This window comes from Mesorhizobium captivum, assembly GCF_033977165.1.
Lineage (GTDB): Bacteria > Pseudomonadota > Alphaproteobacteria > Rhizobiales > Rhizobiaceae > Mesorhizobium > Mesorhizobium captivum.
The window spans coordinates 1-48,765 of sequence record NZ_JAVIJB010000045.1; the positions used below are offsets into that span (position 1 = coordinate 1).

The 48,765-nt window shown below is 65.4% G+C and carries 37 protein-coding genes, 1 tRNA gene and 2 pseudogenes; 27 read left to right on the forward strand and 13 right to left on the reverse strand.

What is annotated here, in order from left to right; genetic code table 11:
* Window positions 1–128 (forward strand): annotated as a pseudogene (locus RFM40_RS27915) (S-(hydroxymethyl)glutathione synthase); the annotation flags it as partial.
* An 85-nt stretch (window positions 129–213) separates the two neighbouring features.
* On the opposite strand, the gene RFM40_RS27920 reads toward RFM40_RS27915, so the two are convergent.
* From RFM40_RS27920 to RFM40_RS27930, 3 genes are all read right to left on the reverse strand, one after another.
* The gene (locus RFM40_RS27920) at window positions 214–627 is read right to left on the reverse strand and encodes a c-type cytochrome (protein WP_320220887.1); all 414 of its coding nucleotides are present in this window, start codon (window positions 625–627) and stop codon (window positions 214–216) included.
* A gap of 107 nt (window positions 628–734) precedes the next feature.
* The gene (locus tag RFM40_RS27925) at window positions 735–1,136 is read right to left on the reverse strand and encodes a hypothetical protein (RefSeq protein WP_320229706.1); all 402 of its coding nucleotides are present in this window, start codon (window positions 1,134–1,136) and stop codon (window positions 735–737) included.
* A 144-nt stretch (window positions 1,137–1,280) separates the two neighbouring features.
* Complete coding sequence (locus tag RFM40_RS27930) at window positions 1,281–3,941, reverse strand: ATP-binding protein (RefSeq protein WP_320229707.1); 2,661 nt, start codon at window positions 3,939–3,941, stop codon at window positions 1,281–1,283.
* Window positions 3,942–4,391: 450 nt separating this feature from the next.
* Between RFM40_RS27930 and RFM40_RS27935 the strand changes: the two genes are divergently transcribed.
* The 6 genes from RFM40_RS27935 to RFM40_RS27960 all read left to right on the forward strand — a co-directional run bounded on the left by RFM40_RS27935 (window position 4,392) and on the right by RFM40_RS27960 (window position 12,148).
* Entirely contained in the window at window positions 4,392–4,637 is a 246-nt protein-coding gene (locus RFM40_RS27935; protein WP_292338453.1) for an acyl carrier protein, read from the forward strand.
* Between the two features lie 70 nt (window positions 4,638–4,707).
* Entirely contained in the window at window positions 4,708–5,847 is a 1,140-nt protein-coding gene (locus tag RFM40_RS27940; RefSeq protein ID WP_320229744.1) for an acyl-CoA dehydrogenase family protein, read from the forward strand.
* Between the two features lies 1 nt (window position 5,848).
* Window positions 5,849–6,772, forward strand: coding sequence for an amino acid--[acyl-carrier-protein] ligase (locus tag RFM40_RS27945; RefSeq protein ID WP_320220884.1), 924 nt, complete (start codon window positions 5,849–5,851; stop codon window positions 6,770–6,772).
* Window position 6,773: 1 nt separating this feature from the next.
* On the forward strand, window positions 6,774–7,772 hold the full coding sequence (locus RFM40_RS27950) for a DUF1839 family protein (protein WP_320229708.1): 999 nt from the start codon (window positions 6,774–6,776) through the stop codon (window positions 7,770–7,772).
* A 36-nt stretch (window positions 7,773–7,808) separates the two neighbouring features.
* Window positions 7,809–10,346: a glycoside hydrolase family 2 protein gene (locus RFM40_RS27955; RefSeq protein WP_320229709.1), complete on the forward strand. Its 2,538-nt coding sequence runs from the start codon at window positions 7,809–7,811 to the stop codon at window positions 10,344–10,346.
* Window positions 10,343–12,148, forward strand: a complete 1,806-nt coding sequence (locus RFM40_RS27960; RefSeq protein ID WP_320229710.1) for an alpha/beta fold hydrolase — start codon at window positions 10,343–10,345, stop codon at window positions 12,146–12,148. Before RFM40_RS27955 ends, RFM40_RS27960 begins: the two co-directional genes overlap by 4 nt.
* Before the next feature lie 383 nt (window positions 12,149–12,531).
* Here the strand turns inward: RFM40_RS27960 and selD are convergent, their stop codons facing one another.
* Window positions 12,532–13,581 carry a selenide, water dikinase SelD gene (selD, locus tag RFM40_RS27965; RefSeq protein ID WP_320278625.1) on the reverse strand — a complete coding sequence of 350 codons (1,050 nt, stop codon included), beginning with the start codon at window positions 13,579–13,581 and terminating at the stop codon, window positions 12,532–12,534.
* A 212-nt stretch (window positions 13,582–13,793) separates the two neighbouring features.
* On the opposite strand from selD, the gene fdnG reads away from it, so the two are divergent.
* The 12 genes and pseudogenes from fdnG (at window position 13,794) to RFM40_RS28025 (ending at window position 27,754) form a co-directional block, all read left to right on the forward strand.
* Complete coding sequence (fdnG, locus tag RFM40_RS27970; protein WP_320229712.1) at window positions 13,794–16,880, forward strand: formate dehydrogenase-N subunit alpha; 3,087 nt, start codon at window positions 13,794–13,796, stop codon at window positions 16,878–16,880.
* A gap of 12 nt (window positions 16,881–16,892) precedes the next feature.
* A complete protein-coding gene (fdxH, locus tag RFM40_RS27975; protein ID WP_320229713.1) occupies window positions 16,893–17,843 on the forward strand; it encodes a formate dehydrogenase subunit beta in 951 nt (316 codons plus the stop codon).
* Window positions 17,830–18,534, forward strand: a complete 705-nt coding sequence (locus tag RFM40_RS27980) for a formate dehydrogenase subunit gamma (RefSeq protein WP_320229714.1) — start codon at window positions 17,830–17,832, stop codon at window positions 18,532–18,534. The genes fdxH and RFM40_RS27980 overlap by 14 nt, the downstream gene beginning before the upstream one ends.
* 102 nt (window positions 18,535–18,636) lie before the next feature.
* The gene (gene fdhE, locus RFM40_RS27985) at window positions 18,637–19,554 is read left to right on the forward strand and encodes a formate dehydrogenase accessory protein FdhE (RefSeq protein ID WP_320229715.1); all 918 of its coding nucleotides are present in this window, start codon (window positions 18,637–18,639) and stop codon (window positions 19,552–19,554) included.
* A gap of 7 nt (window positions 19,555–19,561) precedes the next feature.
* A complete protein-coding gene (gene selA / locus RFM40_RS27990) occupies window positions 19,562–20,983 on the forward strand; it encodes an L-seryl-tRNA(Sec) selenium transferase (RefSeq protein WP_320229716.1) in 1,422 nt (473 codons plus the stop codon).
* A complete protein-coding gene (locus RFM40_RS27995; RefSeq protein ID WP_320229718.1) occupies window positions 20,970–21,758 on the forward strand; it encodes a tetratricopeptide repeat protein in 789 nt (262 codons plus the stop codon). Before selA ends, RFM40_RS27995 begins: the two co-directional genes overlap by 14 nt.
* Window positions 21,755–23,581: pseudogene (gene selB / locus RFM40_RS28000) on the forward strand (selenocysteine-specific translation elongation factor); the annotation flags it as partial. The gene RFM40_RS27995 and the pseudogene selB, both read left to right, overlap by 4 nt.
* 129 nt (window positions 23,582–23,710) lie before the next feature.
* Window positions 23,711–23,806: transfer RNA gene (locus tag RFM40_RS28005), tRNA-Sec, on the forward strand.
* A 185-nt stretch (window positions 23,807–23,991) separates the two neighbouring features.
* Window positions 23,992–24,291, forward strand: coding sequence for a hypothetical protein (locus RFM40_RS28010; RefSeq protein ID WP_320229719.1), 300 nt, complete (start codon window positions 23,992–23,994; stop codon window positions 24,289–24,291).
* 156 nt (window positions 24,292–24,447) lie between these two features.
* Window positions 24,448–26,529, forward strand: a complete 2,082-nt coding sequence (locus tag RFM40_RS28015) for an oxidoreductase (protein WP_320229720.1) — start codon at window positions 24,448–24,450, stop codon at window positions 26,527–26,529.
* A 6-nt stretch (window positions 26,530–26,535) separates the two neighbouring features.
* Window positions 26,536–26,667 carry a hypothetical protein gene (locus RFM40_RS28020; protein ID WP_320229722.1) on the forward strand — a complete coding sequence of 44 codons (132 nt, stop codon included), beginning with the start codon at window positions 26,536–26,538 and terminating at the stop codon, window positions 26,665–26,667.
* The gene (locus RFM40_RS28025) at window positions 26,654–27,754 is read left to right on the forward strand and encodes a tartrate dehydrogenase (RefSeq protein WP_320229723.1); all 1,101 of its coding nucleotides are present in this window, start codon (window positions 26,654–26,656) and stop codon (window positions 27,752–27,754) included. The genes RFM40_RS28020 and RFM40_RS28025 overlap by 14 nt, the downstream gene beginning before the upstream one ends.
* Before the next feature lie 37 nt (window positions 27,755–27,791).
* Here RFM40_RS28025 and RFM40_RS28030 read toward each other — a convergent pair whose 3' ends face one another.
* On the reverse strand, window positions 27,792–28,907 hold the full coding sequence (locus tag RFM40_RS28030; protein ID WP_320229724.1) for an NAD(P)/FAD-dependent oxidoreductase: 1,116 nt from the start codon (window positions 28,905–28,907) through the stop codon (window positions 27,792–27,794).
* Window positions 28,908–29,023: 116 nt separating this feature from the next.
* On the opposite strand from RFM40_RS28030, the gene RFM40_RS28035 reads away from it, so the two are divergent.
* From RFM40_RS28035 to RFM40_RS28055, 5 genes are all read left to right on the forward strand, one after another.
* A complete protein-coding gene (locus RFM40_RS28035) occupies window positions 29,024–29,929 on the forward strand; it encodes a LysR family transcriptional regulator (protein ID WP_320278624.1) in 906 nt (301 codons plus the stop codon).
* A gap of 90 nt (window positions 29,930–30,019) precedes the next feature.
* Window positions 30,020–32,095 (forward strand): hydantoinase/oxoprolinase family protein, encoded by a 2,076-nt coding sequence (locus tag RFM40_RS28040; RefSeq protein ID WP_320229728.1) that lies wholly within the window; start codon window positions 30,020–30,022, stop codon window positions 32,093–32,095.
* Window positions 32,096–32,099: 4 nt separating this feature from the next.
* Window positions 32,100–34,085 (forward strand): hydantoinase B/oxoprolinase family protein, encoded by a 1,986-nt coding sequence (locus tag RFM40_RS28045; protein WP_320229729.1) that lies wholly within the window; start codon window positions 32,100–32,102, stop codon window positions 34,083–34,085.
* Entirely contained in the window at window positions 34,082–34,384 is a 303-nt protein-coding gene (locus RFM40_RS28050) for a (2Fe-2S)-binding protein (protein WP_320220848.1), read from the forward strand. Before RFM40_RS28045 ends, RFM40_RS28050 begins: the two co-directional genes overlap by 4 nt.
* Entirely contained in the window at window positions 34,381–35,748 is a 1,368-nt protein-coding gene (locus RFM40_RS28055; protein WP_320229730.1) for an FAD/NAD(P)-dependent oxidoreductase, read from the forward strand. The genes RFM40_RS28050 and RFM40_RS28055 overlap by 4 nt, the downstream gene beginning before the upstream one ends.
* A gap of 32 nt (window positions 35,749–35,780) precedes the next feature.
* Here RFM40_RS28055 and RFM40_RS28060 read toward each other — a convergent pair whose 3' ends face one another.
* Window positions 35,781–37,106 (reverse strand): NAD(P)/FAD-dependent oxidoreductase, encoded by a 1,326-nt coding sequence (locus RFM40_RS28060; protein WP_320229747.1) that lies wholly within the window; start codon window positions 37,104–37,106, stop codon window positions 35,781–35,783.
* Window positions 37,107–37,329: 223 nt separating this feature from the next.
* Here RFM40_RS28060 and RFM40_RS28065 point away from each other — a divergent pair, with 223 nt between their 5' ends.
* A complete protein-coding gene (locus tag RFM40_RS28065) occupies window positions 37,330–37,806 on the forward strand; it encodes an Lrp/AsnC family transcriptional regulator (RefSeq protein WP_126099031.1) in 477 nt (158 codons plus the stop codon).
* A 75-nt stretch (window positions 37,807–37,881) separates the two neighbouring features.
* On the opposite strand, the gene RFM40_RS28070 is transcribed toward RFM40_RS28065, so the two are convergent.
* The 7 genes from RFM40_RS28070 to RFM40_RS28100 all read right to left on the reverse strand — a co-directional run bounded on the left by RFM40_RS28070 (window position 37,882) and on the right by RFM40_RS28100 (window position 46,398).
* Window positions 37,882–39,537: an ABC transporter ATP-binding protein gene (locus tag RFM40_RS28070; protein WP_320229731.1), complete on the reverse strand. Its 1,656-nt coding sequence runs from the start codon at window positions 39,535–39,537 to the stop codon at window positions 37,882–37,884.
* Window positions 39,534–40,385 carry an ABC transporter permease gene (locus RFM40_RS28075; RefSeq protein WP_320229733.1) on the reverse strand — a complete coding sequence of 284 codons (852 nt, stop codon included), beginning with the start codon at window positions 40,383–40,385 and terminating at the stop codon, window positions 39,534–39,536. The genes RFM40_RS28070 and RFM40_RS28075 overlap by 4 nt, the downstream gene beginning before the upstream one ends.
* Complete coding sequence (locus RFM40_RS28080) at window positions 40,382–41,332, reverse strand: ABC transporter permease (protein ID WP_126099041.1); 951 nt, start codon at window positions 41,330–41,332, stop codon at window positions 40,382–40,384. Before RFM40_RS28080 ends, RFM40_RS28075 begins: the two co-directional genes overlap by 4 nt.
* An 86-nt stretch (window positions 41,333–41,418) precedes the next feature.
* Window positions 41,419–43,029 carry an ABC transporter substrate-binding protein gene (locus RFM40_RS28085; RefSeq protein WP_320229735.1) on the reverse strand — a complete coding sequence of 537 codons (1,611 nt, stop codon included), beginning with the start codon at window positions 43,027–43,029 and terminating at the stop codon, window positions 41,419–41,421.
* Between the two features lie 64 nt (window positions 43,030–43,093).
* Window positions 43,094–43,786: an HAD-IA family hydrolase gene (locus tag RFM40_RS28090; protein WP_430691738.1), complete on the reverse strand. Its 693-nt coding sequence runs from the start codon at window positions 43,784–43,786 to the stop codon at window positions 43,094–43,096.
* Window positions 43,787–44,056: 270 nt separating this feature from the next.
* Window positions 44,057–45,430 carry an aspartate aminotransferase family protein gene (locus RFM40_RS28095; RefSeq protein ID WP_320229737.1) on the reverse strand — a complete coding sequence of 458 codons (1,374 nt, stop codon included), beginning with the start codon at window positions 45,428–45,430 and terminating at the stop codon, window positions 44,057–44,059.
* 128 nt (window positions 45,431–45,558) lie between these two features.
* Entirely contained in the window at window positions 45,559–46,398 is an 840-nt protein-coding gene (locus RFM40_RS28100; protein ID WP_320229738.1) for a GNAT family N-acetyltransferase, read from the reverse strand.
* A gap of 319 nt (window positions 46,399–46,717) precedes the next feature.
* On the opposite strand from RFM40_RS28100, the gene RFM40_RS28105 reads away from it, so the two are divergent.
* Window positions 46,718–47,386 carry a haloacid dehalogenase type II gene (locus RFM40_RS28105; RefSeq protein ID WP_320229740.1) on the forward strand — a complete coding sequence of 223 codons (669 nt, stop codon included), beginning with the start codon at window positions 46,718–46,720 and terminating at the stop codon, window positions 47,384–47,386.
* Between the two features lie 16 nt (window positions 47,387–47,402).
* Window positions 47,403–48,677: an NAD(P)/FAD-dependent oxidoreductase gene (locus RFM40_RS28110; RefSeq protein ID WP_320229742.1), complete on the forward strand. Its 1,275-nt coding sequence runs from the start codon at window positions 47,403–47,405 to the stop codon at window positions 48,675–48,677.
* Window positions 48,678–48,765: the final 88 nt, after the last annotated feature.

The window sequence follows — 48,765 nt, forward strand, 5'->3', positions numbered from 1 at the left end:
GCCGCATGGCCGGCATCCGCGGCCAGCTCAAGTCGATCGGGCTCGAACCCTATGACTGCCTCAACCCGGGCCTGATGGACTACATCGCCACCTGGACGGCGAAGAAGTCGGGAGCGTTGGCGGCATAGTCTGCATTGCCGCGTCGGGGGGCGTGGCAATCGCGCCGAAAGACGTCGCCATCGATCTGGCTTGATGCGGGAGCACCAGGGCTTGCTACGGCTGCAGTCTGCCGGGCCGCCCGCGGCCGAGCGAGCCGTCGGTGCGGGCTTGCAGATAAGCATAGATCTCGTCCACATAGGGTGCGAAGTTGGGATCGCCGGCGAACCCCTTCATCACCGAGCCGCCGTCGGCACGGCCGTTGAGCACGGCGCGCCGGAAGGCTTCGATGTCGGGCAGTCGGCTGACCAGGGACGGCGCGAAGGTCGACCCCACGCCGTCAGGGCCGTGGCAGCGGTCGCAGCCCGCGTGGTAACGCCTGAAACCGTCATAGGTCCGCGCGTCGGCCTTGCCGTCGACGACCCTGTAGAATTTTCCGGGAGTGGCGGCTTCCTGCCCCGCCGCGCCTGCGCCGGCCGCGAGACTCAGGACAGCGGAAGCCAGGACAACCGTCTGCGGCAAGCTACCCATTTGTCTGTCATCCAATAGCGACGGCGGGGGCCTGCTGCGTCGCTTCGCTCTTTGCTTCGCCCCAGTGCAACAGAATGAGCACCCCCGCACGTTCCAACCAGCCCGATTCAGGGCGCGGTGGCAGACGTCTTGACCGGCTCCGCGCTATCCAGCGTCAGGTCGTTCTCCGCGGCGGTGGCCGGAACGAAGTTCGGGTCGCTGACGAGCAGTGCCTTGCCGTCGCGCAATATTTCGAAATCGATCGACGGTTGGCCGACGGCCTGCGGCACGGAGATCATCATGCGCTGGCCCGGCGCGAGCGTGGAGACGACGCGGACCGGCTGCTGCTCGGCCCCGGACGCCATGGTCGCGACGACCCGGTAGCCGTCCCGCTCGACCGTGTAATAGACGGCGCCGCTGAAGCTGCCGAGCTGGATGCTGTGGCCGCTGCCCGGTGCCAGTTCCGATGCCGCCGCGCCACCCGTGGCAGCGAGCAGCGCAAATGCAAATGCGCTAAAACGTCTGGTCATCGCTATCTCTCCCTTCGGTTCAGCGAACTCCCGGACAGGCGCCCTGCCTGGGATATCAGCTGACTTGAGCCTACGCGCCGCCGTCTTCGCGCACATCGGTACGATCACCCAAATTTCGGCTGTCACCTTCCTAATTTCGCGGGATCACGGTGCGGCGGTGGAGAGCAGCCACGGCTCTCCGCGCAGCCTGAGCAGCACTTCCATCCGGTTGGCGGCGTTGAATTTGCCGAGCACCGCCGAAACCTGGTGCTCGACTGTGCGCGGCGATCGCGACAGGGTCCGGGCGACCTCCTTGTTGCTCTTGCCCTCCGCGATCAGCGCGAGCACCTGCTGCTCGTGCTGCGTCAGGCCGAGCGGGTGCTGGCGGGCGGCCGTGTACGGGCCCCGGCGCATCTTCGGCAGCCGGCCGGCGATGCCCAGCCGCTGTGCCTGCTTGCGCGCCAGCATCGCGGCGGGGCGCGCCTCGAGCGCCTCCAGCCTTGTCACGGCGCTCGCCAATGCCATCGCGGCATCGGCGCCCCGCACCTGCATCAGCGCAAGCGCCGCCTCGTAGGGAAGGCCCAGGCGCTCCCATTCCTTGGCCGACGCAGACGGATCGCCGCCAAGTTCGACCGCGCGCCGCCATGGAATGCGTGCGGTCGGCGCCGGCAGCGGCTCCTTCATCCCGGATCGCCGCCACCAGACAGCCAGCTCGCCGAGGTCGGAAGGGCGGAAATTGGCGAGGTCCATCGCGGCCAGCGCCGTCAGCTGCTCGTGTCCGGCCGCGCGGTCCTCGGCAAGCCAGGCGGCCTCTGTCAGCGCCATACGGACCGGCACGATACGTTGCAGTTCGCCGGTCGGCAGTCCCTCCTCCAGAGCCTGCTGCAACAGGGCAGGGCCGCCTCCTTCGCCAAGCCGCACGCGCACCCTGCCAAGCACGGTGAGCGCCGGCAGGTGCATGACCACCGGCAGGGGTTCCAGTTTCATCACGCCCTGCGCTATGGTCTCGGCGTCGCGAAAGCGGCCCTGTTCCATGCGAAGCTGCGCCTGCCGGCCGAGCAGATACTGCGCCGGCGAATCGAGGTCATGCCGGGCGGCGAACACGATGCCCTCGGAGAGCAGCCGCTCGGCGAGCGCGAAATCCTTGGACACTACCGCATATTCGGCATAGTTGGTGTAGGCTCGCGCCGCATGGTCGTGGAATCCGTGCTCGAGCGCGAGCGCCAGGCTTTCCTCCATCCGTTCGCGACCGCCCGGTCGGTCGTCGAACAAAAGCGAGGTGCCGACATTGTTCAAGGCATGGACGCGGGTTTCGACCTCGTCCAGCCGGTCGGCCAGGGTGATCGCGCGCAGGCCCCACTCAATCGCCTCGTCGAAGCGGTAGTGCAGCATGTGCAACTGCGAGCAGGTGCTGTAGGCCATCGCCAGTTCCGGCCCGGGCGGCAGGTTCTCCACCTCGCGCACCGCCTCGTTGGCAAAATGCTCCGCCTGCTCGCCTTCGCCGCGGCGCCAATGCAGCCTGGAAAGGTTGCGCAGGTTGAGGCTGACCTTGTCGGGGCGCCCAAGCTCGCGCCAGAGCTGAATGGCGCGATGCCGCGCTTCGATGATCGTGTCATAGACCTGCAGCGCCAGTCCGGCCTCGTAGGCCCAGGATTCGTAGAGCTGGGCGGCCTCGGCCGGCGGCGACTGCGCGATGTATCTGAGCGCCGTCGCCAGATGCGCGGCCGCTTCACGATGCGCGCCCAGGCGCGCAGCCTGCGCCGCGGCCAGCGGCGCGAGTTCGAGGACGCGCGCGCCGTTGTCGGCGGCTGCGGCATGGTGCACCCGGCGTGCGAGCTGGGTGCTTGCCTGCGCCGCCGGAAGCCCTGCTATCGCTGCCTCCACCTTGGCATGAAGCGACCGCTGAAGGCTGGGCGACAGCCGCTCGAGTGTCGCCTGCCTGGCAAGCTCGTGGCGGAAGGTCAGCGCCCCCAGAGCGTCCCGCCGCAGCAATCCGCGAGCTACGCAGCGGTCCACGACAGCGTCGACCTCGGGGCCGAGAAGGGCGCGGATCAGCCAAGGCTCCACGCTGCCCGGCTCTATGCTCATCATCTCCAGCACCTCGCGCTCGCCGTCCGTCAGGCGCGACAACCGCGACCACACGGCGTCGCGGATGGAATCGGGAACATGCCCCGCTTCCGCCTCCCTGCTCGCCAGAAGCTCGGAGACGAAAAACGGATTGCCAGCGGTGATCTGGTATAGATCGGCACCGGCGCGGCCAGACTGTTCGGCCAGTGCAGTGACCGCCTGGGGTGAAAGCGGCTTCAGCGCGATGCGGGTCAGCGATGCCGCGGGCAGGTCGCCTTTTATATGCGTGAGCGGATGGTCGCCGACAAGTTCGTCGCTGCGCGCACTAAGCACCAACATCGCGCGAAGCACGGAAATGCGACGGCCGAGATATCGGATGAGATCGAGCGTTGCATTGTCGGCCCAGTGCACGTCCTCGAAAACGAGGACTGTGGTTCCTAACCTGTGCTGAAGCGCATCGAGGAGCGCCGGAAAGAGCCGCTCGGGCGCGGCCCCCTGGTCGAGCAGCGTTGCGACCTCGGGGTCGAGCGCCCGCGCCATGTCCTGCAGGGGCCCGAGCGGACGGGGCGTGAAAAGCGCCTCGCACCAGCCCCACAGCACCCGACAGCCTTCGTCCGCGCGCTCGGTGAATTCCTGCAGCAGCGCAGTCTTGCCTATCCCGGCCTCGCCTTCGAGCAGCACGATGCCGCCCCGACCCTCGGCGGCACCGGTCGCGGTTGCCAGCAAAGTTTTGAGAGGTCCCTCTCGCTCGAGCAGCATTGGCGCAACCGTTTCCAGAACATGTCGCCCAAGAATGCCCCGCGTTTGCCACATGCTTAGAAACAAGACAGTGGAGCGCCTCACAAAAGGCGGATCGAACACGACGCGCTTCAAGCCGGGAGTGTATCCCAACCAGGCTTGCTTTCCATTAGAATTGCTTAAAATAAGGCCGAATCCCGGCGGGCCCGATCACTTCCCGATACCGGCGTCGCAAATCGACTGCGAGTGGCCGACGCCGAAACCGATTGGCCGCAGTGCACCTTATCTTGATCTTAGGGATCGGCTGTTCGACCGGCTGAAAGCAGACATCGCCGGCGAATGCCCGTTAAATTGTAGCGCGGCCCGTTACCGATCCTTAGCCATGGTTGAAACTGCCCGGCGCCGTTAACGTCACGGTTGCTCTGCCTCTGCGATGTTTCCCGCCTGAACACGCACCAGGGTGGGCCATCCATGATTGACCATATTCGCTCGCTGCTCGAGCAGCATCCGATGATTCCAGTGAATTTCGGCGCGCTCGCCGACGACGCCAATCTCTACGACGCGGGACTGACGTCCTTCGCCTCGGTGCAGATGATGCTGGCGCTCGAAGAGGAGTTCGACATCGAATTCCCCGAGACGATGCTGACTCGGCGCACCTTCTCTTCGCTCGCCAACATCGCGGACGCCGTTTCGCAACTGACGCGCAAGGCGGCGTAGCGCCATGAACGTGTTGAGAAAAATCGAGGCCGCTTCGATCGCGGAAGCGCCGGAAGCCGCAACCGAACGCATGCGCCGCGTCGCCGAGATCGCCGCCGGCCATGCCGATCCCGTCGACAAGGAAGGCCGTTTCCCGGCCGAAACGGTCGAGGCGCTGAAGCGCGAGCGCCTGCTCGGCGTGGCGATCCCGATCGAACATGGCGGCGAGGGGCTCGGCACGATGCAAATCGCCGATCTCATCGTCCAGCTCGGCCAGGCCTGCGGCTCGAGCGCTATGATCTATGCAATGCACCAGATCAAAACGTCGAGCTTCGTCACTCATGGCGGCGCCAGCGATTGGCACCGGGCCTATATGCGGCACATCGCCGACGAGCAGCTGCTGATGGCTTCGGCGACGACGGAGGCCGGCATCGGCGGCAATTTGCGCAATTCGATCTGCGCGGTCGAGGTTGCCGGCGGGCGCTTCGCGCTAACCAAGGAAGCCACCGTCATCTCCTACGGCAACTATGCCGACGCCATCCTCGCCACGGCGCGGCGCGATCCGGATGCGGCAAGCTCCGATCAGGTAATGGTAGTGATCCCGGCCGATGCCAACCGCTCACTGGACCGTACATCGGTGTGGGATACGCTCGGCATGCGCGGCACCTGCTCCGACGGCTTTCACCTGGTCGCCACGGGTGACGCGGCGCAGATATTTCCGAAGCCGTTCTCCGAGATCGCGGCGCAGTCGATGCTGGCCAGCTCGCACATTTTCTGGGCGGCGACCTGGTTTGGCATCGCCGCCGACGCCTTCAACCGGGCACAGGCCTTCGTCAAGGCGGCGGCGCGCAAGCAGCCGGACGCCATGCCGCCGGGCGCGCTGAGGCTCGCCGAGGCGGCCGCCCTTTTGCAGGAGATGAAAGGGCATCTGGCCGCCGCCATCCGCCGCTTTGAAGCGGCCAAAGGCGACGACGACGCGCTGTCTTCGATCGGCTTCGCCGCCGAGATCAACGCGCTGAAGGTCGCGGCCAGCGAGAAGGCGGGCGCGGTGGTGCGTCTCGCCATGCTGGTCAACGGCATCCTCGGCTACAAGAACGGCACCCCGTTCAGCGTCGGTCGGCATCTGCGCGATGTAACCTCGGCGCCGGTGATGATCTCCAACGACCGCATCCTTTCGAATACCGCGACGCTCATGCTGATGAGCCGCTTCGACACCGGCCTGGGAGACTGAGATGGACGCCAAGACTTTCGATGCCAAGTCGCTGCTCGACAGCCTGTTCGAGAACGGCATCCTGTTCGAATCCGGCATCGACGGGCTCTACGGCCGTTCGGGCGCATTCGAGGAAGTGATCGAGCGGTTCGAGCGTCTCGTCACCCGCCTCGGCGCGCCAGACAAGGCCACCCGGATCCATTTTCCGCCGGGCATGAGCCGCGCGACGCTGGAGAAGAGCGGCTACATGAAGAGCTTTCCGCAGCTTGCCGGCTGCGTGCACTCCTTCATGGGCGGCGAGCGCGAGCATGCGCAGCTGCTCGGCATGATGGCGGATGGCGGGGACTGGACGGAGCTGCAGAAGGCGACGGATGTCGCGCTGACGCCGGCGGCCTGCTATCCGCTCTATCCCACGGTCGCCGCGCGCGGCCCGGTGCCGGCGCAGGGCCTGCTTTTCGAACTCTCCTCGTATTGCTTCCGCCATGAGCCGTCGAAGGACCCGGCGCGCATGCAGCTCTTCCGCATGCGCGAATTCGTCAAGATCGGCACGGCCGAGCAGGTGCGCTCGTTCCGCGAAAGCTGGCTGAAGCGTGGCAAGGCGATGATCGAGTCGCTCGAGCTTCCTTGCGAGGTCGATCTCGCCAATGATCCGTTCTTCGGCCGCGGCGGCAAGATGATGGCCAACAATCAGCGCGACCAGGGCTTGAAATTCGAGCTGCTGATCCCGGTGACCAGCATCGAGAAGCCGACCGCCTGTCTGAGCTTCAATTATCATCAGGATCATTTTGGCCGAACCTGGGGGCTTACGTTCGCCGACGGGGAGCTCTGCCATTCGGCCTGCGTCGGCTTCGGGCTGGAACGCGTGGCGCTGGCGCTGTTCCGCCATCACGGGCCGGACGCCGCGGCCTGGCCGGCGGCGGTTCGCGACGTGCTGTGGGGCGTCTGACATGCGCAGCGCCATCGCCGGCATCGATCCGGCCAGCTACCGGCCGCACCGGCTGCACGATCCGGAACGGCGCTGGCCGCAGACCAACTGCTATGTCGATCTCCTGATCGAGGTTCTGCACGCGACCGACCACGATCCGGTTGCGGCGCTCGGCTTCACCGTGGCGCAGGATTTCGAGGGCGATCAGTTCACCTTCTTCAAGTTTCCGACCGCCGATCTGCAGAGGCTGGCCGGGCTGGACATCCAGGAACTGGCGGTCTTCGACAGGCTGGAGACGCATGTGCTGGCCCAGGTCGAACTAGGCCGGCTGCCGCTTGTCGAGGTCGATGCCTTCTACCTGCCCGACACCAAAGGCATCACCTATCGCAACGGCCATTCCAAGACCACGGTCGGCATCAACGCGCTCGATCCCGAGCGGCGGCAGATGCGCTACTTCCACAATGACGGCTACTTCGCGCTCGAGGGCGAAGACTATGACGGCATTTTCGGGCAATGGGACGATGTGCCGGCCGGCGGCTTGCCGCTGTTTCCTTACGCGGAATTCGTGAAGTTCGACGCCACGCGTCCGGCCCGTGACGCGGTCGGGACCGCGGCGGCGCTGCTCGCGCATCACCTCAAGCGGCGGCCGAAGCGCAATCCGCTCGCCGCCTATGCGGCTGCGTTCGGCCGTCACGCCGAAACGTTGGCGAGCCGGTCGCCGGACTATTTCCATACCTATGCCTTCAATACGCTGCGGCAGGTCGGCGCGAATTTCGAACTCCTCGGCAGTCATCTCGAATGGCTGGGGCAGCATGGCGAAACCTGCCTGGCCGAGGCGGCGCAAGCCGCTGGCGAGATAGCCGAGGCCGCCAAGGTCATGCAGTTCAAGCTCGCCCGCGCCATGGCGCGGCAGCGGTTCGAGGGGCTGGCCGAGGCAATCACGCCGATGGCGCGGGCTTACGAAACGGTGATGGACGTGCTGGACGCCCGCGTGGCGGGTGTCGCCTCCAAGGCGGCGTAGGGGCCGGCCGGGGCGCGTTTGGGCAGGGGTGTGTGAATGGACGCCACGGTGTCGAGCGCCGACGCGGCCGAATTGTTGGACCGGGGCTGGCGGATGGCCATCTCCGCGGCCGGCGCTTGGACCTCGCCGGACGATATCGACGCAAACGCCGAATGGCTGAACGCTGCCTGCCCCGGCACGGCGGCGGGCACTCTGGAAGCACATGGCCGCTGGGACCGCAAGCAGCCGACCCCGCTGCACGACCGCGATGTCTGGTACAGCCGCAGGCTCGACACGACCGGTCCGGTGCGGCTGGTATTCGAGGGTCTGGCGACCATCGCCGAAGTCTGGCTTGCCGGCCGGCTGCTGTTCACCTCGACCTCGATGTTCGAGCGCCATGAGGCTGCGGTGACGCTTTCGGGCGGCGAGCAACTCGCCATCGCCCTGCGCAGCCTCGACCGTCATCTGGAGACGGCGACCGGTCCGCGCGCCCGCTGGCGTCCGCGCATGATCGACGACCAGCGGCTGCGGCTGGTGCGCACGACATTGATCGGCCACATGCCGGGCTGGTGTCCGAACTTCGATGTCGTCGGGCCATGGCGTCCGGTCAAGCTGATCCGCGAAAATGGCGGGCAGCGCATCGTCGATGCCGACATTTGCGCCAAGCTCGACGGAACCACCGGGCATCTTGCCGTTGCGATCACCCTTGCTGAGCCCTTCGACGGTGCGCAAACGGCGCATGTCAGCTGCGCCGGAGCGCGCACGCGCCTCGAGGTCGAGAGGCCCACCCGGCTGACGGCGGAACTGGACATCGCCGGTGTCGCCCCATGGTGGCCGAACAGTCATGGCGAGCCGGCGCTGCACGAAGTGACGGCGACGCTCGGCGCGGTGCGCCACCGGCTGGGCCGGGTCGGGTTCCGCCGCATCGAGATCGATCGCGGCGCCGACGGGCGCGATTTTCGCCTGGTCGTCAACGGTGTGCCTGTCTTCTGCCGCGGCGCCGTCTGGACGCCGTCCGATCCTGTGCGGTTGCCATGCGAGCGGCACGAGATCGAGCGCGACCTCGATCTCGTACGCCAGGCCGGCGTCAACATGCTGCGGATCGGCGGCACGTTCACCTACGAGGGCGATGCCTTCCATGAGTTATGCGACGAGATGGGCATCCTCGTCTGGCAAGATCTGATGCTCGCCAATTTCGATTATCCGGCGAAGGACGAGACCTGGCGGGCGGCGCTGGCGCGCGAGGTGGAAAACCTGCTGAAGCGGCTTCGACATTCGCCGTCGCTGGCGGTGCTGTGCGGCGGCAGCGAGGTGGCGCAGCAGGCGGCGATGCTCGGCATGCCGGAGGCGATGGATCCGACGCCCTGGTTCGATGCGGTCGTGCGTCCGGCCGCGCAGGAGATGCTGCCCGAGCTCGCGCTGGTGTCCTCGTCGCCCTCCGGCGGCAGCTTGCCCTTTGCCGCGGATGGCGGCCCGACGCATTATTACGGTGTCGGCGCCTATTGCCGGCCGCTCGAGGACGCGCGGCGCGCTGAGGTGCGTTTCGCCAGCGAGTGCCTCGCCTTCGCCAACGTGCCGGAACAGGCGACGCTGGACAGGCATCTACCCGTTCCGCCGGGCCACGATCCGCGCTGGAAGGCCGGCGTGCCGCGCGATGCGGGCGCGTCATGGGACTTCGAGGACGTGCGCGAGCACTATCTGGAGACGCTGTTCGGCGTCGACGCGCGCCGGCTGCGCATGGAGGATCCGGCGCGCTACCTCGACCTCTCGCGCGCCGTGACCGCCGAGGTGGTTGAACGCACGATCGACGAATGGCGCAGACCAGCCTCGCCGACGGCGGGTGCGCTGCTGTTCTTCTGGAAGGACCTTCGCCCGGGCGCCGGGTGGGGCGTCGTCGATTCCACCGGACGGCCGAAATCGGTCTGGCATGCGCTCAGGCGCGCTTTTGCGCCGCTCAGGCTGACGCTCAGCGACGAGGGCGTCAACGGGCTCGGCATCCATCTCGTCAATGATGGGGCAAAGGCCGTCGAGGCGACGCTGTCGCTTGCGTGCCTGCGCGATGGCGTCACCCCGGTGGTGACGGCGCGCCAGCCGGTCACCGTGCAGGCGCGCGCGGCTCGGTCGTTGCCGGCGTTCTCGCTGCTCGGCGCCTTCTTCGACCTGTCTTATGCCTATCGTTTCGGTCCGGCCGGTCACGAGGTAACCGTGGCGAGGCTTGAAGGCGGCGACGGAGAGATCCTGGCCGAGGCCTTCCACGTGCTGCCCGGCGTCATGATCGCGCGGCGCGATGTCGGCCTGTCGGCGCGATTGGTGCGCGGACAGGACGGCTGGCGCCTGCGGCTCGCCTGCAACCGCGCCGCTTATCACGTCGCCATCAAGGACGAGCGGTTCCTCCCGCGCGAGAATAGCTTCCACCTGATGCCGGGTGCGGAGAAGGAAATTTGCCTGGACGGGCCGCCCTCGGCCATCCCGGCCGGCGTCGTGACGGCGCTGAATGCCGACCGCGACATAGCCTACGATGCGCCGCAAGCCGACAATGCAGAAATCGGGGCAGAGATCAGACGACCGTTCGAGCCCGCCAGGAGCATGGCATGAAGGGGATCGTCTTCGCCGACACGATCGGCTGGCTCAATGAAGGCAAAGGCACCGTGGGGCGCAGCCGTGGCGTCGTCATCGCCGGGGCGCATGGGCATGAGGACCTGTGCAGCCGGCGCTTCCTGAAGCTGCTCGCAGACATGGTGGCCGAAAGCGGTCTGCCGACGCTGCAGTTCGACTATCCTGGCTGCGGCAACGCTGCCGGCGATCATTCGACGCCCGGCCAGGTGCGTGCGTGGACGGCGAGCATCGGCGCCGCAATCGACCGGCTGAAGCAGGATTGCGGCGTGGCTGACGTCATTTTGGTCGGCTTCCGGCTGGGCGCGCTGCTGGCGCCGCTGGCGGCGGCCGGACGAAACGACGTGGCCGGTCTCATGCTGCTGGCCCCGCCGTCCTCCGGCAAGGCCTATGTCCGCGAGATCACAGCCATGTCGCGCATGATCGACGCGCCGCTGGCCAGCCGTTCGGCGGGCGAGGGGCCTTTCACCGAGGGGCGCGAGGCGGCCGGCTTTCGGATTTCGCATGAGACGCTGGCCGAGCTTGCGGCGCTCGACTGGCGGAAGGCCGCAGCAGACCTTCCATCCCTGCCGATGCTGGTGCTTACCAACGGCAAGCCGTTCGCCGCTGACGAAATTCGTGGAGAAAGGGCGAACGTCGGGGATATCACCACGGCCGAGTTCGACGGCTATCCTCTGTTGATGTGCGACCCGACCGCCAACCGGATTCCGGCCGCCGCTCTCGATCGTTGTGCGACTTGGATGGCCGGCCACGCCGGCGAGGCGGTCACAGGAAAGGCCATGTTGCCGGCAATGGGGCCACGCGACGCCTCGGAGGTCCTGGTCGGTCCGCACTATATGGAAGAGCCGGTCCTGATCGGACCGGAGCCAAAGATCTGCGGCGTGTTTTGTCGGCCGCGCCGCCGCCAGACTGCGGCCGAGCCGGTGATCTTTCTCAATGCGGGCGGCGTGCCGCACGTCGGCTGGGCGCGTGGCACCGTGGAAGCGGCGCGAGAACTCGCGGCGGAAGGGCTGCCTTCGCTGCGCATCGATCTGCCCGGACTTGGCCTCAGCGGTCAGACCGAACCAGGGCGCCTGTTTCTCTACGATGAGCGTACCCGCCATGATGTCAGCCGTGCGGTCAACTGGATGGAACGAGCGGGCTATTCTTCTGTCGGTCTGGTCGGCGTCTGCGCCGGCGCTTTCCAGGCTTTTCACGCCGCGCGGGCCGACCGGCGGATATGCGCGCTGACCATGATCAACCCGCTCTGCTTCGCCTGGAACAGTTCCTACGCGCTGGAGATGGCGGTCTGGAAGACTTACGAGACTTCCAAGGCCGTGTCCGCGCGGAACGCCGCCGTCATGGAGGAGAGCCCCGACCCGGACGCTCCGGCATGGCGCGGGATCGCTTCGCGCCACGCCCGGCTGATCGTCCGGCGCGGGCTGGAGGCGATCAAGTCTACGCTGTCGATGCTGCATCCGGCCGCGCTGGCGGGACAGCGGCGGGTGGAACGCTGGATGCGTGAGCTTTGCGGCCGGGGCGTGCGGGTTCTCCTGGTGACCTCGGAAGGCGACTTGAGCCTGAAGGAGATCGCCCGCCATTTCGGCCCGGAGGAAGAGCGGCTTGACAGGATTCGAGGCGTGACCAGGGTGTCTCTGCCAAACGCCGACCACACGCTCACACCCCATCATGCAAGGCGCGCCATGATCGCCCGCCTGATCGATCACGGCGGCGTCAGGCGTGACGGCCACGTTCGTTCCGACAACCTGCTCGCGACGACAAGCCCGTCCTTCCTGGCGCCCTAGGCGCTTGTAGGCGCGCAGTGCTGCCCGGTATCGCAGGCTGAGGAAACGGATAATAGCGGAATCGCTGATGGGCAGAGTACGGCCGATCGCCTGCTGACTTGACGCGGAACCACAACTTTTCTCCAAAGTTGTGCAGGGAAAGGAACCTGTACGATGCCGAAATCAACGCAACGGGAAAAAGTCCGCAAACCAAACCCATCCGACCCCAATCCGAAGGACAAGCCGCCGAGGGATACGCGTGAAAAACCGACGCCGAATCCGGATGGTCCTAGCGAATTGCCCGATACGAGCACGCGAGAAGAGGTCGAGACAATCAGGCCTAATCTGAAGCGCTAAAGCGCGTCACGTCGAAACGGATTGGGCTCATAGCCCGATCCTGACATTCATGTCTCGATTGCTACGGCAGGTCGGCCGCGTTTGACACATCCGATCAATCTAGCCGACGGATAGCCGCTTGCGACAATTGTCTCGACCAGGGCGCTGGCGCTGCCGGGCTCGCAGGCAATCAGCAACCCACCTGAAGTCTGTGGATCGGTAAGCAGATCGCGCCGCCAGTCCGCCATGCCTTCATACTGCCGCACCGCATCGCCGTAACTTGCCCAATTGCGCCGCGACGCGCCGGTGACGAAGCCTTGTTTTGCAAGTGATGGGGCCTGTGCAAAGACCGGAATGTCGCGGTCGCGGATCACGAGCTCGCAGGCTGAGCCGCGCGCCATCTCAAGGGCGTGTCCGAGCAGGCCAAAGCCGGTCACATCGGTCATCGCATGCACGTCTGGGTCCTGGGCGAGCTCCGCTCCGATCCGGTTGAGAAGGGTCGTCGAGGCAATCATCTTTTCATAGCCGTCAGGCGACAACGCCTGCTTTTTGACGGCCGCTGAATAGATCCCGACGCCGAGTCCCTTGGTCAGGATCAGCGCATCTCCCGGTCTGGCCCCCGAATTGCGCCGGATGTCCGCCGGCCGGCAGATGCCGGTCACGGCAAGCCCGTAGATCGGTTCCGGTGAGTCGATCGAATGGCCGCCCGCGACCGGTATCCCTGCCGACGCGCAGATGTCGCGGCCGCCTTTCAGGATTTCCCGCACCGTATGCGTCGGCAATTTCTCGATCGGCATTCCGACCATGGCCAAGGCCATGATCGGCCGGCCGCCCATTGCATAGACGTCGGAGAGTGCGTTGGCCGCCGCGATCCGGCCGAAATCGTAAGGATCGTCCACCATCGGCATGAAAAAATCGGTGGTCGCAATCACGCAGGTCGCGTCGTCGATCTGCCAGACTGCGGCATCATCCCCGGTTTCCGTACCGACAAGGAGCTGCCTGAAGGGGCTGGGTTCCGCCTGCTCGGCAAGAAGCTGCTGAAGGACGGAGGGCGCCAGCTTGCAACCACAACCGCCGCCATGAGCAAGGCTGGTCAGGCGCGGAGGTGCTTCGGTGATATCGCCCCGCGACGCGGGAGCCGTTTCCAAGACCACGCGATACTGTAGGACCACGTTCCGAAAAGCGTCAATCGCATTTTCCTGCGCGAAACATTTGCCGACTTCGATCTGCGCTCTAAGTGTTTGACATTACGCCAATTCGGCTCAAAATGGCGTGCGTATCCCTTGGTTCTGGATGCCCCTATGGGCATGGAATTCGGGAGGAAATCCAGATGAATGTTGAACTCTCACGGCGCGCGTTCCTGCAGACGGCAGGCGCGGGTCTCGCCGGCACGACATTGGGAGCTTTCGGCTTCGCCGACATCGAGGTCGCGCATGCGGCGGCGATACGGCCCTTCAAGCTCGCGACCACGGTCGAGACGCGCAACACCTGCCCCTACTGCTCGGTGGCCTGCGGCATCATCATGTATTCGAAAGGCGATCTCAGAAAGGGCGAAAAGGCCGAGATCACCCATATCGAGGGCGATACCGATCACCCGACCAATCGCGGCACCTTGTGCCCCAAGGGGTCGGCTCTGCTCGGCTTCGTAAAATCTCCGACCCGGCTGCAGCATCCATTGATCCGCAAGCCCGGGTCCGACAAGTTCGAGCCGATAGGCTGGGAGGAGGCGCTGGATCGCATCGCCCGCCTGATGAAGGACGATCGCGACAAGAACTTCGTCGCCAGGAACAATGACGGCGTGACGGTCAACCGGTGGATCACCACGGGCTTTCTCGCCGCCTCGGCTTCGACCAATGAAACCGCGTTCGCGACCTACAAGGTGGTTCGCAGCGCGGGCATGCTGGTGTTCGACAACCAGGCACGTGTCTGACACGGCCCGACGGTGGCGAGTCTCGCCCCAACATTCGGCCGCGGCGCAATGACCAATTCCTGGACCGACATCAGGAACACGGATCTTGTTGTGATCATGGGCGGCAATGCCGCCGAAGCACATCCTTGCGGCTTCAAATGGGTCACGGAAGCGAAGGCCAACCGCGGCGCCAAGCTCATCGTCATCGATCCGCGCTTCACCCGCTCAGCCTCGGTATCAGACGTCTATGCGCCGATCCGCCAGGGAACGGACATCGCCTTCCTGCTCGGGCTCATCAACTACTGTGTCCGGAACGACAAGGTGCAATGGGACTATGTGAAGGCATTCACCAACGCGGCTTACGTCGTCAAGGAGGGCTTCACTTACAAGGACGGCTTGTTCTCCGGCTATGACGAGGCGAAGCGGGATTACGACAAGTCCACCTGGGATTACGATATCGGGCCGGACGGCTTCGCCGTCGTCGACGAAACCCTGGCCAATCCCCGTTGCGTCTGGAACCTGCTCAAGAACCACGTCGCGGTCTATACGCCGGAGATGGTCGAACGCATCTGCGGCACGCCGGCGGAGAAATTCCTGCAGGTAGCCAAGATGGTTGCCGAAACGTCCGCGCCGAACAAGGCGATGACGTCGATGTATGCGCTCGGCTGGACCCAGCACTCGAAGGGCTCGCAGAACATTCGCGCCATGGCCATGCTGCAGCTCGTGCTCGGCAATATCGGCATTCGCGGCGGCGGGATGAATGCATTGCGCGGCCATTCGAATATCCAGGGGCTGACCGACATCGGGCTGATGTCGAACCTGCTGCCCGGCTATCTCACGCTGCCGACACAAAAGGAGCCGGATCTCGCCACCTATATGTCGACGCGCGGTTTCAAGCCGCTGCGGCCGAACCAGATGAGCTACTGGCAGAACTACAAGAAGTTCTTCGTAAGCTTCCAGAAGTCGATGTGGGGCGACGCGGCGACGCCGGAGAACGACTTCGCCTATGACTACCTGCCGAAGCTCGACCTGCCGGGCTATGATCTTCTGCGTGCCTTCGAACTGATGCACCAGGGTAAGATGAACGGCTATTTCTGCCAGGGCTTCAACCCGCTGCAGGCAGCTCCGAACAAGAAGAAGGTGATCGAGTCGCTCTCGAAGCTCAAATTCCTCGTCATCATGGATCCGTTGGACACGGAGACGGGGCGGTTCTGGGAGAACCACGGGCCGTACAACGATGTCGATCCGTCGCAGATCCAGACGGAAGTCTACCAGCTGCCCTCAACCTGCTTCGCCGAGGATGACGGCTCGCTGGTCAATTCGGGGCGCTGGCTGCAGTGGCATTGGGCCGGCGGCACGCCCCCCGGGGAGGCCAAGCGCGACACGTGGATCATGGCGCAGCTCTATCTCCGCCTCAAGGAGCTCTACACCAAGGAAGGCGGAGCCTTCCCCGATCCGATCGTCAAGCTCACCTGGCCTTATGCCGATCCCAGCGATCCGAAGGCCGAGGAGCTTGCCCAGGAGATCAACGGCAGGGCGCTCGCCAGGGTGACCGACACGGCGGATCCGACGAAGGTGCTGGCCGAGCCCGGCAAGCTGCTGCCGGCCTTTGCGGCGTTGCGCGACGACGGTTCGACCGCTTGCGGCTGCTGGATCTATTCCGGCTGCTTCAACGAGAACGGCAACAACATGGCCCGGCGGGATACGACCGATCCGGACGACGCCGGCTTCTATTCGAAATGGGCGTTCTCATGGCCCGCCAACCGCCGCATCCTCTACAACAGGGCCTCGGCTGACCTTACCGGAAAACCCTGGGATCCGAGCCGCAAAGTGATCGAATGGGACGGCGCCAAGTGGTCGGGCTACGACGTGCCCGACATCGTGCCCACTGCCAAGCCGGATCAGGTCGGCCCGTTCATAATGAACCCGGAAGGCGTCTCGCGCCTCTTTACCCGGGGCATGATGCGGGACGGTCCATTCCCGGCGCACTACGAGCCGTTCGAGTCGCCGATCGTCAATCCGGTGGCGCCCAAGGTCCGCGGCAATCCAGCAGCCCGCGTGTTCCAAGGCGATATGGCCCAGTTCGCCGAAGCGGCTTCGCAGGAGTTCCCCTATGCGGCGACCTCCTACCGCCTGACCGAGCATTTCCACTTCTGGACCAAGCACGTCATCGTCAATGCGGTGATGCAGCCGGAGTTCTTCGTGGAGATTTCGGAACAGCTAGCGGCCGAGAAAGGCATCACCAAAGGCGGATGGGTGCGCGTCTGGTCGAAGCGCGGCTCGGTTGTGGCCAAGGCCATGGTCACCAAGCGGATCAGGCCGCTCACCTGCGACGGCAAGACCATTCACATCGTCGGCATACCGCTGCACTGGGGCTTCACCGGAGCGGCAAAGAAAGGCTTCGGTCCGAACATGCTGACGCCTTTTGTCGGCGACGCCAATATCGAGACGCCGGAATACAAGGCGTTCCTGGTCAATATCGAGCCCGCTCCAGGGCCGGTAGCATAGGAGGATCAAACGATGTTTCCTCCCCTTCCCAATCCTTCGACGACGGACACAGCCTCGCGTTTTTCCGAGAAGGACCTCATCCGCCGCTCGGCGTCGACCGTGCCTGCCCCCGAGAAGCAGCTGACGGAAGTCGCCAAGCTCATCGATGTCTCGAAATGCATCGGCTGCAAGGCCTGCCAGACCGCCTGCCTCGAGTGGAACGACACGCATCCGGAGGTCGGCGTCTTCGCCGGCGCCTTCGAGAATCCGCCCGACCTGACGCCGGACATGTTCACGCTGATGCGCTACAGCGAATGGGACAATCCCGAGACGAACGAGCTCGAATGGCTGATCCGCAAGGACGGCTGCATGCATTGCGCCGATCCCGGCTGCCTCAAGGCGTGCCCGGCGCCGGGCGCGATCGTGCAGTATTCGAACGGCATCGTCGATTTCGTCCACGAGAACTGCATCGGCTGCGGCTACTGCATCAAGGGCTGCCCGTTCAACATCCCGCGCATCTCAAAGGTCGACCACACGGCCTACAAATGCACGCTCTGCTCCGACCGCGTGGCGGTCGGTCAGGGTCCGGCTTGTGCCAAGGCCTGCCCGACCCAGGCGATCGTGTTCGGCACCAAGGATGAGATGAAACAGCACGCCGACGGCCGCATCAAGGACCTCAAGTCGCGCGGCTTCGTCAATGCCGGCCTCTATGATCCGCCGGGCGTCGGCGGGACACATGTAATGTATGTGCTGCATCATGCCGACAAGCCCGAGATCTACAGCGGCCTGCCCAGGGACCCGAGGATCAGTCCGCTGGTCGAGGCGTGGAAAGGTGTGACCAAATATGCGGGCCTCACGGTGTTGGGCGTGGCGGCCGGCGTCGGCTTGCTCCACCATTTGATCATGGGACCGAACAGGGTAACCGAGGCGGATGAGGAGCATGCCGAAGAGTTGACGGAAGGCGACAGCCATGAGCGCCGATGACGTGAAGCCGAACGAACAGGTACATCCCGGCAAGCCGGTGATCGTGGACCGCTACACGGTGGGGGCGCGGATCAACCACTGGATCACTGCGGCGAGCCTGATCCTGCTCGCCCTATCGGGCCTTGCGATGTTCCACCCGAGCCTGTTCTTCCTGTCCGGCCTTTTCGGCGGGGGACAGTTCACACGCTTCATCCATCCCTGGATCGGCGTCGTGCTCTTCTTCAGCTTCCTTGGACTTTTCCTTCGATTCTGGAAGGCCAATCTGTGGAGGCGCGAGGACGGGACGTGGCTCGGCCGTTTCCGCGACGTGCTGGCCAACCACGAGGACAATGTTCCCGAGGTCGGCAAGTACAATGCCGGCCAAAAACTCGTCTTCTGGTCAATGTCGGTGCTGATTGTGATCCTCATCTCCAGCGGATTGGCGGCATGGGATCAATATTTCTCCCAGTATACGACAATCGATCAGAAGCGCGTGGCCATACTTATCCACTCCATAGCTGCGGTGGCGATCATCGGCGTCTGGATCGTCCATTTCTACTCGGCCATCTGGGTGCGCGGCACCATTCCCGCCATGACGCGCGGACGGGTGACCGGCGGCTGGGCCTGGCGGCATCACCGCAAATGGCTGCGGGAGCTCGTCACCAAATCGAGCAAGGAAACAGGATCATCGGGATCGAAGCCCGCCGAATAGAGCGGGCGCTGGTCGGATGACTTTCCCGCCCTAGTTTTGTGTTTGCACATGATTTTGTGCCGGTCAGGCAACCACGTGACCCGTGCGGTTCGTGAGGCTCGAATGCCAAGACAGATCATTCCGGCGGGTTCCGACCCCACCGCCATAGGCGAGGTCTCCGCCCCTCCCTTTGCCCGCCTTCCAGAGCCTGCAAGTCTGTTCTCTCGCCGCGCGCAGCGGTGGAACGCGCTGGCGGCAGGCCATGAGCTGGGTCCCTATCTTCGCTTTCTTGCCGCTCTCGCCGATGTGCAGCACCGTAGTCAGGAGGGCCTGGCGGAGCCAGAGATGCCTGATGCCGCGGCGCGCGAGCGCGCGCGCAGTTTTGGAATGCCGCCGCTCGACCGCAACAGCCTCGCGCTCGACATGGCCGTAGAGACACTCGACCGCCTGATCGCCGCGGCGTCGGAGATCGAGAAGCCGGTCGCCGCGGCCGATGCGCTGGACCGTTTGAGGCAGGGCGCTCCGGCGAAGCGCGCCAGCATGGCGCGCAATGTACTGGCCGGCGCGATCCCGATGGAGGCGCTCGCCGAGCACGTCTATGCCGCCGCCGCGCTGCAGGTTCACTTCGCCCGTCTCGCCGCCCGCCTCGACGCCCCTGCGCTGGTGCCGGTAGGCGAGGGCGCATGCCCCGCCTGCGGAGGCCCGCCGGCATCCTCGATCATCGTCGGCTGGCAGGGGGCTCATGGGTCGCGCTTCTGCGCATGCTCGCTGTGCGGCACGCTGTGGAACTATGTGCGCATCAAATGCACGTTGTGCGGCTCGACCAAGGGCATCGGCTACCAGGAGATCGAGGGCGGGGCGGGCACGGTGAAGGCCGAGACCTGCGATTCCTGCGGCTGCTATGTGAAGATCCTGCATCAGCACAAGGATCCCGGTCTCGACCCGATCGCCGATGACGTGGCAACGCTTGGCCTCGACATGCTCGTGCGCGAAACCGGCTATCGCCGCGGATCGTTCAACCCGTTCCTGATCGGCTATTGAGGGTGCGATGTCCGATCTGCCCGCAACTCGCCTGCGCGATCTCCCATCAGTCGATCGGGTGCTGAAGACGCCGCTCGCGGCTGCGGCGGTCGAGCGCTTCGGGCAGCAGTCCACGACGCGCGCCATCCGCGATGTGCTCGAAGAAGCGCGGGCAGTGTGGCACACCGGGGCCGCGGTGCCTGATCCGTGCGACATCGCCGCCGACGCGCTTGTCCGGCTCAAGACCGCCGAGCACCCATCGCTGCGCCCGGTTTTCAACCTGACCGGCACTGTGCTGCACACCAATCTCGGCCGTGCGCTCATCGCGAACGAAGCTGCCGAGGCAATGCGCGCCGCCATGCGCGAGGCAGTGGCGCTCGAATTCGATATCGGGACCGGCAGACGCGGCGAACGCGACGATCATCTGCGCATGCTCATATGCGAGCTCACGGGGGCCGAGGACGCGACCATCGTCAACAACAACGCGGCCGCGGTCCTCCTCGTCCTCAACACGCTCTCGCTTGGCCGCGAGGCGATCGTGTCGCGTGGCGAGCTGATCGAGATCGGCGGCGCGTTCCGCATGCCGGACATCATGACCCGCGCGGGAGCGAAGCTCGTTGAGGTCGGGACCACCAACCGTACGCATCCCAGGGACTATCTGTCGGCCATCGGTCCGGCAACCGGACTCGTGTTCAAGGTGCACACGTCAAACTACCGGATCGAGGGGTTCACGGCGGAGGTGCCGGCGCGCGAGCTTTCGGCAATCGCCAGGGAGCGCGGCGTGCCTCTCGTTCACGATCTTGGCTCGGGTACGCTCATCGATCTTACCCAATATGGCCTCAGGCACGAGCCGACCGTGGGCGAGGCGATCGCGGACGGCGCCGATCTCGTCACTTTTTCGGGCGACAAGCTGCTCGGAGGGCCGCAGGCAGGTTTCGTCGTCGGCAGGAAGGATCTTGTTGCCGAGGTCAACCGAAACCCGATGAAGCGGGCGCTTCGCGTCGACAAGCTCCGGCTGGCCGCGCTGGAGGCGACGCTGAAGCTCTATCGCAACCCGGATCGCCTGGCCGAGCGTTTGCCGACGCTCAGGCTGCTCGCGCGCCTCGCCGTCGATATTGCCGCGCAGGCCCAGCGCTTGGCTCCCCTGCTCTCCAACGCTCTGGGCGATCAATTTATAGTGCAAGTGACGGAGTGCCGCAGCCAGGTCGGATCGGGTGCAATGCCGCTCGATACCTTGCCGAGCGCCGGGCTTGCTCTTAGCCCCCATTCAGGCAGCGGTCAGGCCCTGGAAGCACTCGCAGCCGCCTTGCGCGCGCTGCCTGTTCCGGTGATCGGGCGCGTCGAAAAGCGGGCGCTCGTGCTTGACCTGCGTTGCCTTGAAGACGAAGCCGGTTTTGTGGCCAATCTCGCAAACTTCTCTCCGGGAGGCAGCGGCGGTGCGATGGCTTGATCATCTCGCGCGCAAGGCCGCCCCGGCATCTGCGGCCGACCAGTCGGCCGCGGCCCTCGAGGCTGCCAAACGGGGCGACTACGCCACAGCGCTCGGCATTTGGGAGCCGCTGGCGCGGTCCGGATCGGCTCGCGCCCAAAACAATATCGGCGCCTGCTTCGCCGAGGGGCTCGGCGTCGAGCGTGACTGCAGTCTTGCTTTTCGCTGGCTGGCGCTGGCCGCCGAAGCCGGCGATCCGGTCGGGCAGCGGAACCTCGCCTCGCTCTGTTTCCGTGGCGAAGGCGTCGAGCAGAATTACCGCCGCGCGGCCGAGCTCTATCGGGCCGCGGCGGAGCAAGGCGACGGACCGGCGCAGGACATGCTGAGCTGGATGCTGCTCGAGGGTGAGGTGATCGAGCCCGACATTGCCGAGGCGCGGCGCTGGGCGCAGGCCGCCGCCGGGCGAGGGATCGCATCGGCGATGACCCGTGTCGGCATGCTCTATCACGATGGGCTCGGCGTGCCGCGCGATCCTGCCGAAGCGGTCCGCTGGTGGCGCAAGGCGGCATTGCGCGCCGACGCGGACGGTCAGGCCATGCTCGGCGCCGCCTGTCATCTCGGCGCCGGCGTTCCCGCCGACGCTGTCGAAGCCTATACATGGCTGCTGCGTGCGCGGGCAGGCGGCAGTGCTCTCGCAGGCCGGTATATCGACGCACCGCGCGGCGCGCTCACCGCGGACGATATTGCCGAGGCCGAGCAGCGCGCCGCACTGCCGCTCGAGGAGCCTGCGCCATGATCGTCGGCACGGCGGGACATGTCGACCACGGCAAGACCGCGCTGGTGCAGGCACTGACCGGCGTCGATACGGACCGGCTCCAGGAGGAGAAGGCGCGCGGCATGACGATCGACCTCGGCTTCGCCTATCTTCCGACGCCGAGCGGGGACGTCGTCGGGTTCATAGACGTTCCCGGTCATGAGCGCTTCGTTCACACCATGGTCGCCGGCGCCAGCGGCATCGATTTCGTGCTGTTGGTCGTGGCGGCCGACGACGGCGTCATGCCGCAGACGCGTGAACACCTGGCGATCGTCGATCTCCTTGGCGTCAGGCGGGGGCTGGTCGTGCTCTCGAAGTGCGATCTGGCCGACCCGGCACGACGCGCAGCCGTTGCCGCGGACATCAGCGCCGCCGTTGCCGGTACCGCCTTGGAGGAGGCTGAGGTTGTCCCGGCCTCCACCATCACGGGCGAGGGCATCGATGACCTTCGGCGCCTGCTGGCCGAGGAGGCATCGCGCTTTGCCAAGCGCTCAGCCGCGGGCCGCTTTCGATTGGCGGTCGACCGCTGCTTTACCCTGCATGGCATCGGCACTGTCGCGACCGGCACCGTCCTCTCAGGTTCAATTGACGTAGGCAACAGCGTGGTGGTGAGCCCGCCAGGGCTTGCCGCGCGCATTCGCTCGATCCACGCTCAGAACCACGTGGCAGAGCGCGGCCGAGCCGGAGACCGCTGCGCGCTCTGTCTGACAGGCGACGGCGTCAGCAAGGAGGCGATCCGCCGCGGAGACATGCTCCTCGATCCCGCGCTTCATGCGCCGGCGGACAGGATCGACGCCGAGTTGCGCCTGCTGCCCCGCGAGCCAAGGCCGATCGGGCAGTGGTTCCCGGTGCGGCTCCACCACGCCGCTGCCGAGGTCGGGGCCAGGATTGTGCTTCTCGGCGACCAGCCTATAGCGCCGGGCGGCGCGGCCAAGGTTCAGATTGTTTTGGAGAGCCCGATCGCCGCAGCGGCCGGCGACGCCTATGTGATGCGTGACACCACCGCGCAGCGAACCATCGGCGGCGGACGTTTCATCGACCTCAGAGGTCCGAGCCGGAAACGCCGCTCACTGGAACGGCTGGCCATGCTCGAAGCATCCGCCATCCCGGCTCCGGAAAAGGCCGTCGCTGCGCTGCTCGACACGCCTCCCCGCTATCTGGACCTCGCAGCCTTCGCACGCGATCGTGCCCTCGGCGCCCACGAGGTCGCAAGCCTGATCGATCGTCTCGGCCTTGCCACGATTTCCGTCGGGGAGACGCCGTTCGTGGTCTCGTCGATGCGTTGGGCTCGGTTCAGGCGCGACCTGAGCTCAATCCTGGAGGCCTTTCATGCCGGCAACCCGGATTTGCCGGGTATCGGAATGGAAAAGCTGCGCCTTCAGCTTGATCCCTGTCTTCCTGCGCCGGCCTTCGCTGCCGCGACGCGAAACCTGGTCCGCGTCGGTCAGATCGAGCTTGACGGCGCCTGGATACGGCTTCCGGGACATCAGGTCCGCCTCGCGGCCAGGGAAGAGGCCCTCTGGCGCGAGATCGAGCCACGGCTAGCTGGCCCGGTGAAATTCCATCCCCCAAGAGTGCGCGACATCGCAAGCGAGCTTGCCCGGCCGGAAGCGGAAATCCGCAAGGTCCTGAAGCTCTCCGGACGCATCGGCATAGTGCATGAGGTTGCGCATGATCACTTCTTCCTTCACTCGGCGCTGGGCGAGATCGTCGAGATCGTCTGCGATCTGGCGGCCGAGCATGACGGACGGTTCAGCGTCGCGCAGTTTCGCGACAGTGCGGGCAGCGGGCGCAAGGTCGCTGTCCACATCCTCGAATTCCTCGACCGGCACGGCGTCACCTTGCGACGCGGTGACCTGCGTCGCGTCAACAAGCATCGGCTGGACCTGTTTCGCCGCCAGGACGACAGTGGGCCGCCAATCGCAAAAGCTTCTGGAGGAGCATCGTCCCCGGTGGGGCGTCCGGACTTCAAATCCGGGAGGGGCCGCGAGCCGGTCCTTGGTGGGTTCGACTCCCACTCTCTTCCGCCATCCTCTTAGAATTGGCTGTCGGATCTTTCCGAGGAGATGACGCAATGCCAGCATCCTTTCTGCTTGAACTGAGGACTGCCGCCGAGTCCGCCAAAGCTGTGGAGACGAGTTTCCGGCACGAGGCGGCAAGGCAGATCGCAGTTCTGGAACAGGACCGCGCATTTGCCTTCCGGCGGCTCAATTTCATGCAGATGATCGCCGATGCGATAGCCCCGGCCGAAAGTGAGGATATCGCCGTTGCGAGCGCCTTCGCCGCTTTGCGCACGAGCCTCGGCTGGAATGCAGACAGCGAGGCGCGCTCGGAAGTGATCTCGCATTTTACGCCGGTTGCGCTGGCAATGTTCCGCGACACGAAGGGGAACCAATCCGCCAATATCCGTGCCGCGCTTGCGGATTTCGAGCAATGGTACTCTGAAACCCGGGGCTCCGTGTTCTGGACACTGTTCGAACAGCAGATGCCGGACACGCCTGTCGTCGATTTTTGATGCGCGCCGTGCTCAGTCTGAGCGCCACGCCGGTAATGCGAGCCATTCTACGCGCGGAAGGAACGAGTTTGCGAAGCCAGCCATACGTTCAGCGTATTGCTACCCAAAGAATTTTCAATCTTTCTACGGCTCTCCAAATGACGGACTATAACTTTCATGAATGGTTCGGAGCAGAACGTGACCTTAGCGGCACCGCAGTCCAAGGGTAGGGAGACATCGCTGGATCCGTTGCTTCAACCGTTCCGGCTCAAGGGACTGGTTCTGCGCAACCGCGTCGTCAGCACCAGCCACGCTTCGATGCTGGACGATGGCGGCCTGCCGCTCGAGCGCTACCAGCGCTACCACGAGGAGAAGGCGCGCGGTGGCCTCGCCATGACCATGATGGGTGGCTCGGCGATGACGTCGCCGGATTCCAGCTGGGGCGGCGGCCAACTGGATCTTTCGAGCGATCGCACCATCCCGCATCTCCAATCGCTGTCGCAGCGAATCCATCGCCACGGCGCCGCCGTCATGTGCCAGGTATCGCATCTTGGCCGGCGCGCCACGGCCTATGCCGGCAACTGGCTCCCGCCAGTGGCGCCGTCGCGCGTGCGCGAGACGCGAAACCGGAATTTTCCGAAGGAGATGGATGCCTCGGACATCGGCAGGATCGTCGGCGACTACGCAAGCGCCGCCAGGCGCTGCCGCGACGGCGGTCTCGACGGCGTCGAGACGGTCACCGGCGGACATCTGATCGGTCAGTTCCTCTCTCCAAGAACCAACCGGCGCGCGGACGGCTTCGGCGGCTCGCTCGAAAACCGCGCGCGCTTTGGCCTGATGGTCCACGAAGCGATCCGCCGGGCGGTTGGCGACGACTTTGCCGTCGGCATCCGGTTCGTGATCGACGAGGCGGTCGAGGATGGGTCGGATTTCGAGGAATGCCTTGCCTTCGCCCGGCTGTTCGAGCGGGAAGGGCATATCGATTTCTTCAACTGCATCTTTGGCCGCATGGACACCGACTTGGCCCTGGCCGAGCAGAACATGCCTGGCATGTTCAGCCGGAGCGCGCCGTTCCTGCCGCTGGTCGGACAGTTCAAGCGGGAAACCAGGCTGCCCGTCATTCACGCGGCAGCCATTCGCGACGTAGCGACGGCGCGGCATGCGATCCGCGAGAACCTTGTCGACCTGGTCGGCATGACGCGGGCGCATATCGCCGACCCGCATATCGTCAACAAGGTGATACGGGGAGAAGAGAAGCGCATCCGCCCCTGCGTCGGCGCATCCTATTGCCTCTACAAGAAGGTCCAATGCGTCCACAACCCGGCCAGCGGCCACGAAACGATCGTCAGCCACATCATCGACCGGGCCGAAACGCCGAGGCGGGTGGTCGTGGTCGGCGGCGGCCCGGGAGGGATGGAAGCGGCGCGGGTTGCCGCCGAGCGCGGGCATAGCGTCACCCTGCTCGAAGCCGGAGCGCGGCTTGGCGGCCAGGTGCTGATCGCCGCCTCCGCACCCGATCGCAGGGATCTCATCGGCATCGTCGACTGGCGTGTCGAAGAGCTCACCCGCCTCGGTGTGGATGTCCGCCTCAACGCTTATGCGGATGCGAAGATGGTCCTTGCCGACAAGCCCGACACAGTGATCGTCGCCACGGGCGGCATTCCCGACATGGAACGGCTGGATGGCGCTGAACACTGCGACAGCGTCTGGGACATGCTGACCGGAGCCGTACCGGCGAAGGACGATCTGCTCATCTATGACGAGACCGGACGCCAGGCCGCTGTGTCCTGCGCCCTTCATCTCGCCCGCCTGGGGCGTGCGGTCACTTTCGCCATCGCGGACGACACGCTGGCGATCGAGACTCCCTATCCAGACAGGGTAAGCTTCCGCAAACGAACCTCGGAACTCGGCATCCGGGTCGTCAGTGACGTCCGGCTGATCAAAGCAGTGCGCCAAGGCAACGGCATCATCGCCAGATTCCGGCATGAGCTTACCGGCACAGAGACGGAATTGAGCGCGGCTCAAGTCATAGTCGAGCGTGGCACGGTCCCCATCGAGGACGTCTATCAGGACTTGCGTGTCCGCTCTTCCAACAACGGCGTCACCGAAATTGCGCTGATGACCGGAGCGAGGGCGAAAGAGGGCAAGAAGCCCCCAACCGCGGGATCGTTCGAGCTGCACCGCATCGGGGACGCTGTTGCCAGCCGGGATATCTACTCGTCGATCTATGAGGCCTACCGTCTCTGTTCGCAATTGTAGACGGGCGTGGCCGCGATCGCCGCGCTTGGGCGGCCCGAAACGCGCACGGGCGATATACGCGGAACCACCAACACCGAAGGAATGACCAGCGCCATCGTCGCTGCCATCGAAAAGGAAGCAGAAAATGTCCTTACATAGGATCGCCGTAATCGGCGGTGACGGCATCGGCCCGGAGGTCGTCGAGGCCGGCGTCAAGGTGCTGGAAGCGCTCGCTGCCGTCGAGCCGGGCCTTGCCTTCGAGTTCAAGCGCTTCGATTGGGGCTCGGATTACTATCGCCGCAACGGCCGCATGATGCCGCAGGATGGGCTCTCTCAGATCGAGGACTTCGACGCGATCTATTTCGGCTCGGTCGGCGACCCGAACCTTCCGGACGACATCACGCTTTGGGGCTTGCGCCTGGCCATCTGCCAAGGGTTCGACCAGTACGCCAATGTGCGGCCGACGCGCCTTCTGCCAGGCCTCACCGGTCCGCTGCGGCCTGAGCTCGGCCAGCAGATAGACTGGGCGATCGTGCGCGAAAACAGCGAAGGCGAATATGCCGGCGTCGGCGGCCGAGCGCATCGCGGCCTGCCGATCGAGGTCGGTATGGATGTCGCTGTGTTCACCCGCACCGGCATCGAGCGCATCGCCCGTTTTGCCTGCGATCTTGCCATGTCGCGGCCGCGCAAGCTGCTGACCGTCGTTACCAAGTCGAACGCGCAGCGCCATGGCATGGTGCTGTGGGACGACGTCGTGCGCGAAGTCGTTCGAGACTACTCCGGCCTCACCGTCGACTGGATGCTGGTCGACGCCATGACCCAGCGCATGGTCAACAAGCCCGGGAGCATCGACACGGTGCTGGCGACCAATCTGCATGCCGACATCCTTTCCGATCTGGCGGCAGCACTTGGTGGTTCGCTGGGCATAGGCTCAACCGCGAACATCGACCCGTCGCGTGTGCGCCCGTCGATGTTCGAGCCCATTCATGGCTCGGCCTTCGACATCACCGGCAAGGGCGTCGCCAATCCGCTTGGGTCGTTCTGGACGGCGAGCCTGATGCTTGACCATCTTGGCGAGCAGGCCGCGGCGCGTCGCCTTATGGCGGCAATTGAAACCGTCACCGGCCGGGGAGAGTATCTCAGTCCGGATCTTGGCGGCGCGGCGCACACCGCCGAGGTCACCGCTGCCGTGATTGCCGCACTCACAGGTGTCAACAGCTCGAGTTCGTCCCGCCTGGTGGAATAGAAGCCAACTCTTTCCATTTCCTGGCAGCGCCGCTTTTTCAGGCGCGGCTGAAGCGATCGACCCTGAAATCGTCGAGCGGCGTCTCGCAACGGCCGGTCGTGATGAGCTCGGCCATGGCGTCGCCGACGCCCGGGCCGAGCTGGAAGCCGTGTCCGCTGAAGCCGAAGGCGTGGAACAGGCCTGGCGTCGTCGCCGAGCGTCCCATGACCGGCAGCATGTCCCGCACGTAGCCCTCGCAGCCGGACCAGGTGCGGATGACCGCGACCTGCGCGATTGAAGGCAGCAGCCGTGCGACGGCGCGGAGCTGGCCCGGCAGGCGCATGGGGTCGGCCGCCGCATGGCCTGGATCGAGGTCCACCGGCACCCTTTCGGCCGCGCCGCCGAAGACGATGTTGCCGCGCTCCACCTGACGCAGATAGGCGCCGTAATCCTTGTCGCGCGTCCAGATGCCGACTACCGGCAAGATCCGATGCGGCAGCGGCTCGGTGACGCCCATCTGCGGGCCACGGGCGTCGAGCGGAACCTCCTCGCCGAACCGCGCGGCGATGCGCGCGCCCCAGGCGCCGGCGGTGTTGAGCAGGCACTCGGCGGCGAATGAACCTTTTGAAGTGATGACAAGGAAGCCAGAGCCGGTGTGCCTGATCGTCTCGACGTCGGCTCCCTCGACGATGTCCGCGCTCAGCTTGCGGGCAGCGTCGGCAAAGGCCGGCGCGATCAGCCGCGGATTGCCGCTGCCGTCTTGCGGCGAGAACGATGCCGCGATCGCGTCGGGGCCGAGGCCGGGGAAACGAGCGCGAATTTCGCGCGGGCCAAGTTCGTCCAGCTCGAGCCCCCAGGGCTGCGCCGCCTCGGCGTAGGTCCGCATGTCGGCGAGACCGCCTTCATCGAAGATCAGCCGGATATGGCCGGTGGCGCGGAATTCCACGTCCCGCCCAAGCATTTTCTCGGCCTCGCCCCACAGTCTCAGCGAGCGATGGGCCAGCGGGAGCTGGGACAGATGACGTCCCGTGCGCCGGATGTTGCCGAAGGAGGCGACGGTTGCTGCGGCCCCTACGCGGTTGCGTTCGATCAGCGTAACGCGCGCGCCGCGACTGGCGAGGAAATAGGCGGACGCCGTCCCCATCAGCCCGCCGCCCAGCACGATCACATCCATAGTCGTTCCTTAGCGCAGAGCGGCCGATCCTTCGATCTGCCCATCTTGTTCGCGCCGCGGCATTGCGTCAAAGATGGGTTTGGACAAAGGCCATAAGCTTTACCTATGGAGTAGCAATGCGGGCGCGGCAGCTCGAAGTGTTCATCGCCGTCATGCGCGCCGGCACCGTGACCGCCGCGGCGCGGATGCTGAACATCTCTCAGCCTGCGCTCAGCCAGATCCTGCTCCACACCGAGGACGAACTCGGCTTCACGCTGTTCGAGCGGGTGAAAGGCCGGCTGCGGCCTACTCCGGAGGCGCTCGAGATCTTTGCAGACGCCGAACGGTTGTCGGCGGGGCTGGAGGGCCTTCGCCGCAAGACTACCGACCTGCGGCTGGGCCGGACTCGGCTGGTGCGGGTCGCGGCCTCGCCGCCGCCGGCCATGGCGATATTGCCGCGCGCATTCACCAGATTCCGGGCGCAGCATCCCAACATATTGCTGCGCTCCAACATTGCGCCGATCGCCGCGATCATCGACATGCTGCGCGCGGGCGATGCAAGCCTGGGCGTGGCCATGGACGATCGCCTGCCTCCCGACATTGACGCAGAGGTGATGGGCAGCATCGGCTTCGCCTGCTTGCTGCCCGCCGGGCACGCGTTGCAGAAGAAGACCGAGCTGACACTCACCGATCTCGTCGGGCAGGAGTTGATATCCTATCGCGGGAACACCCGTCCCGCCGACGAACTGGCCCAGGCGGCCCGCGCGCAGGGGGTGGCGCTTTCGCCGTCGCTCGAGATCGATGTGTCGATCTCCGCGATCGGCTTCGTCCAGGCCGGCATGGGCATCGCCCTGGTCGACGCGCTGCTGCCGTGGAACCAGTTTGCCGGGCTTGCCGTCAGGCCGCTCGCGGCGGGACCGGAATTTCCAATCGCGTTGCTTACCTCGCGGACACGGGCGCTTTCGCGGGCCGATGAGATGATGCGCGATCAAATCCGTGCCGCATGCTCCGCTGTCCTGGGCGAACGAGACGGAAGAGTATAAGCAAGACTTATAACCTAACCCGTCATCCATCTTGGACCCGGACCATCCGGTCGTGCCAGCATTCGTTCGGCAGACAGGAAGGGACGCGTCATGGATGGTGCCATCGCGGATGCAGCGCAGAATGGGGCCGACTGGAAGGTCGGCGTCGATATCGGCGGGACATTCATCGATTTCTGCGCGCTCGAAGCCTGTTCCGGACGGGTCGCATCTCTGAAGGTGCTGACGACGCCGGAAGATCCGGGCGCCGAGCTGATGACGGGCCTTGCCCTTCTGGCCGAGCGCGAAGGCTTCGACCCTACCCGTATGACGCGCTTCGTGCACGGCACGACCGTCGGCATCAACACGATCATCCAGCGCAAGGGCGCGCTGCTCGCGCTGTTCACCAATGCAGGCTTCGAGGACGTAATCGAACTCGCGCGGCTTCGCATGCCGGACATGTATTCGCTGTTCTGCTCGCGGCCGGAGCCGCTGATCTCGCGCGACATGGTGTTCGGCATTCCGGCTCGCATGCACGCCGATGGGAGCGAAACGCAGGCGCCGGACATGGCGGCGGTGGAGAGGGCGGTCGCGACGGCGAAAGCGAACGGGGCGCAAGGGATCATCGTGTCCTTCCTCCATTCATGGCGCAATGCCGCGCAGGAGGCTTCGGTGAAGGCGGCGATCGCGCGTCTTGCGCCCGAGCTCTTCGTCTTCACCTCAGCCGAGGTGTGGCCGGTTATCCGCGAATACGAGCGCAGCTCGACGGCCATCCTCAATGGCTATGTCCATCCGCGCGTCTCAGGCTATCTGACTGCGCTGGAAGAGCGGCTGAAGGATCGCGACGTGCCTGCACGCCCGATGCTGACGAAGTCGAACGGCGGGCTGATGAACGCTGCCGAAGGCAAGCGCGCCTGCGTGAACATGCTGCTGTCGGGAACGGCCTCCGGCGTCATTGGCGCCTCCTGGCTGGCGCGCCAGGCCGGAGAGGATAAGGTTCTCACCCTCGACATCGGCGGAACCTCGGCCGACTTCGCGCTCATCATCGGCGGCGAGCCGCAGTTCGGAACCGGCGAGCTGATCGGCGAATTTCCGCTGCATATCCCATCCGTGTCGGTCAGCTCGATCGGCGTCGGCGGCGGCTCGATCGCCAGCGTCGACGCGCAAGGGGTGCTGCGCGTCGGCCCTGAGTCGGCCGGTTCGACGCCTGGACCGGCATGCTATGGCCGTGGCGGCGAGCGGGCGACGGTGACGGACGCCATGGTGGTGTGCGGGTGGCTCGGTCACAGCGAGATGGCCTATGGCCAGCTCCGGATCGATACCGGGCTGGCGCATCGCGCTGTCGGCGAGCTTGCCGCGCAGCTCGGCCGCCCGGTCGAGCAGACCGCGCAGGCGATCCTCGACATCGCGGTGTCGGAGATGTTCGTCGAGGTCGAGAAACTCGCCTCGCGCGCCGGCGTCGACTTACGCGAATTCACGCTGATGCCCTTCGGCGGCGGCGGCCCCATGCTCGGCGCCTTCCTTGCCCGCGAGCTCGGGATGAAGCGCGTCATGGCGGCGCGCCGTCCCGGCGTGGTGTCGGCGCTGGGCGGGCTGGTGGCCGATCTGCGCGGAGACTTCATCCGCACGATCTTCAGTCCGCTGTCGGTCGCGTCGCTTCCCGCGATCTGCGAGGCCTTCGAGGCGCTTGCGCAGGAGGGCTGCGGCTGGCTCGCGGCGCAGGGGCACGATGCGGCCGCTGAGCTCAATCTCTCCTGCGACATGCGCTATGTCGGGCAGAGCTATGAGATCGAGGTCGTCCTTTCGCCGGAATGGCTGGTCGATGGCGATGCGGAGGCAGTCGAGCGTGCCTTCCACCTCACGCATGAGCAGCTCTACGATTTCCACGATCCGGAGGGCGAGATAGAGCTTGTGAGCGTCCGGTTGTCCGCCGTGGGCACGGGTCCGGCGCTCTCCTTCCCGCAGACCGACGAGATCGACGCCCCGGCCGTTCCGGCGCGCCGGCTTCCTGTCTATACGGGCCTGAGCGTCGAGACCGTCGACCTCCACGACCGGCAGACGCTCGTACCCGGCAGCACGTTCCGCGGGCCCGCCGTGGTGGTGCAGGAAGACACGACCTTTGCTATTCCCGCGGGAACGCAGGCACGGGTCGACCGCCACCTCAACCTTCTGCTGACCTTCGCGGAGTAACGCCTTGTTCGACCGGACAAATCTTCAGGTTCTGGCAAATCATGCCCGCGCGGCCGCAGAGAACATGGCGCACACGCTGCACCGCACCGCGCACTCCGCCTTCGTCAAGGAGACGCAGGACTTCACGGTGATGCTGATGGACCGTTCAGGGGCGACTTTCGCCGTCCCGATGGAACTTGGCGCCACCTGGTATCCAGGGCTTTCCTATCACCGCGCGATCGCGATGCTCGACGACTATCGGCCCGGAGACGTCGCCTTCACCAACGATCCTTATTCCGGCCACGTCGCCACGCATGCGCCCGACACACATCTGTGGAAGCCGGTCTTCGTCGACGGCGAGATCGTCGCCTGGACCGGAGGGCACATTCACAACACCGACATGGGCGGCGCGGTGCCGGCTTCGCTGAGCCGCGCGCTCACCGAAATCCATCAGGAAGGCATCCGCTTTCCGCCGATGAAGCTGGTGAGGGAAGGCGTCTTCGACGAGACGATCCTCAGGATCATGAGCACCAATGTGCGTAAACCCGACCTCAACATCGGCGACATCAAGGCGCTGGTCGGCGCGCTCAACACCGGCGAGCGCAAGATCCAGGCGATGGTGAGGAAGTTCGGCAAGGCCGGCTTCATCGAAGGCGTTTCGGCTCTTCTCGACCATGCGGAGGCGCAGGCGCGCGACGTGCTGCGCTCCATGCCCGACGGCAGGTGGGAATTCGCCGACTATGCCGACGAGGATTCGGTCGAGGCCAATCCCTGCCGGCTGAAGCTGGCACTGACGATCAGGGGCGACGAGGCGGTCCTCGACTTCACCGGCTCCGATCCGCAGCTTGGCTCCTCGCTCAACGTGCCTTCGGGCGGCGACCCGCGCCACACGATGCTGCTGGTCGGCGTCTACTATGTGCTCTACACGCTCAACCCGAAGATCCTGCTCAACACGGGCCTTACCCGGCCTTTCACCTGCATCACGCCGCAAGGTTCGGTGCTGAACCCGGTCTATCCCGCAGCCGTCGGCATGCGCTCGCTCACCTGTGCCCGGCTGCGCTCGGTCATCTTCGGCGCCTTCTCGCAAGCCCTGCCGGAACGCCTGCCGGCGGCGCCGGCCGGCAACAATTGCATCGTCAACGTCATGACCACGGACGAGCGGACCAGTCGGAGCGTCATCGCGGCGGTAAACCCGGTGGTGGGCGGCGGCGGCGCGATGCCGCATCGCGACGGCACCAACGGATCGGGCGCGGATGCCGCGTATCTGAAGAACACGCCGATCGAAATCACCGAGACCGAAACCCCGGTCGAGTTCGTTAAGTACGGGCTCGCCCGGGACAGCGGCGGCGCAGGCCGCTGGCGCGGCGGGCTGGCGACCGAGATGGCCTTCCGCGTCTTTGCCCCCGACTCCAGGATCACGGCGCGTAACCGGGATCGCAGCTTCTTTCGTCCCTGGGGCGTGCTCGGCGGCAAGGCGGCCGGCCTGTCGGACATGGTCGTCAATCCGGGGACCGAGCACGAGCGGCGGCTCGGCAACATCGACACGGCGGTCCTGCAGCCCGGCGACGTGCTGGAAATCCGCTCCGCTGGAGGCGGCGGGCGCGGCGATCCGCATCAGCGCGATGCCTGGCGGATCGTCCAGGATGTGCGGCGCGGCTATGTCTCGGCGGCCGCGGCCGAGCGCGATTATGGCGTCGTCCTCAGCGGCGGCGAGGTCGACGCGCAAGCGACGGATCGGTTGCGCGCGGGGCAGGTGCCAGCCGCCGGTCATTTCCATTTCGGTCCGGAGCGCGACGGCTACGAAGCGCAATGGACGCCGGCTGCCTATGACCGGCTCCACACTCTGCTGGACGCCTTGCCGATCCACTGGCGGTTCTTCGCCAAGACGGAGATCTTCCGGCGCATGAAGGGGCGCTCCGGGCCGGAGGGCGTCCAGGCAGCCTTCGAAGCGGTCTGCGAACGCTTCCCCGAACTGCCTCGTCCGAGGCCGGTGCGAGAGGCTGCGGAATGACCCCGTCCGGCCGCATCGTCCGGCTGGCCGAGCGCGAACGGGCAGAGGTGCAGTTCCTTCTCGATAGGGAAATGCGCGGCGCGCTTGCGGGCGACACCGTGCTGACCGCCATGCTGGCGTCGGCGCACGCTCTACGAAGCTCGGAGTTCGGACCCGAGTCGCGCGCCGGCTTCTGCCTGATGGGAGCTTGCCAGGATTGCTGGGTCTGGCAGGAGGAGGGATCGCGTCTGCGTGCCTGTACAACCCTTATCGTCGAGGGCATGCGGCTGCGCACGACGCCGCCGGAGTGCTGGCCGTGAGCGAGGCCGCATCGCCGCGGGTCGTGATCGTCGGCGCGGGTCCGGCCGGCATAAGGGCCGCCGCGACGTTGGTCGATGCCGGGCTCCATCCGGTGGTCATCGACGAAGGACATCGTGCGGGAGGGCAGATCTATCGCCGTCCGCCTGCCGGCTTCGTCCGCACGCAGAAACAGCTCTATGGCTCGGAGGCGGCGAAGGCGCGCGCGCTGCATGTGCTCTTCGACCAGTTGGCCGAGAAGGGGCGGCTCACCCATTGCGCGCTAAGCTCCGTCATCGCCGTGCATGAGGGTCGGCTCCAGCTGCTGGGGGAGGGCGGCGTGCAGGTGATCGGCTATGACCGGCTGATCCTTGCCACCGGCGCATCCGACCGCGTCGCTCCGGTGCGCGGCTGGCAGAGCGCCGGCGTCTATAGCCTCGGCGCGGCGCAGATCGCGCTCAAGGCGCAGGGCGTAGCCCTCGGGCGGCGCATAGTCCTGATGGGATCCGGGCCTTTGCTGACACTTGTCGGCGCGCAGCTTGTCAAGGCTGGAGCGGATGTGGCTGCGGTGCTCGACACTTCGTCCTGGCATCAGCAGGCGCAGGGGTTTCGGGGACTTGCCGGCCGGCCGGTCGTCGCGCTGCGCGGTCTGGTCCTGCGGGCGCGGCTTGGCCGCCTCTACCACGCTGGTGTGGCGCTGGACAGTATCGAGGCGGACGAGACCGGCGTCACAGCGCTGCGCTGGCGCGATGCCCGCGGCCGGGAGCGCCTAACCCCATGCGACATGATAGGTATGGGCTGGCACCTGCGGGCGGAGGCGCATCTGGCCGACCTGGCGGGCTGCGCCTTCAGTTACGACGAGCAGTGGCGGCAGTGGCTGCCGAAGACCGACGAGATGGGTCGGGCCGGCAACGGTGTCTACCTTGCGGGTGATGGGGTTCGCCTCCTCGGGGCGGACGGCGCGGAGATCGCGGGACGCCTTGCCGCGGCGGCCTGCCTTGCCGATCTTGGGCGTCCGGCGCCTTCCGTCAGCGCCGATCTGCGCAAGCTGGCGCGGCTCGAGCGCTTTGCCCGTGGCCTGGCTTGTGCCTTTCTCTGGCCAGCCGAGATGGTGCGGGCACTCCCCGACGATGCGATCGTCTGCCGCTGCGAGAACGTGACTGCGGGAGCTGTGCGTGAGGGCGCGGATTTCGGGAGTGGCGAGGCCAACCGGGTGAAGTCGTTGTCGCGCGTCGGCATGGGGCGCTGCCAGGGGCGCTATTGTCAGTTGGCCGCCGTCGAGCTCGTCGCGGCGCAGACCGGCTGCGCGCCCGGCGCTGTCGGCCGGTTTCGCGGGCAGGCGCCTGTCCGGCCGGCGCCTATCGGCGCCTTTCTCCGAGAAAGCTGATGCAATTCCGGAGACTCGGCAAGGGTCACGTCTTAGAAATCGGCGACCTTCCCCCAGACCGAAGCGTCGAACCGCCGTGGATCGTAGGATGTCGGATCGACGATCGGTTCCGACCCGGTCACCAGATCGGCGACGAGGTGCCCGGCGCCGGGCCCGATGCCAAAACCGTGTCCCGAAAATCCGGCGGCCAGGAAGAGACCTGGAACTGGGTCTATCTCGCCGATGGCGGGCACGCCGTCCGGCGTGCTGTCGATGTAGCCCGCCCAGGCCGCGCTGATCGTTGTCTTGCGCAGCGCCGGCAGCAGCTCGAGCGCGCGGGCGAAGGTCAGGCGGATGGTCGCCCGGTCCGGGACCGGATCGAGGATGCGCATCCGCTCCATCGGCGTCGGCCGGTCGAGCCGCCAGCGTTGCAGCGTTTCGTGCCCCGAGCGCACGCCCTGCAAGCCGCCCGGCGCGAGGCTGCGCCACCGCTTCAGGAACATGGGCAGGAACTGCGAGGAGAAGCGCAACTGCTGCGGCGTCACGTCGACGCGCCCGCGCCCGCTTATGGCGAGCGTATAGCCGCCGTCGCCGCGACGCGTGGCCGAGATCCGTGCCGTGTGCAGCGCATCCGGCAGGCCTTCCGCGCCGGGCGAGACCGACAGGATAGAGGAGCGGACCGACGCTTGCGGAAAGCAGAAGCCGAACTGGTGGCAAAAGGAGGACGCCCAGGCGCCGCCGGCGAGGACCGCCAGCTTCGTCCGGATCGTTCCGCTTTCGGTGACCACTGCGCTCATGCGTCCGCCCTCGGTCTCGACGCCGCGCGCGGCGCAATTTTGATGCACGCTGCCCCCGAGCATGAGGATGGCGCGGGCGACCGCGGGTGCGGCACGCGACGGATCGGCGGTGCCGTCAGTCGGCGAGAAGACGCCACCCTTCCAGGTCCGGCCCGTGGCGCGGCCACGCTCGCTGGCCTCGATGCTGTCGAGCATATGCGTGGTGACGCCGGCCGTCTTTGCGAAGTCACGCCAGCGCGCCCAGCCGGCCAGTTCCGCCTCGTCATTGCTGAGGTAGAGCAGGCCGCAGCGGCGAAAGCCGGTATCCTCGCCGGTGTCCGCAGCAAAGCGCTCCCACAGATCCAGGCTTCGTGTCGCCATGGGCAGCTCGCGGGCATCGCGGTTCTGCTGGCGGCACCACCCCCAGTTCCGGGAAGACTGCTCGGCGCCGATGCGTCCCTTTTCGACAAGCGCGACCTTCATACCGCGCCTTGCGAGGTAATAGGCAGCGAAGACGCCGACGATGCCGCCGCCGATCACCACCGCGTCCGCGGATTGCGGCAGTTCGCCGGATGTTTCGATTTGCTGCAGCGGCGCGCGCATGGTCTCTCCACCTTGAAGCGCCAATCTAGCGCGTTGTGCAGGCAGCCGCTGCCGCAGTTGGGGCTGAAGCAGAATTTTATTCCGGCGGCCCGGTTGAAATCGGGAGCCGATGCGTCTCAAAGCGGTATCCGCTCTGATGCACAGGCCGGTGGGCTGTGATAGTGTCGATGGTGATTGGCAAGACAGCATTTTGTGCTGTGGCATGCGTTCTGTGGAGACGGCCGTGAAACTCGATCGGATCGACATCAAGATTCTGTACGAATTGCAGAAGAACGGCCGTATCACCAATGTGGAACTGGCCGAGCTGGTGCACCTGTCGCCCAGCCCATGCCTGATGCGGGTCAAGAAGCTCCAGTCGGAAGGTTACATCGAAGGCTATTCGGCGCAGGTCAATATCGGCAAGCTCGGCCAGACGCTGACCGTGTTCACCGAGATCACCTTGAAGAACCATCGCCAGGTGGACTTCGCCCGCTTTCTCGCCGTCGTGGAGAAGATCGACCAGGTCATCGAATGCCATCTCGTGTCGGGCGGCTACGATTATTTGATGAAGTTCGTCACCGCCGGTATCGGCGAGTACCAGACGATCATGGAGCGGTTGACCGACATGGATATCGGCATCGACAAGTATTTCTCGTTCGTGGTGCTGAAGTCTCCCATCGTCAAGGCGCACATGCCGCTGCCCAGCCTGTTTCCGATGTGAGGCTCGGCCGCTGTAGCACTTTGATTTTGCGCATGTCTTTGTCCCGAAACTGGTTCCGCTTTCGGGAGACAAGCGCTAGCGGTGGCCGTACTGGCTGACGAGCTCGGGGTCGCGGACGAGGCCGTCGAGCCAGGTTGGGTCGAGCTTCGGCACGGAGGAGAACAGAAGCTTGGAATAGGGGTGGGTGGGCGCCTTCACCTTGTCGGGCGTGATCTGCTCCACCCGCTCCCCATTGTACATCACCATGATCTGGTCGCAGATGGCCTCGACCACCGAGAGGTCGTGACTGATGAAGATGTAGGACAAACCCAGCTCGCGCTGCAGCTCCTTGAGCAGATCGATCACGGCGGACGCCACCACCGTATCGAGCGCCGAGGTGATTTCGTCGCAAATGATGAGCTTGGGGTCGGCCGCCAGAGCGCGCGCGAAGTTCACCCGCTGTTTCTGGCCGCCCGAAAGCTCCGATGGGCGTCGGTAGCGCAGCGCCCTCGGCAGCCGCACCATGTCGAGCAGTTGGTCGACGCGCTTTGCGCGCGCCTGCCGGTCCAGCCGGTGATAGAAGGCCAGCGGCCGCGAGATGATGTCCTCGACAGGCTTGGCCGGATTGAGCGCGGTGTCGGCATACTGGAACACAATCTGCATTTCGCGCAGCTGGTCGCGGCTTCGGTTCCCGGCGGCGCGCTCCAGTGTCTTGCCGTCGAAGACGATGTCGCCGGAGGCCGCCGGATGGATGCCGGCGATCGCTCGCGCCAACGTCGATTTTCCGCAGCCGGATTCGCCGATGACGCCGAGATTGCGCCCCTTCTCCACGACCAGGCTGACGGACTCGACCGCGCGGATAACCGGCCGCCCGTCAGGTTTCACCGGTCCGTATCCGGCCGTCAGATTGTCGATGCGAAGCAGCGGCTTAGCTCCCGAATCTCCATCCGCCTGCGTCTGCCTTGGTTTCGGTTCGAAGGCGGCCAGCAGTTCCCGCGTATAGGGGTGCTTGGCAGCCGAAAGGATTTCAGCCGTCGTGCCGGTCTCCTGCACTTCGCCGCCCTTCAGCACCACGATGCGGTCGGCGATCTGGGCGACGACCGCGAGGTCGTGGGAGACGTAGACACCTGCTATACCGCCAGCGCGCATGACTGACTTGAACGCCTTCAGCACGTCGATTTGGGTCGTCACATCGAGTGCCGTCGTCGGCTCGTCGAAGATGACCAGCTTGGGATCGCCGATCAGCGCCATGGCCGCCGCCAGCCGCTGCAATTGCCCACCCGAAACCTGGTGCGGATAGCGGGCGCCAATCCCCTCCGGGTCCGGCAGCGACAAGGCCCTGAACAGCTCGACCGCGCGCCGGCGCGCCCGCTCGGGCGGCATCAGCTTGTGGATGCGCGTGACCTCGATCACCTGGTCCATGATGGTGGCAGCCGGGTTGAAGGCGGCGGCGGCGCTTTGCGGAACATAGGCGATGTCGGTGCCGCGTGATTTGGCGCGTTCCTTTTCGGAAAGCGCAGCCATGTCCTTTCCGCTTACGTTGATCTCGCCGCCTGCGATCCGGCAGCCGGGCCGTGCGTGACCCATGAGCGAGAGCGCGACTGTCGTCTTGCCTGAGCCGCTCTCGCCGATCAGGGCGACGATCTCGCCGTCGGGGATGTCGAGGCTGACGCCCTTGATGATTTCGACGAGACGTCCGGCGTCGGTCGTCGCCTCGATTCGCAGATTCCTGACCTCGACGAGATTGCTCATGCGTCCCGGTCCCTGATCTTCTGCGGCAGGTTGTCGATCAGCAGGTTGACGCTGATGGTGAGGCTGGCGATCGCCAGCGAAGGCACGATGACGGCGGGAGCCGCGAAGGGCAGGCCGCCTATGTTCTCGCGCACCAGCGCGCCCCAGTCGGCTAAAGGCGGCTGCAGGCCGAGCCCCAGGAAGGAGAGGCCGGAGAGCAAGAGCACGATGAAGACGAAGCGCAGGCCGAAATCGGCGAGCACAGGGCGGATGATGTTGGGCAGGATCTCGGAACCGATGAGATAGACCGTGCTCTCGCCGCGGACGCGGGCGACGGTCATGAAATCCATCGTGTTGATGTTGACGGCGAGCGCCCGCGCGAACCGGTAGGCGCCCGGAATGTAGATGACGGCGAGCGTCAGGATCAGCACCGGGATCGACGAGCCGACCGCGGCGACGACAACAAGGCCGAACAGCTTGCTGGGGATGGAGTTCATGGCATCCAGGAAGCGGCTGAGGCAGGTGTCGGGCCAGCCGCCGGTTACGGCCGCGATCATGCCCAGCACGACGCCCGAGAAGCAGGCGATGGACACGGCGGCGAGCGATATGCCGACCGTGTAGCGCGCGCCCATCAGAACTCGCGAGAGCATATCGCGGCCCAGATAGTCCGAGCCGAGCCACAGCCCTTGGCGCATCGGGCCGAAATAATCGTCATCGACGATATCGCCGATCGGATGGGGAATGATGTAAGGCGCGAAGATCGCAACGAGCGTCCACGCCAGGATGACCAGCGAGGACACGACGCCCACGAGGTTGTAGCTGTGGCCCAGGAAGGACCGCGTTGAGGATGTCGCGCGCGCCATGGTCATCTGAGCCTCGGATTGGACATGATGGCGATGATGTCGGCGGCCGTGATGAGCAGGAGATAGCCGAGGCAGAAGATCATCGCGCAGCTCTGGATCAGCGGCAGGTCGCGGGTCGCGACCGCATCGACCATCAGCTTGGCGATGCCGGGATAGTTGAAGATCGTCTCCACGATGATGACACCGCCGACCAGATAGGACAGCGAGAGCGCGACCGCGTTGACGATTGGCCCGAGCGCGTTAGGCAGCGCGTGCCTCAGCACCATGCGGCTGCGCGAGGCGCCTTTCAGAAGCGCCATCTCGACGTAGGGCGTGGAGAGCGTTTCGATCACCGCGGCGCGGGTCATGCGGATCATCTGGGCGGAGATGACGAAGGTGAGCGTGATCACGGGCATCGCATAGATGCGCACAATGTCGGTCAGCGAATGCGCCTCGTTGACCGAGGACAGCGCCGGCAGCCATCTGAGATAGACGGCAAAGAGCAGGACCGCCAGCGTCGCCACCATGAACTCCGGCACGGAGATGACTCCGATCGAAAGGACGGTGACGGTGCGGTCGTAGAGGGAGCCGCGCAGCATCGCGGCGGTGATGCCGAGCGTCAGCGCCAGCGGCACCGAGATGAGCGTGGTGATGCCGGCGAGCTTCATGGTGTTGACGAAGCGCCCGCCGATCAGCGCCGCGACCGGCATGTCGTTGGCATAGGAGGTGCCGAGATCGCCGTGAAGCAGGCCGACAAGCCAGCGCAGGAAGCGCAGGATCGCCGGATCGTTGAGATGCATGGCCTCGCGCAGGCCGGCGACCGCCTCGGGGGTCGCCGCCTGGCCGAGCAGGATCGACGCCGTGTCGCCAGGCAGCATGCTGGTGGCGAAAAACACGGCGAACAAAACGATCAGAAGGGTGACGACCGCGACCGCCAACCGCTTCAGCACGAGGTTTAAAACCCCAGACTTCATGGAAGCTCCCTGCGGTTGCGTTCGGCCAAACAATCTTGCGCAATGCAATGCCGGGGACCGGCGTACCGGTCCCCGGCAAGCGCGTCTCAGGCTTCGAGCCAGAGGTATTCCGCCATTGCGTAGCCCATCATGCCACCGAGCGGGTTCGCTTCCAAACCCTTGACCTTGCTGGAGAGGGCATCGACGTTGGAAATGTAAGCCGGAATGATGGTGCCGGCCTCCTCGGAGACCATGGTCTGCATCTGGCCGTAGATTTCCTTGCGTTTGGCCTGGTCGAGCAGGCCGCGCGCCTCGACGAGCATCTTGTCGAACTTCTCGGACTTGTACTGGCTTTCGTTCCAGGGTGCGTTGGAGGCGTAGAGGAGCGAGAACAGGATGTCCGGCGTCGGGCGCGGATTGATGTTGCCGAAATGGACCGGCGCCTTGAGCCAGTAATTGTCCCAGTAGCCGTCGGACGGAACGCGCTGGACGTCGAGCTTCATGCCGATATCCGCGCCGGCGGCCTGGATGATCACCGCCATGTCGATCGACGATGTTGCCGCGTCGGAGGCGACCACGGGAATCGACTGGCCGAGCACGCCAGCCTTCTGGAAGTGGAACTTCGCCTTGTCCGGATCGAAAGCCTTCGGCTTGAGGTCGGGATTGTGGAAGATGTTCGCCGGCGATACAGGCTGGTCGTTGCCGATTTCGCCGAGGCCGCGCAAGGCCGATTTGACGATCTGCTCGCGGTTGACGAGGTACTTCATGCCGGCCACGAAATCGGCCTTGCTGCCCGGATCCATGTCGAGCCGGATGTTGAGGTCCGTGTAGTTGCCCGATGTCGTTTTCGACAGTTCGAAACCCTGCTGGCTCTCCAGCAGCTTCATCGAGCGCGGATTGATCGAGGCCGCAAAATTGATGTCGCCGGAAATCAGGGCGTTGACGCGGGCGCTGTCGTCGGTGATGGCGATGAACTCGAAAGAGTCGAGATAGGGCTTGCCCGACTTCCAGTAGTTCTTGTTCTTGGTGACCACCGAACGCACGCCCGGTTCGAACGTCTGCAGCACGAAGGCGCCGGTGCCGTTGCCCTTCGAGAAGTCGGTGGTGCCGTCCGCCACGATCATGAAGTGATGCAGCGCCAGGATGGTCGGCAGGTCGGCATTTGGATCGGCGAGCGTGATTTCCACGGTCGACTTGTCGACCGCCTTGAAGCCGGTCATTTGCGCGGCGATCTTGGCGACCTTGGAGCCGACCGCTTTGTCGAGATGGCGCTTCAGCGAGAAGACGACGTCATCGGCGGTGAGGTCCTTGCCGTCGTGGAAGGTGACGCCTTTGCGCAGCTTCACGGTCCAGGTCTTGGCGTCCTTGCTGTCGAAGCTTTCGGCCAGCTCCATCTGCGTCTTGCCGTCCTTGTCGAGGAAAGTCAGACGGTTGTAGAGCGAGCAGCAGCGGACATAGTCTGTGGAGAGCGACGCCTTTGCCGGATCGAGCGTGTCGGCCGTCGAGGACGACCAACCGGCCGCCTTGAAATTTCCACCGGAAACAGGCGTGCCGGCGACGGCCTGCGTGGCGCGACCAAGCACCACGCCGCCCGCGGCAACCGCGGCGCCGCCGGCCAACAGCATCTTGAGGAGTTCGCGGCGGCTGGCGCCCCGGCGGATGGCATTTTCGACCATGGCATCGTCTGCACTGGTCCAGTTGGTGATCTTGTCGGTCATGTCATTCCCCTTTCTGTCGGTTTGGTCGGTATGCTCGTCTTGCTGCGGCTTTCCGGGCTTGGGTTCAGGTTCGTTCCTTCAGGCTTTCCCGCACGGCGGCCGCCAAGGCAGCCATTGAGGTGAAGTGGTAGTCCGGCACGGTGAAGCGCTCGGGCTCGATTGTGCCGCCATAGCCCTTCTGGGCGTGACGGCGCTCGATCCAGCAATTGGTCGTGCCGAGAGCCCGGGAGATGCCGATGTCGTGATACTGGCTTTGCGCGACGTGCAGGATGTCGTCCTTGCTGTCGCCGAAGGACGCCACGAAATCGAAGACGTTCTGGAAGAAGACCGGGTCCGGTTTCTCCGTGCCGGTATCGTCGGCGGTGAAGGTGGCGAAGAAGGGCGATCCGAGCTGCTTCTCGAAATGATCGAGCGCCCAGCGCCGGGCGTTGGTCATGGCGATCAGCCTGTGAGACTTTGCAAGCTCGGCCAATGCCGCCGCGCTGTCGGGGAAGCCTTTCCAGGTGCTGGGCGAATCCCGCAGGCGGACGCCGTATTTCTCCTCGGCCGGCAGGCCGAGCCTCGGCGCGATAACCATGTAGACGCGCGCGAGATCGTCGGGGAACAGGCCCGCGTCGGGCATGTAGCGGGCCTGTCGGTAGAGGGCCAGCGCTTCTTCGCCGTCGACGGCAACACCAGCCTCGGCGGCAATCCCGGCCAGGCAGCTCGTTATGCCGCCCTCGAAATCGATCAGCGTGCCGACCACATCGAAGGTCATGTATTTGAATTCGCTAAAGGCCCTGGCCAAGAACTAGCTCTCCTCTGCGCGCGGCTGAATTGCTTGGTGCTGAACAGAACAAAATTCCGTGCTGCTCAGGGCGTTCACCTTCTTCAAAAGCCCGGAAATTCGGGCTTTCTGGCCTTGTCTTTAAAAGCAGTCTGGCACTTCCCCCGCGCTGGATTCGCCGAAAAGGCGCGGGGCTGCGGCACAAAATTGCGAAATCGTCTGCCCCGGCGATATTTCGAGATGCGAAAAATTCGCCGCCCTTCATGCAAGGGCCTTGCGGACATCAGGATCGTCCAGCGTCTGATCAAGCGTCCGGCGCGTGCGCTCGACGATCGCATCGATGTCGCCGTCGGTGCAGCAGAGCGGCGGCGCATACCCAAGAACGCCGTGCGCAAAAGCGCGGATGATGAGGCCGTTGTCCCAGGCCCTGTCGAAGACCCGCCGCGCCGGCATGACCGAGGCGGGAAGCGGCGTCTTCTTCTTTTTGTCGACCACCAGCTCGATCGCGGCAAGCATGCCGCGGCCGCGCACGTCGCCGACGAGCGGGTGGTCGCTCAAGGCCGTCAATCCCGCCATCAGGCGCGCGCCGGCCTTGGCGCCGTTCTCGAGAAGGCCGTCCTCATAGAGCTTCAACACTTCGAGCGCCACGGCGGCGCTGACGGGATGGGCGGAATAGGTGTAGCCGTGGCCGACCGCGGAAGCGCCCGCGCCATCGGCGATGACATTGTAGACATGATCGGCCATGAACACGGCGCCCATCGGGACATAGCCCGAGGTCAGCCCCTTCGCCGTCGTCATGAAATCGGGAACGATATCCTCGTCGGTGCAGGCAAACAAAGGTCCCGTGCGGCCGAAGCCGGTGATCACCTCGTCGGCGATGAAGAGGACGCCGTGTTCGCGGCAGAGTTCACGCATCGCCTTGATCCAGCCTTTCGGCGGAACGATGACGCCGCCCGAGCCCTGGATCGGCTCGGCATAGAAGGCGGCGATCCGCTCCGGCCCGATTTCCTCGATCTTGGCCTTCAGCGCAGCGAGCGAGGCGGCGATGATCGCGTTCCCGTCCTCGCCTACGGGGTTGCGATAGGGGTAAGGCGAGGGGATCTTGTGCTGCCAATCAAGGGGAATGCCGAAACCGGCGTGAAAGGCGGGCAGGGCGGTCAGCCCCGCGCCGACCACCGACGACCCGTGATACCCCTGCTCGATCGAAATGAACTGGTCGCGTTTCGGCTCACCCTTCGCATTCCAGTAGTAGCGGACGAAACGGATCGTGCTGTCGACCGCGTCCGATCCGCCGAGCGTGAAGTAGACGTGATTGAGGTCTCCCGGCGCGCGATCGGCCAGTTCCGAGGCGAGCCGGATGGCCGGTTCCGAGCCGAGGTCGAAATAGGCGGTGGCGTAGGGAAGCTCGCGCATCTGCCGGGCAGCCGCCTCGACGATGCTGTCGTGGCCGTAACCGGCGTTGACGCACCACAGCCCGGCGAAGCCGTCGAGGAGTTGCCGGCCGGACGCATCGGTCACCGTCGCGCCCTTCGCCGATTTCAGCACCCGCACGCCGAGCGCCTCGTGGCCGCGATATGAGGAGACCGGATGGATGAGATGCGCGCGATCGAGTTCGATCAGGGAATTGGCAAGCATTGTTGTCCTCCGGACTAGAGCGAGATGCCGATAAGTGTCGAGCGGTTTTCGGGCGACATCATGCTCTATCTCTTTGATTTAGAGCCGGATTCAGATTTCAGGTCGACTCGACCTGAAATCATCCGGCTCTAGCCGAGCGCCTGGTTGGCGAGGGCGTAAACTTTTGGCCTGGCCTGTTCGGCGCCTTTCTTGGGCGGACGGTCCATGGCCACGCCGCCGCCGACATGGGCGAGGCCGATTTCCGCGAGCCAGCCGGCGATGCCGGTCCTGCTGTCGGTATCGACGCGCAGGAAAGCGGCGGGGCGCGACGCGGCGAAGAAGCCGATCAGAGCCTGGGCGGCGTCAGCGCTTCCCGCGATGACCGGACCGATCACCTCGCCGCGTCCGAACGGGCGGATCGCGGCATAGGCCTCGATGGCGCCATTGCGGCGGATGACAGCGAATTGGCCGCGCTCGGCCAGCACATCGATCAAGGCTTCACGGTCGGCGCCATAGGCGTCGCGGTCCAGCGCCTTGATTTCGGGCAGATCGCCGGTGCTTGCCGTTTCCACGCCGCCAGGCGCGCGAAGCGTTGCCACCCTGCCCTGATGTTGCAGAATGGTGCCCGAGGGCACGAAGCCCAGCTTCTGATAGAGCGGCATGCCGTCGGCCGTCGCGACGAGCCGCAGCGGACGGTCCCCGGCGAGGGCGAAGGCCTGTTCCATGAGCCGGCGCCCGAGCCCCTTGCCACGCGCGTTCCTGTCGACGATCACCATGTTGATCATGGCGCAGTCCGCACCGTATGGCGTGACCAGGATGGTTCCGGCGACCCGGCCCTGGTCGTCGAGCGCGACCGCGCCGCTGGAGAGCTGCAGCGCCATCTGCCAGTCTTGCGGACGATGCGGCCAATTCTCCTGGCGAGAAAGCTCCACCGCGCCCTCGATATGGTCCGGCCCGAAGTCCTGGAGTTCGATCTCGCCCTGCTGCATGGAGCATCCTTCCGTCTGCCCCAAGTCTCGGCTATCGGCGCGCCGCAGATCGTCTGAAGGTTTCGGCTTCGGCGGTATCTTTCGCCGTAGCGTGGGGCGCGCGCCGCATCTTGTGCTGGCACTGCTTCCGGCACATGCGCTGCACGGCGCGGTACTGCACTGCCATCGACAGGCAAGATGCTACAGCGTGCCGAACCGGACGGCGGATACGGAACTTTCTGCTTCCGGAACGGCCATTTCGGTCAGGTGGCTCGCTACCTGCCGGCCTATGATGAAAGACATCCCAACGCGGATGTGCTTCCACCGGAGATCGACGGACATGGCTTCTTTCAGGCCCAAATACATCACCTTCGACTGCTACGGCACGTTGACCAATTTCCAGATGGCGGAAGCGGCGCGCGACCTCTATGGCAATCGGCTGGATGAGCCGCGCATGCAGGAGTTCATCAAGAACTTCGCGGCGTACCGGCTCGATGAGATCCTAGGCGACTGGAAGCCCTATGCCGACGTCATCCACAACGCGCTCGAGCGCGCTTGCAAGCGCAACGCCGTCGCCTTCAGTGCCGACGACGCCAGGATGGTCTATGAGCGTGTCCCGACCTGGGGGCCGCACGCGGACGTTCCGGCCGGCCTGGCGAAGGTCGCCAAGGAAATCCCGCTGGTTATCCTCTCCAACGCCATGAACGCGCAGATCATGTCCAATGTCGAGAAGCTCGGCGCGCCGTTCCATGCCGTCTACACGGCCGAGCAGGCGCAGGCCTACAAGCCTCGGTTCAAGGCCTTCGAATACTTGTTCGACAGGCTGGGCTGCGGGCCGGAGGATATCCTTCACTGTTCGTCTTCGTTCCGCTACGACCTGATGTCGGCGCACGATCTCGGCATCAAGAACAAGGTCTGGGTCAACCGTGGCCACGAACCGGCCAACCCCTATTACGGCTATGTCGAGATCGCCAACATTTCCGGCTTGCCGGGCGTGGTCGGGCTTTGAAACAGGCGGATTGCCGATGAAGCTTGTCTCCTACTGGCACGACACCGCCGCTGTCTTTTCCGGCGGGGCGCAAGGCCCGGTCGAGGGGCATTGTGACGCCGCCATCATCGGCGGCGGCTTCACCGGTCTTGCCGCTGCGCGCCAATTGGCGAAGGCCGGCGCAAAGGTGATTGTGCTCGAGGCGGAGCGGGTGGGCTGGGGCGCATCCGGGCGCAATGGCGGGCATCTGAACAACGGCCTCGCCCACAGCTACCTTTCGGCCAAGGCGGAGCTTGGCAAGGAATGCGCAATCGCGCTCTACCGGGCGCTGGACAATTCTGTCGACACGATAGAAGCACTGGTCGCGGAGGAAGGCATCGACTGCAATTTCCGCCGCGCCGGCAAGCTGAAGCTCGCCTCCAAGCCGCAGCATTTCGAAGCGATCGCCCGCAATTTCGAGGCCGTCCATGCCGAGGTCGATCCGGACACGGCGCTGCTGTCGGCGGCCGATCTCAAGTCCGAGATCGGCCCGCCCTTCCATGGCGCGATGCTGTCGAAGAAAAGCGCCATGATGCATATGGGCCGCTATGTGGCGGGTCTCGCCACGGCCGCCGCCCGCCACGGCGCCGTTATCCACGAGAACACCAGGGTGACGGATCGCAAGCAGAACGGCACACGGCATGAGCTGACAACGTCCCGCGGCCGGATCAGCGCCGACAATGTGCTGGTGGCGACCGGCGCCTACACGACGCCGAATTTCGGCTATTTCCGCCGCAGGATCATCTCGGTCGGCAGCTTCATCATCGCCACGCGGCCGTTGAGCGACGCCGAGATTGCCGCGACCATGCCGGGCAACCGGACATGCGTGACCTCGATGAACATCGGCAACTACTTTCGACTTTCGCCGGACAAGCGTCTGATCTTCGGCGGTCGCGCGCGTTTCTCGGCGACCTCGGACCAGCGCTCCGACGCCAAGAGCGGACAGATATTGCGGGCAAGCCTCGCCGCGATCTTCCCGCAGCTTGCCAAGGTCGAGATCGACTATTGCTGGGGCGGGCTGGTCGACATGACCAAGGACCGCTTTCCGCGGGCCGGCTACCATGACGGGGTCTGGTACGCGATGGGCTATTCCGGCCACGGCGCGCAGCTTTCGACCCATCTCGGCATGATCATGGCCGATGCCATGCTCGGCCGCGAGGACCGCAATCCGATGAAAGGGCTCGAGTGGCCTGCCATTCCCGGCTATTCCGGCAAGCCCTGGTTCCTGCCGATGGTCGGCCTCTACTACAAGGCGCTCGACCGGGTTCGATAGGGGAATAGGGGAATAGGTACAAGTGGACTGCACCCCTGTTGTGAGACAGGGAATAGGTGACAGCGTTAGCGTTAGGCCGCACGGGGCT

Bases quoted from the DNA above. Each gene is read 5' to 3' on its own strand.
- RFM40_RS27930 (WP_320229707.1), bottom strand. From the start codon at position 3,941: ATGCTGCTCGAGCGAGAGGGACCTCTCAAAACTTTGCTGGCAACCGCG.
- fdhE (WP_320229715.1), top strand. From the start codon at position 18,637: ATGCCAAGACAGATCATTCCGGCGGGTTCCGACCCCACCGCCATAGGC.
- RFM40_RS28075 (WP_320229733.1), bottom strand. From the start codon at position 40,385: ATGACCATGGCGCGCGCGACATCCTCAACGCGGTCCTTCCTGGGCCAC.
- RFM40_RS28090 (WP_430691738.1), bottom strand. From the start codon at position 43,786: ATGACCTTCGATGTGGTCGGCACGCTGATCGATTTCGAGGGCGGCATA.
- RFM40_RS28040 (WP_320229728.1), top strand. From the start codon at position 30,020: ATGGATGGTGCCATCGCGGATGCAGCGCAGAATGGGGCCGACTGGAAG.
- RFM40_RS27935 (WP_292338453.1), top strand. From the start codon at position 4,392: ATGATTGACCATATTCGCTCGCTGCTCGAGCAGCATCCGATGATTCCA.
- RFM40_RS27950 (WP_320229708.1), top strand. From the start codon at position 6,774: ATGCGCAGCGCCATCGCCGGCATCGATCCGGCCAGCTACCGGCCGCAC.
- RFM40_RS28035 (WP_320278624.1), top strand. From the start codon at position 29,024: ATGCGGGCGCGGCAGCTCGAAGTGTTCATCGCCGTCATGCGCGCCGGC.
- RFM40_RS28080 (WP_126099041.1), bottom strand. From the start codon at position 41,332: ATGAAGTCTGGGGTTTTAAACCTCGTGCTGAAGCGGTTGGCGGTCGCG.
- RFM40_RS27940 (WP_320229744.1), top strand. From the start codon at position 4,708: ATGCGCCGCGTCGCCGAGATCGCCGCCGGCCATGCCGATCCCGTCGAC.
- RFM40_RS28025 (WP_320229723.1), top strand. From the start codon at position 26,654: ATGTCCTTACATAGGATCGCCGTAATCGGCGGTGACGGCATCGGCCCG.
- RFM40_RS28015 (WP_320229720.1), top strand. From the start codon at position 24,448: ATGAATGGTTCGGAGCAGAACGTGACCTTAGCGGCACCGCAGTCCAAG.
- RFM40_RS27925 (WP_320229706.1), bottom strand. From the start codon at position 1,136: ATGACCAGACGTTTTAGCGCATTTGCATTTGCGCTGCTCGCTGCCACG.
- RFM40_RS27945 (WP_320220884.1), top strand. From the start codon at position 5,849: ATGGACGCCAAGACTTTCGATGCCAAGTCGCTGCTCGACAGCCTGTTC.
- RFM40_RS28095 (WP_320229737.1), bottom strand. From the start codon at position 45,430: ATGCTTGCCAATTCCCTGATCGAACTCGATCGCGCGCATCTCATCCAT.
- RFM40_RS28085 (WP_320229735.1), bottom strand. From the start codon at position 43,029: ATGACCGACAAGATCACCAACTGGACCAGTGCAGACGATGCCATGGTC.
- RFM40_RS28110 (WP_320229742.1), top strand. From the start codon at position 47,403: ATGAAGCTTGTCTCCTACTGGCACGACACCGCCGCTGTCTTTTCCGGC.
- RFM40_RS27955 (WP_320229709.1), top strand. From the start codon at position 7,809: ATGGACGCCACGGTGTCGAGCGCCGACGCGGCCGAATTGTTGGACCGG.
- fdxH (WP_320229713.1), top strand. From the start codon at position 16,893: ATGTTTCCTCCCCTTCCCAATCCTTCGACGACGGACACAGCCTCGCGT.
- selA (WP_320229716.1), top strand. From the start codon at position 19,562: ATGTCCGATCTGCCCGCAACTCGCCTGCGCGATCTCCCATCAGTCGAT.
- RFM40_RS27980 (WP_320229714.1), top strand. From the start codon at position 17,830: ATGAGCGCCGATGACGTGAAGCCGAACGAACAGGTACATCCCGGCAAG.
- RFM40_RS28070 (WP_320229731.1), bottom strand. From the start codon at position 39,537: ATGAGCAATCTCGTCGAGGTCAGGAATCTGCGAATCGAGGCGACGACC.
- RFM40_RS27920 (WP_320220887.1), bottom strand. From the start codon at position 627: ATGGGTAGCTTGCCGCAGACGGTTGTCCTGGCTTCCGCTGTCCTGAGT.
- RFM40_RS28060 (WP_320229747.1), bottom strand. From the start codon at position 37,106: ATGCGCGCGCCGCTGCAGCAAATCGAAACATCCGGCGAACTGCCGCAA.
- RFM40_RS28050 (WP_320220848.1), top strand. From the start codon at position 34,082: ATGACCCCGTCCGGCCGCATCGTCCGGCTGGCCGAGCGCGAACGGGCA.
- RFM40_RS28030 (WP_320229724.1), bottom strand. From the start codon at position 28,907: ATGGATGTGATCGTGCTGGGCGGCGGGCTGATGGGGACGGCGTCCGCC.
- RFM40_RS28010 (WP_320229719.1), top strand. From the start codon at position 23,992: ATGCAGATGATCGCCGATGCGATAGCCCCGGCCGAAAGTGAGGATATC.
- RFM40_RS28105 (WP_320229740.1), top strand. From the start codon at position 46,718: ATGGCTTCTTTCAGGCCCAAATACATCACCTTCGACTGCTACGGCACG.
- RFM40_RS27960 (WP_320229710.1), top strand. From the start codon at position 10,343: ATGAAGGGGATCGTCTTCGCCGACACGATCGGCTGGCTCAATGAAGGC.
- RFM40_RS28100 (WP_320229738.1), bottom strand. From the start codon at position 46,398: ATGCAGCAGGGCGAGATCGAACTCCAGGACTTCGGGCCGGACCATATC.